Raw genomic sequence first — 55,925 nt, 5'->3', positions numbered from 1 at the left:
GCATGCGCCCGGTAACCGTTTGGACAGAGCGACCTCGGCCCTGCGGATTTCGCCCTCGCCGGGCAGGAACACGAGCATCCCGCCCTCGGTTTCGCTTTCAGCCTGGACGACCAGATCGATTAGAGCGTCTAGTCGTCGCGCATGTGCAGTCAATGGACGGTCCAGCCAACGGGTTTCAACCGGGTAACTGCGCCCTTCGGACGTCACTAGCGGTGATCCCATCAGTTGCCCAACGGGTTCGGCGTCGAGAGTGGCGGACATGGCCAGGAGGATCAGGTCATCGCGCAGCGCTCCAGTAACCTCAAGGCACAGGGCAAGTCCCAGATCAGCGTTCAAAGATCGTTCATGGAACTCGTCGAAGATCACCGCGCCGACGCCGGGCAGGTCCGGTTCAGATTGCAGCATTCGGGTCAGAATACCTTCGGTCACCACTTCGATGCGGGTCGTTTTTGAGATTTTCGCTTCGCCACGCACGCGGTAGCCAACGGTTTCGCCCGCGCATTGCCCCAGTGTTTCCGCCATCCGCTCCGCAGCGGCCCGCGCAGCAAGCCTGCGGGGTTCGAGCATGATGATCTTGCCATCACACAATCCCGCCTCAAGCATCGCCAGCGGCACCCGCGTTGTCTTACCTGCACCCGGTGGGGCCTGCAAAACAGCCCGACCCTTGGTCTTAAGGGCGTTAAGCAATTCGGGAATGGCGTCATCGATCGGCAGGCGTTTTGTCATTGGCGCTTTATCCGCCAAGCTCGGCGTAAGGTCCAGTTCTGCTCAACCCAAAAGGTGTCTGCCGTTAGCAGGTCACAGAGGATCAACAGCAACACATAGGTGCGAAATTCAGACCTCGAGCGCCTTTCCGTTCCGGTCCGGTCTGGACAAACCACCCGATGGGGCGGCAAGTAGTAATGCCGAAAAAGATCGGGGTCGGAATGGAAATGGACAGCCTAGGTGACAAGATTCTGAACGGAGACCGGCGTGCGCTGGCCCGTGCAATCACTCTGGTCGAAAGTGGCCGCGCCGATCATCGGGAGCAAGCGTCTGAATTGCTGGCGCATTTGGCCAAAGCCGGACGGCAATCGCTGCGCATCGGGTTGTCTGGGACTCCAGGGGTGGGCAAATCCACCTTCATCGAGAGTTTTGGCATGATGCTGATCGAACAGGGTCTGCGTGTGGCTGTTTTAGCCGTTGATCCCAGTTCGGCCCGTTCAGGTGGGTCTATTCTGGGCGACAAAACCCGGATGGAGCGGCTGAGTCGCGAGAAGAACGCCTTTATCCGTCCGTCCCCCAGCCAATCCCACCTGGGGGGGGTGGCGCGCCGAACACGCGAGGCCATTGCCCTGTGCGAGGCGGCGGGATTCGATGTGGTGCTGATTGAAACCGTCGGGGTGGGGCAATCCGAGACAGTCGTTTCGGAAATGTCCGATCTGTTCCTCCTGTTGCTCGCGCCGGCGGGCGGGGATGAGTTGCAAGGTGTTAAGCGCGGCATCATGGAAATGGCCGACATGATCCTTGTAAACAAGGCGGACGGGGATCTGAAAGCCACGGCCACCCGGACCTGCGCCGACTACGCGGGCGCATTGCGCCTGTTGCGAAAACGCCCGCAAGACCCCGGCGGATTTCCCAAGGCAATGACCGTTTCTGCCGTCGAGGAACACGGGCTTGATCAAGCTTGGGACGAGATGACGACCCTGTCAGGGTGGCGGCGAGAAAATGGTCACTGGGAAGGCAACCGCGCGGCGCAGGCGCGGTTCTGGTTCGATCAGGAGGTGCGCCACGCCCTGCTGGCCCGGTTGGACACACCTGCCGCGCGGGCGGAAATGGATCGCCTGGGTTCCGATGTTGGCGCTGGCAATCTCAGCCCGACGGCGGCTGCGGAACAGATGCTTAGTATCCTTGCAGCACACTAGACGCATATTGGCGTCAGAGGTGGAGAATACATCAAAGTCATGTATTATGGACCGGAATACAATTTCTGATTGTGCAATTTTGAGGGGAATGCGGGACTCTCGACGTTGCGCAAGTCAACAAATGAACGCGTCGGGGAGACCCGTAGATGCCCAATATTCGTGGGACAAATGGTGACGACGAAATCGAAGTCACAGGCGACGAAGGCACGCTGAACGGAACGCCGCAGGGCTCGCCCATTGATGATATTCGCGCCCGTGGCGGCGACGATGAGATCACGATTGTCAGCAGCACTATTTCCGGGAATGTGCGCGGCAATGCCGGAAATGATGAAATCACCGTGTTCAACGCCCAGATCGACGGGCAGATCAATGCAGGCCGCGATGCGGATACCGTCACGGTTTTTGACGTTGGCGTCGGCAATATCCGTTTGGGGCAGGGCAATGACACCCTGAACTTTATCCGTACCCAAGTCGCTGGCGATGTTCAGGGCGGCGGCGGTCAGGATGCACTTAACCTTCCGGTGGGTACCGTTGTAACCGATGCCAACTTCGGAACGTTCACAGTTGTTGTCGGGCAGTCCTATTCGCTGTCCAGCGGTAGCTTCGAATTGCCCTCGGGGATCGTTGTTAACTACAGCGGGTTCGAATCCGGCACAGGGTTTTTGTGCTTCACGCGCGATACTCTGATCCAGACGCAAAATGGGCCGGTTTTTGTTCAGGATCTTCGCCAGGGAGATATGATCACAACGCAAGGCAACGGGTTGCAGCCCATCCGCTGGATTGGGCGGCGCACGTTTGACTCAATCGCATTGGCAGCCGACCCGAAACGTTGCCCGGTCCGCATACTGGCAGGCGCGTTGGGCAACGAGTTGCCCAATCGGGACCTGCTGGTGTCCCGGCAGCACAGAATGCTGGTGCAGTCGAAAATCGCTGAACGGATGTTCGGCGTGTCCGAGGTTCTGATTCCCGCGATCAAACTGACCGCGCTGCCGGGGATTTTCGTCGATGATACAGTAGAAAGCGTCGAGTATTATCACCTGCTTTTTGACCGGCACGAAGTCATTTTCGCCGAAGACGCCCCAAGCGAAAGCTTGTTCACGGGGCCGGAGGCGCTCAAGACTCTCAGCGTGGAAGCTCGGTGTGAGATATTTGATATCTTCCCTGAATTGGCGGATATGAACCATAGCCCGAACCCGGCACGCTACATTCCGAAAGGTCCGCAGCAGGCACGACTCGTGGCGCGGCATCTGAAGAATGACAAACCGCTGCTATCCGTTGGGGCGGGGGCGTGTTCGTAGGAATGTAGCGTTGGTCAAAGAATTCACGCCACGTGTCTTGACCCTCCCGGCGATTCCCACTACACGCATCCAACCAGTTTTCGGGCGCGACTTCGGGTTGCGCCCCTTGTGATTTGGCCGAGGGTGAATAGCCTGGCCTCCAGAAACAAAGGAAGAAACCATGTCGCGCCGTTGCGAACTGACCGGAAAAGGCCCGATGACTGGCAACAATGTCAGCCACGCCAAAAACAGAACTCGTCGTCGTTTTCTGCCCAACCTGAACGACGTTACGCTGCAGTCGGAAACCCTGGGTCGTGGCGTCAAGCTGCGCATCTCGGCGGCTGCACTGCGTTCGGTTGACCACCGCGGTGGTCTGGATGCGTTCCTGGCGAAAGCTAAGGATGATGAGCTGTCCGACAACGCATTGAAAGTGAAAAAGGAAATCGCCAAGGCGCAAGCTTCGGCCTAAGCCCTTTTTCCTGCAAGAATTGAGGCCCCGTACCGTTTTGGTGCGGGGCTTTTTTGTTGTGCAGAACTCTGTTTACTAAATGGAATTAAAATTCCGCAATGGGTGAAATTGTTCACATACCGTTTGCTCTTCCCATATTATGTTCAAGCATATTCATCTGGCGGAGTTCAGCCTCATGTCGTTAAAATCATTACCTTCTTTCTCCCTTCTGGCCGACTTTTTCGGCAAAACGTTTGGGGCATGTCTGCGGATGCAGCGTCGGGTGAATCGGCTGCATACAAGCCTGACCAAAGGGTCCGTCAAGCGTCCGGAACTGGACCGCTGACATTGTCCTCCCGGCCCTGGGCTTCAGGCGTGACTGATTGCGCTTGAAGCCCGTTTCGTCTGGGGCGTATATCGGGACAGGATGAAACCCGTTCTGAACAGATTCCTGCCTTTTGCGCTGTCGCTGCTCGTCGTTCTGACCGGGCAGGGAGTTGCCGCATCGCGCGGTTTGGACCGGGCGGTGGGCCACATGGTGTTGTGCACCGGAACTGGTCCGGTTGTCGTCTATATGGATGCCGAGGGGCAACCGACTCGGGCCCCGCATTTCTGTCCTGACTATGCACTGACCCTTTTAGGTGCGGTGATTATTGCGGAACCGTCTTTGCCGGTTGCTCCGGAAAACGACCGTCCCTTGCCGTCGCGCGTGACCGAGAACCTGATCGCTCTGCCGATTCCGGCTCAGCCTGCCCGTTCGCCTCCTGCAAGTGTTTGATTCATTTTAATTCTTATCGAACACCAAACTACAGGAGAGGCGTTATGTCCCTTACATCCAAACTGCTGACCACCTTTGCTGCCGCGACGCTTGCTACGGCCGCTTTTGCGCAGGACATCATCACCGTTGATGACGCTTATGCACGATCCTCGGGAAAAACAGCTAAGGCTGGCGCGGCGTTCATGATGATCCAGAACGACGGCACGACCGATGACCGTTTGATCGGCGTGAAATCTGACGCTGCGGCCCGGGTCGAGTTGCATACCCATATCGTTGACGAAAATGGTGTCGCCAAAATGACCCATGTCGAAGAAGGCTTTGTCATCCCGGCTGGCGAAGCGCACATGCTAAAGCGTGGCGGCGATCACGTGATGTTCATGGGCCTGACGGCACCGTTTGAACAGGACGCAACTGTACCTGTTACGCTGATCTTCGAGAATGCGGGTGAGGTCGAGATCGAAATTCCGGTTGATCTGGAACGTAATGATGCAGGCGGCCACGGTTCGCACTCGAACTAGGGTTGCGCCTGTCTTCGGGCCGGGTTGCGGCCGTCATCCATGCGTCAGGCCGGGTTTTTCCCGGCCTGCTGTGGTTGCGGAAATGGCTTATCGGTTAACCACCCGCATTGCCACGCGGTCATGGGCGCGTTTGAACCGCATGGCCAGCCAAAGCATTACCGCTGCAAAGGCCAGCGCAGAAAAGGCAATCGCCCAGCCGAGTGCCACCATGCCGCTGCCTGGCCAGAACAAAAGAACGATGCCGATCAACAGCGCGACAATACCTGAATTGCGCATTGTGGATGCGTCCGAATGCGCATCGGGCAATTGCCGCCAAGCCATCAGTGAGCCTATTCCGACAATCAATGCCCAGGCCCCCAGCAGGAAGAACGCCAGGCGCGCGACGCCTTCTGGCCAGATCAGCAGGATCAGTCCGATCAGAAGCGCCCCCAGGCCGAAACCCCCAATTATGCCGCGCCGGCCGAACCCCAGCAGCGTCAGGCCTCCATCGAGGACTAACAGCACACCCACCAGGCGGATCAGCAACGAAATGCTGCCCGTCGGCCAGAACAGCGCCGCGATCCCAAGCACCCCGGCCAGAATACCGCGCAGCAGGAATGTCCACCACAGGTCCGTTAACTGATCACCTAGGGCATCACGCGGATCGAGGCTACCGTCATCAAGGATTTCACCTTGTTGGTTCTGGGGGTCTGTCATGGGGACCTCTCGGGTTGTTAGAGTACTAGTATAGCAGGGAAATCCGCCCTTTGTCTGTGGGTTTCACCCTATTGCGAAATCAGCATCTGATCGACCCAGCGGGGAACGGTTTCTGTAGCGGGACCCAGTACAACGTCGTCGAAACTGGACGCGCCGGTCGACGGGTCGAGGTTCAGTTCAACTGTTCTGGCACCGGACATCGCGGCCTCGTGTACGAACGCCGCAGCGGGATAGACCTGACCCGAAGTGCCGATGGCGGCGAAGAGCCTCGCGCCCGCCAGATGGTTATAGATGGCATCCATCTGATAGGGCATCTCACCAAACCAGACGACATCGGGGCGTGCAGTAGCGGCGGCGCAAGCGGGGCAGGGTTCGCCCACGGACATCTCGGGCGGCGCTGTCCAGCGGTGATCGCAGGCCGCGCAAAGTGCCCCGGCCAGTGTTCCATGCATGTGGATCACGTCTTGCGCGCCACCGGCTTCGTGCAGGCTATCGACGTTTTGCGTGACGATCACAACCTCTCCGGGCCAGTCCCGCTGCAATCTGGCAAGCGCTTCGTGCGCCGCGTTCGGTTGCGCCTTGGCAGCTTGAACGCGACGGGCGTTATAAAACCTGTGCACCAGCGCGGGATCACGTACGAACCCCTCGGGCGTGGCAACGTCTTCGATCCGATGCTGGGCCCACAGGCCGCCCTCATCGCGGAACGTGCCCAATCCGCTTTCGGCGGAAATTCCTGCCCCTGTCAGAATGACGATCTTTTCCATCTTGGCCCTTCGCGTTACACCGTGATTCATGACCCACCGTATCCTGTTCGTCTGTCTGGGCAATATCTGCCGTTCTCCCGCCGCCGAGGGAGCCTTTCGCGTCCGCGCGCCGCACCACCGCACCGACAGTGCCGGAACATCGGGCTGGCACGTCGGTGAACCGCCTTACGGCCCGATGCTAAAGGCGGCACGGTCGCGCGGCATAGAACTGGACGACCTGCGGGCGCGGCAATTCATGGCCGAGGACTTTGATAAATTCGATCTGATCATCGGCATGGACGCCGACAACATCGCGGATATCGTGGCTATGCGGCCTGCGGGCAACGAAACACCGGTGCGTTTGCTGACGGACTTCGCGCCGCATCTCGGTTCGGATCACATCCCGGACCCGTACTATACCCGAGATTTCGATGGAGCGCTGGATCTGATCGAGGCGGCGGTCGAAGGTCTGGATGCGCATCTGCGCGGTTAGCTCATCAGCTTTAGGCGGGTGTTCAGCCACGGCAATTGCGCCAGGGCCGGGGCGACGATCTGGCTACCCATAAGGCGGCGCATCATACCTGCGACTTCTTGTGGGACCTGATCCGACCAGTCCGTGCGTGTGAACAGGGAAATCGTCCGCGAAACGTCTCCGATCGGGGCAGGGTGGGCCTCGAGCCCATCGTGGAATCGCGCCGCCCGCATATAGCCCAGCGGCGTGGTGATGGCCCAGCCGAGGCCGCGCGCGACCATTGCCATCAGCGCCAGATGTGAACCGATTTCGAACCGTTCCTCGAACTCCAGCTGCTGTCGCGCCAGATGGGCTTCGATCTGACGGCTGATCAGCTGTTCACGGGCATAGCGCAGGAAGGGCAGTTCCTGCATGGCGTTTTCTACCCCTCTTGGCGCCACCAGAATAAAGGGATCACGGACCAGAGGGTACTCGACCACGCCCTCAAGCACCTCGCCGCTATGGGCGGACACCACCAGGTGAAGGCGCTGTGCTTCTAGTTCTTCGAAGAGGTCGAGACTGGGCAGGGTGATCAGTTTGAACTTTGACCGTGTCAGACTTTCAGCCAGTAAAGTGGCCAGCCGCGGGGTCAGGTCATTGTCGAAATCGTCAATCAGACCTATGGACAAGGTTGCAAGGTGACCCAGGTCCATCACGGTCAGCTCGCTTTGGGCCATTTGCAGCTCGGCCAGAACCGCCTGTGCGCGAGCCAGAAAACTGCGCCCGGCCTGCGTCAGGCGCATCGGGCGGCGTGTATGATCCACCAGATCGGTGCCCACGGCCTTTTCCAGATTGCGCAATTGCTGGGACACTGACGGTTGGCTGAGCCCCGTGATCTCGGCGGCCTGCGCCACCGATCCCGTCCGCGCCAGCGCCTCGAACACTTCGAGGCCGCGCAGGGTCAGCCCTTTCATCACCATTAGATATCCCTTTCGCTGCGCCTTTTCTGGGGTGCAGTTCGGGTCAGGTCAAGGATTGATGAGCTTAGCTGCAGATCGCCTGAGCCATCTGGCCGAAGTTCCGATACCGGTCCCAGAGCGCATCGTCGCGCGCGGTTTTCGACATCTTGAGTTCCTGCGCCTGGTGCGGGTCTTTGAACCACTTGGCGACGGTCTTCTGATCGCTGCGAGTCAGCGCCTGATTGGCCACCCGTTGAATGCAATTGCACCGATCCCGCGTCGCCGCCGACCGATCCGACGCCAGACACGCCCGTTTGATCTGCGCCGCCTCTGCGACCGGAGCCACCGCCGTCAACGACGTGGCACAGAATGCGATTAAGAGGAACTGTTTCATGCTCATGCCTCGTTTTTGCCTGCCCGGACGGGTCTGATGCCCCTCTCGGTCTGCAGCGGAGTATGAATCAAACTTGTTGTTCAATCAATTCACAAAAATTGCATCAGTGAGTTCTCGTTCAGATGACACCCAATAGTTGCAGCCCTAGTCGCACGATCCGATACAATAAATCACCAACCGCAGTACCAGCTAGACCTACACGGAGTGTTTTTCCTTCCTGGCTATCATGAAGTTGCGAACCATGGTCCAGTATTTTCTCTCTTAGCAACGCCATCTTCGACGTTCTGCTGAACACACGCGTCGCTGCGTCTGTGCCGGGCAGAGGAGGAGCGCCGGTTGGCAATGGGAGTAAGCTGTCGTTAACGAGCGAGGGGATATCTTCGGCGAAATCCTCGGCCATACTGCCTTCGCTTAGTTCCACCAAAATTGGTTGTGCTTCCTCCAATAGTTTTTGGGCACTGCCATCAAGCTCAGAGAAGGCTTGCCGCGCGAGTTGCTCCCGGTTTGCGGCCACTTCCGGGTGATTGGCGCGAATACCCCTTACCCCTTCTTCGACCGCTTCTAATAGGGCAAGGTTATCTTCGCTATCTGGTAGATATTTGGTTTCGTGTATTTGACGGCGAAGCCCCTTGGCGATCGCGGTAAGTGTCATTTCTGCTTGCTGAGGGTCATTCCCATAGCGTTTGGTTGCACGGGTAATCTTTCGAAACTCACTCGATTGCTCCGATAAACCATTGGTTCCCTGTATGGCATCCTCAAGTGAGTCAGAAATGTTTGTAAAAAGTGCTGACAGAAGTGGAATGTTCTGTAGTGGAATGGGTATCGCTCGGAAATCGCCAGTGTCAGGGTTAATTTCAACAACTTCTGCTTGCGGTAGTTTTCGAGCAAGAAGTGCTGCCTGAAGATGTTTGATTTCCGCAGCTACAGCTTCATGCCCGTTTGACCAAATACTTGGGGAAATGGAGGCCACATTCCGTAACAATTCCGGATCGAGTGGCTCACCTTTTACAAGGCTATCATAGTAAGTTACCCAGAAGTCAAAATGTCCATTCGTTTCTCTGTTCGCCTGGCGCAGCGCGCGCCTAGTTTTGTTAGCTAACTTGGAAACCTGAGGGTTCCGTGCCCAAATGGACGCAATTGATTCCCAAAGAGGTTCGTCACGTAAACGCCGTCCTCTTTCGGTGGTCACTCGCTTTGAAGACAAATTCGTGCCGCGAGAAATGATGTCAATTTCATAGCTAAGGAGATCAGATGGTTCGCCGGGGTCGATTTCGATCTCTTGGGTGCCCTGAAGCGTTTTGCCGTTGTCCAACAGGATTGTTATGGCAGGGGTTGGACCTGTGTCTAATTGAAAGTTGAATCTAGGTATTTGTCTGGCTTTTATCGCGTAACTCGTGGGGCGGTTCTTGGGATAGTAGGGCGCAGCGCTGCGAGAAGTAACACCGTTATCAAGGTCTAACGCGATCAGAGATGTTCCCATTGCTCTAAGCAATGTTGTGTGCCTAAGGTTCATATCTTCGATAGAATCGGAAATCTCACCCAAAGCTCGCAAGAGATATCTGGCGAGCAGGACTCTTCGACTAAGCGTGGAAATCCATCCCAATCTCTTCGTGGCGTCATAACTGCTCATTATTCTTACCTTGCCAAGCCGTAGTTGCTCTTGGACCATTGCCTTCGGCTATCACTTAATACATATCCCCAACCCATGACAGACCTCGCCCATATCCGCAATTTCTCCATCGTCGCCCATATCGACCATGGCAAATCCACCCTTGCCGACCGGCTCATCCAGGAGACCGGGACGGTCAAGGATCGCGACATGAAGGAACAGCTGCTCGACAGCATGGATATCGAGCGCGAGCGGGGCATCACCATCAAGGCCAACACCGTCCGCATCGACTACACCGCCGACAATGGTGAGGCCTATGTCCTGAACCTGATCGACACCCCTGGCCACGTGGACTTCGCTTATGAGGTCTCCCGCTCCATGCGCGCCGTCGAAGGCTCGCTGCTGGTCGTCGACAGCACCCAGGGCGTCGAGGCGCAGACGCTGGCCAATGTCTATCAGGCCATCGACGCTGACCACGAGATCGTGCCGGTGCTGAACAAAATCGACCTGCCCGCGTCCGATTGTGATCGCGTGGCCGAACAGATCGAGGATGTGATTGGCATCGACGCGACCGATGCGATTCAGGTCAGCGCCAAGACGGGGCAGGGCATCCACGAGACGCTGGAAGCCATCGTGCAGCAACTGCCCGCACCGCAGGGCAATCTCGACGCGCCGCTCAAGGCGATGCTGGTGGATTCCTGGTACGACGCTTATCTCGGCGTGATCGTTCTGGTCCGCATCATGGACGGCACACTGAAAAAGGGAATGCGGGTCAAGTTCATGTCGAACGGCACCCTGCACCATGTGGACCGGGTCGGCGTCTTCCGGCCCGAGATGGAGATGGTCGACAGCCTTGGCCCCGGTGAGATCGGCTTCCTGACCGCTTCGATCAAACAGGTTCGCGACACCCGCGTCGGCGACACCATCACCAATGACCGCAACGGCACCGAAGAGGCCCTGACGGGCTTCAAACCCGCGCAGCCAGTTGTGTTCTGTGGTCTCTTCCCCGTGGACAGCGCGGAATTCGAGGACCTGCGCGACGCGATCGACAAGTTGGCCCTGAACGACGCCAGCTTTAGCTTTGAAATGGAAACCTCGGCCGCACTTGGCTTTGGCTTCCGCTGCGGCTTCCTCGGGCTTCTGCACCTTGAGGTCATCCGCGACCGCATCGAACGCGAATATGATATCGAGCTCATCACCACCGCGCCGTCGGTGATCTATCACGTCTACATGAAAGACGGCGAGATGATCGAGCTGCACAACCCCGCCGACATGCCCGACCCGTCGAAGGTCGACCATATCGAGGAACCGCGCATCAAGGCGACCATTCTGGTGCCCGACGAATACCTCGGCGACGTGCTGAAACTGTGCCAGGACCGCCGCGGCATCCAGCTGGACCTGACCTATGCAGGCAGCCGCGCCATGGTCGTCTATGACCTGCCGCTGAACGAGGTCGTCTTTGACTTCTACGACCGCCTGAAATCGGTGACCAAGGGCTATGCCTCGTTCGACTACCAGATGACCGGCTATACCGAGGATAATCTGGTCAAGATGTCGGTGCTGGTGAATGACGAGCCGGTCGATGCGCTGTCGACCATGGTTCACCGCGATCGCGCCGAGATGCGGGGCCGGGCGATGTGCGAAAAGCTCAAGGACCTGATCCCGCGCCACATGTTCAAAATCCCGATCCAGGCCGCCATCGGAGGCAAGGTCATCGCCCGCGAGACCCTCTCGGCCCTGCGCAAGGACGTGACCGCGAAGTGCTACGGAGGCGACGCCACGCGGAAACGCAAACTGCTGGATAAGCAGAAGGCGGGAAAAAAGAAGATGCGTCAGTTCGGCAAAGTTGATATCCCACAGGAGGCATTCATCTCTGCGTTGAAAATGGACGGATAAACCTTGCTGAACGACGAATTTTTTCGAGTTATCCTTGTAAGAAAAGGCGAAGAAAGAACTTCTTTTCGGATAGATTTTGATGATCACCATTCCGAAGAAATCACCGAAATCGAAAGCGACCAGTCAGATTTGATAGACGAGGTCTCTTTGCAATTCGCGAGACTGTCTGACGAGTGGACTAATACAGCTATCGGTTTCTTCGAAGTGGTTCCGATGATCTCAGAGATTGGGACATTTGTTGCAGACCATCAGATGGACAACGACTTCTTGAAGTTCGTCCAAGAACTTGCCGTCGACAAAACGGTATCGGAGGAAGGTGAAGAGACCAAGGAAGTCTATTCGATACATCTAAGAGAGGCCGCTCGCGTAACCAAAAAAATGGCCGAGGGGACGAGCATCTTGGATACGGCTCTGGTCATTAAGCGGTCAGCTCTAACTGCTTTGCTCGCAGAATATGAAGCACTAATGTTAGAGTTAATTAGTCTTGTTGCAAAGGTCAGGCCCGAAGCATTCTTGGGTGGAGAGTTGACTATCAAATCAAGCGATTTCGGCGATTTTGATACTTTGGAAGAACTCAAAGAAGAATTCGTTTCTAAAAAGGTTGAGGACTTCCTGCATGGGGAAAGTCATCAAGAAATCCTAAAAAAGATCGGTGATAAGTTTAATGTGAACCTGCTCAGTAATGAGAAGCTAATCTCTGAGTTTGTTGAGGTTTGTCAACGACGTCATCTCATCAGTCATGCAGGAAGTCGTGCCAACAAAAGGTACGTTCGAATTTGTCGCGATGCGGGCTGTGATGAAGACAAGATGTTGGATCTAAATGAACCAGTTTCCATTACCCGAAAATATTTGAGAAGAGCAACTGCAAGAGTTTACCAGGTTGGTTTTTTCACTCTTCACCTTCTATGGCAAAAGCTGCTGCAAAAGCCGTCAGAATCTGACGCTGAGATCGTGTCTGCATCTCACGATTTTCTGGAACGAGATCTGACCAAGATGGCTCGAAGAGTGGCTGACTTCTCGTTGTCCAGAAAAAGTCGTCCTAACGATAGGTCTTATGGGTACTTACTTATTAACAAGGCGCAGTCCTATAAGTTTGATAAGTGTTTGGATGGTGCGGCTGCTCAGTCAAAAGTCGAAGGAGTTCTATCTAAACGCGACTGGTCAGACACCTCGGAAGTAAACCATCTGGCGTTGGCTTGTTTGCGAGATGAGTATGAAGGGATTGCTCCAAAAGTAGTGGCGGCGGCAAGGCAAACAAATCGGCCTCTATTGTACTCAGATGTTTTTACTTGGAACATATTTCGAGAAGCTCGGGACAACGATGAGTTTATTAAAGGGGTCGAGGAAGCGTTTTCCGTTCAACTGAAACTTGCTGATGACAAAAAGAAGCTTTTGGAATCGCCAGCTGGGGGTGAAGGGCGTTTGAACTGACTTGAGCCACGTTTACAAATCTACCCATCTACCCGGCGGCACCGCCGGGCCGCGCCGACCCGCCCCCATGGGGCGGCGCGTTTGCGCCTCCCCTCGGGTCGGCGCTGCCCTCAGTTCTGTTGATCGACCCACTGTGACCCACCTCACAGCCCCAATCGCACCCTCCTGCTACACTTGACCTAATGGAACCCTCGGCAGGAGGCGCAGGTGTCCACATCCATGATCCCCATCATCGCCCTCGGGTCGGCGGGTCTCTATTCCGTGGCCATGATCGCGATGAAGTTCTGGTGGAAACTCCCCGGCGTGGGCCTTGGCCTGTTGATCGTTGCGACTCTGCTGGCCGGGGCGACGCTGGAACTCGCCGCGCTGCGCGAGGAGCGGTTGGGCATCATCTATACCGGCATTCTGGGGGCCGAGGTTGTTCTGATCGCCATCGCCTCGTTCTGTTTGTTCGGCGAGAACTTCTCGTATCGCGAGGGCATCGGTATCGGTTTGGTCATCCTCGGCACCGCGCTGGCCTGGGCCTGAACGCGCGCCGCATCTAAGGCCGACCTAAACCTTTCATGAAGTTTCCCTTAGGTAAGTTGTAACCCACGCACCCCCTCCCAATCTGTATGCCACAGCAAGGACGTTCGTTTTTGAACTCCAAATAGTCGCATTCGGGAGGAGAGCCCATGACCAGATATATGACTGCCGGAGCAGCCGCTCTGGCCACAAGCCTTAGCCTTGCCACGGCCTCGATGGCCGATACCACGCCCGATCTGCGTGGAGCCTGGACGGGCACCTATACCAAGGTCTCGCCGTCCCGGGTGGCCACTGGAGATGCGCCGCGTTTTCATCAGGGAGAGTGGGTGCTGGATATTCAGCAGCAGCAGGACAACCTGTTTTGGGGGCCCAGCATGTGGCGGCCCGAGGCTGGCACAGATTGGCGTGTGTTTGATGCGACCGGCACCATCAGCCTGGATGGATCGGGAACCATCGGCATCGTCGAAAGCTCGGCCGATCCGCAGGTGGGGGTGAATGCGCTGGTGGATGCGCGCTATCAGGACGGCAAGATTTATGCGGATTTCCGTAGCCTGCGTCGCGGGACAACGTACAGCGTTGTACTCGAACGTCAGGTGAACTGAAGCGTCTCCGGCCCGATCGGCTGTAGGGGGTACGGGCCGCACGTCTGTTGCGGTGAGTAGTAGGTAATCTCGGTCGGGTCGGAACGCTTCTCATAAACGGACACAGCGTCTCCAACAGGAGGGAGACGGGTCGGGCGGCGTAATGGCCGCAAGGTACAGGATCCGGAACACAATGTGTCGGACTGCGGCGTTCCCCGGCAAAGAAAGTCTCGGGTCTCGCGATCCTTCAGCGCGGTTATGCTTGCGGACTGAGCGTCGTCTGACCCCAATTCCCCGCTTGTGCCAGGGCACGTTGACGCGAGGTTGAACGTGCTTGATTCGACTTTGTGAGGCAGCGGAAGTCCCTTAAATCACAGCAAACCGACCTTTGCAGGTGCAGAAAAACTGAAAAAACTGGCGATTTCACCGGATCCAACGTTTTCCGTCTTCAAAGTCGCGCAGCGTTTCGATTTCCGGAGTTATCCACAAAATTCTCCCGGCGGATATCAACACTTTATCCCCGTCTAAATCTCATGCTGCAGTGCTATTTTCTTGTCGGATCATGACCCGGATGTCACAGTTTGACTACCGCAACGGTTCTTAGGAACCAGGGTGGGGCGCAAAGGCCAAGGGGGTCGACGCAATAAAAGAAAGTCTTAGGGTTTTCTTTTGCTTGCAGAGGCTTACCGGTGGATGGTCGGCTGAATTGGGTGTCAGACCCGGATCAGATGACCGGACTCTCAGAAGGTCGATGCGCGCTGTAGGGCATCTTAGGATGCTATGCAGCAGCCGTGACCTGTAACAGGGTCGGGGCAACTGGATCGGAGCGTCCCTCGGACGCATCGACCCGGCAAGGCGTCAGGAGTATCCGCAAGGGTACATGCATGGACCGCGTCTGCGCACCTGACGCCTTTTCCTTTTTCACGTTATCCAAGAGCTGCCACTCTACCCCTACAAATGGGAACGGGGTTCTTGTGTGCACAAGAACCCCGAGATTGTGTCAGAAATGCAATGCCGCGTCTATGCACCTGTGCCAAAGAGTGTAGCTTGGTTGATTGCAATCTTCAACCATATCTTGTGCGCGATTGCCAAGAATTCACAACATCCTGAATCGCGTTAAATATTCTGCTGGACGTCTGTCGCTGCATCCTGAATCGCGTCACCCGCTTTTTCGATATCTTTGCCTGCACCTTTGGCTGTCTCGCATGCGGCGAGGGAAAACAGTGCCAGCCCTACCAGAATTGCTCGGATCATCAGTACCTCCATTTGATTTTCCAAACATGGCGTAGCAGTTTTTATTTGCTGGAACCAGTGTTTTGCGGTGTCCGCTAAAAGCGTGGAAACACAAACCCGAGGGTGCAATAGACGGCACTGGCCGTCGAGGTGGAGTATGGCGATACTGTGGACGAAATGGTCAGGTCGGACTGACTTGAACTACACGTCAGGTTCGGTGGAATGATGAACGAAATCAGTCTTTGTTGTCGTCGCAAAACAATTCGTACACGACTTCCAGCATGCGCCGCGGCCTGTCGTCGGCAAGTCGATAATAGATAGCCTTGCCTTCGCGGCGCGGAATCACCAGACCTTCCAAACGAAGACGAGATAACTGCTGCGAAACCGCTGCCTGTCGCGCAGACAGAAGATCCTCGAGTTCGGTCACGGATTTCTCTCCGGATACCAGATGGCATAGGATCATCAAGCGGCCTTCGTGACTGATCGCCTTGAGGAAATTCGATGCGCGGGTCGCATTCCCCGCCATACGATCAAAATCGTCAGATGTCATGTCGGGTGAAATCTGAGGCAATGCCATTGGTGTATTCCTTCTGGGCCCTGAGGTGGCCACATTTTTTTGAGTGGTGCGCTAGAGTGGTGCGCATTGCTACACGTTATGAGCATGAATTTCCATATGCATGGATCAAAATGGCGTGATGGGAAAAGGGGAACTTATGATCAAGAGCATCAATCCAGTTCCTGAACTCTGTTAGGGCTCTGCAATCGAGATCAGGCAAACGAACTAAAACAGGCGGTTGGAGAGCGATCTGTTGTGCCCCCCTTGCAGCCCCCCCGTGGCGACACTAAGACTCGGGTAACGTTTCTTCGGGTAATGTCCCGATCCATAGCAAAACAGGCAGGTTCTCATGTTCGATCCCGTTGATACCTATATGAATACGCTCGTTCCCATGGTCGTCGAACAGACCAGCCGGGGTGAACGGGCGTACGACATTTTCTCGCGCCTTCTGAAAGAGCGGATCATTTTCATCAATGGCCCGATCCATGACGGGATGAGCCACCTGGTCGTCGCACAATTGCTGCATCTTGAGGCTGAGAACCCGAACAAAGAAATCTCGATCTATATCAACTCGCCCGGCGGCGTCGTCACCAGCGGTTTGTCGATTTACGATACAATGCAGTATATCAAGCCGAAATGTTCGACATTGGTAATCGGTCAGGCGGCCTCGATGGGCTCAGTTTTGCTGGCCGGTGGTGAGAAGGGGATGCGCTTTTCGCTGCCCAACAGCCGGATCATGGTGCACCAGCCCAGCGGGGGCTATCAGGGTCAGGCCAGCGACATCATGATTCACGCGGCCGAGACGCAAAAGCTGAAGGATCGCCTTTATGACATTTACGTGCGTCATACCGGGCAGACCAAAAAGGCGGTTGAAAAAGCGTTGGATCGTGACAACTTCATGAGCCCGGAAGAAGCAAAGGACTGGGGTCACATCGACGAGATCGTCGAAAATCGAGCCAAAATGGATGGCGATGAGGCCTAAGAATTTGTCCCCACGTCCCGCGCGTGGGGACCATTTTTGAGATTGTAGCCGCCCCGGTGGTGGCCTAAGCTGCACCAACACGCGGCAACGCGGTCTGGAACGGGCCGCTAGGACGAAGCCCGAAAGGTAGAACATGGCGACGAATTCAGGCGGAGACGGCAAAAACACGCTCTATTGCAGCTTCTGCGGCAAGAGCCAGCATGAGGTGCGCAAGCTGATTGCCGGCCCAACCGTTTTCATCTGCGATGAATGCGTCGAGCTGTGTATGGACATCATCCGCGAAGAGACCAAGGCCAGCGGCCTGAAGTCCAGCGACGGAGTTCCGACACCCAAAGACATCTGCGAGGTTCTGGACGATTACGTAATTGGTCAGGCCACCGCCAAGCGGGTTCTGTCAGTTGCGGTGCACAACCACTACAAACGTCTGAACCATGCCCAAAAGGCGGGCAGCGATATTGAGCTGGCCAAGTCCAACATCCTGCTGATCGGCCCAACCGGTTGCGGCAAGACGCTGCTGGCGCAGACTCTGGCGCGCATTCTGGACGTTCCGTTTACGATGGCAGACGCAACCACACTGACCGAAGCCGGTTATGTGGGTGAGGATGTTGAAAACATCATTCTCAAGCTGCTGCAGGCCAGCGAATACAACGTGGAACGGGCGCAGCGCGGCATCGTCTATATTGACGAGGTCGACAAGATTACGCGCAAATCCGAAAACCCCTCGATCACGCGCGACGTGTCAGGCGAGGGTGTACAGCAAGCGCTGCTGAAACTGATGGAAGGCACCGTGGCCAGCGTTCCGCCGCAAGGTGGGCGCAAGCATCCGCAGCAGGAATTCCTGCAAGTGGATACAACGAACATCCTGTTCATCTGCGGTGGTGCGTTTGCGGGTCTGGATAAGATCATCGCACAACGCGGCAAAGGTTCGGCAATGGGCTTTGGTGCCGACGTGCGAGATAATGATGAACGCGGTGTGGGCGAGATTTTCAAGGATCTCGAGCCTGAAGACCTGCTGCGGTTCGGTCTGATTCCGGAATTCGTAGGTCGTCTGCCAGTTCTGGCGACGCTTGAAGATCTGGACGAAGATGCGCTAGTCACCATTCTGACCAAGCCCAAGAACGCTCTGGTCAAGCAATACCAGCGCTTGTTCGAACTGGAAGACGCTGAGCTGGCCTTTACGGACGATGCGCTCAAGTCGATCGCCAAGAAGGCCATTGAACGCAAGACCGGTGCACGCGGATTGCGCTCGATTCTGGAAGATATCCTGCTGGACACGATGTTCGAACTGCCAGGCATGAAAAACGTGACAGAGGTAGTTGTGAACGAAGAGGCTGTGTCGTCGGACAAGCAACCGCTTATCATCTATGCCGATGCGGCGGAATCTGCGTCCGCGGGTTAAGACAAGACGGAATTCAAAAACACGGCGCGGCTTCTACCGCGCCGTTTTCTTATGGGGGTACAATGGCAATCAAACGGATTTCATCTGGCGGAGAATTCGAAGAAAAGATCGGCTATTGCCGGGCTGTTGTCGCCGGGGGCTGGGTTCATGTCGCTGGTACAGTCGGGCAGGGCGATGACGTTACCGAACAATGCCGCTCGGCGTTGGGTACAATCGAAAAAGCTCTTGCCAACGCGGGTGCCAGCTTTGCTGACGTGGTGCGTGTTACCTATATGTTGCCGGACCGGTTCGAGTTTGAGCCCTGCTGGCCGATTTTGCGTGAGGCTTTCGGCGCTAATCCCCCAGCGACGACAATGATCGAATGCGGATTAATCGATCCGAAATACCGGATCGAAATCGAAGTGACCGCCTTTCTGCCGGAATAGCAGGTGCGGTCCTTGCGACACTGGACCTTGGCGAGCCTTTGGTCCATATCTGCAGGTACAGAAATGCCGGAGGCAGCCGATGGGAATCCTAAACAGTCTTTTGCGGGCCGTAACCTGGTGGAACGGGGCCACATTGAACACGCAGATTTACACATCGCGTAAGGGTATCAAGGTCGGTGAAGACAACGAAGGCAACGTGTTCTACCGCACTGCCGACGACAGCAAACGCTGGGTGATTTTCAATGGTGAGGCCGAGGCAAGCCGGGTCGATCCGGACTGGCATGGCTGGCTGCACCGCACCTGGGATGAGCCTCCGACGGATAAACCACTGCAGCACAAGCCCTGGGAAAAGCCGCACCAGGAAAATCTGACAGGCACCGCGCTGGCCTATGCGCCGGCCGGGTCTTTGCGTCGCCCAGACCCGGTCGAGCGTAAGGACTACGAAGCCTGGAGCCCGGAATAACACGAGGCGAGCAATGTCGAGCTACAATGCAACCGAAGTCTTGGTCGGTGGGGCCGTTCTGGCCTGTGCCATCGCCTTTGGCGTTTACGCCAGTCAGTCCACCGGCCTGTCGCAAAGCAGTGGCGGCTATGAACTGGGCGCATCTTTTCGTTCGTTGGAAGGGGTCGGCGTCGGCACTGACGTGCGCCTTGCAGGCGTTAAGATTGGCACCGTGACCGGTGTAGATTTGAATCCTGAAACCTATCGTGCGGACACCACCTTTACGATCTCCGACGGCATCCTCGTTCCTGATGACAGCGCAATCGTCATATCATCCGAAGGGCTGCTGGGCGGCAACTTCGTCGAGGTTATGCCAGGTGGCTCACCGTTCTATTTTGAAGCGGGTGATCAGGTCGAGGATACGCAAGGTGCCGTCAGCCTGATTTCTCTGCTGGTCAAATTCGTTGCCGGAGACGGCGGCGAATGAAGCGGTTTGCTTTGATCGTGGCACTATTGGCTGCCACCGGGGCAACGGCTCAGCAAAAAGCCCAGTCCGGGCCGGGGGCGATGTTGCGCGGGCTGGATAAGGTCAGCGGCCAGACTGTCGATGTTGAGATGCGCAATGGCCAGACACAGCCGATTTTTGGTCTGGACGTTGCGCTTGGTGATTGTCGTTATCCAGCGGACAATCCGACCGGTGACGCGTTCGCCTATTTGACGATTTGGGAAAAAGGCAGAACAGATCAACTGTTTGACGGCTGGATGATTGCGACGTCACCCGCGCTGAACGCGCTGGACCATGCACGCTATGACGTCTGGGTGATCCGCTGTATTACTCCGTCGGGTGATTGAGGCACGTCCGCTACGAAATCTGCGCTGGCGTTGATCGCCTCTTCAAGTTCGATCCGATATTGCGCGCGCGGAATCTCGATGGCTCCCAGCGTAGCCAGATGAGCGGTCAGAAACTGGGTGTCAAACAGGCGAAATCCGGTTTGGCGTAGACGGTCTACCAGATAGGCCAGCGCAATTTTCGAGGCATCCTTTCGGCGCGAAAACATGCTTTCACCAAAAAACGCTGCCCCCAGCGTTACGCCGTAAACGCCACCCACCAACGTTTCGCCCTCCCGGACTTCCAGCGAGTGGGCGCGTCCGGATTGATGCAATTGTTGGTACAAGCCGCGCAACTCGGCATTGATCCAGGTGTCCGTTCGGTCAGCGCAGCCGTCTACAACCCCGGCAAAGTCCCGATTTATCGTGACTGAGTAGTCGCAATTTCGAATGCGCCGCGCGAGGCTGCGCGAGATATGAAAGCCATCAAGAGGGAATACGCCGCGAAACTTTGGATCGACCCAAAACAGCTCTGGGTCGTCTCGGTGCTCGGCCATCGGAAATATCCCGATGGAATAGCCGTGCAGTAATAGTTCAGGCGTTAGGCTCATGCAGGGCACCATGGGACCAGAGCGACGAAAGCGTCCGGTCCCGTGATTTTATTGGGCCATGTTCGACGCCAGCCAGTGCTCTAGCCAGTGAATGTCGTAGTCCCCGCTGTGTATGTCGGGTTCCTGCAACAATGCATGGAACAAGGGCACGGTGGTATCGATGCCATCAACGATCAATTCACCCAAGGCCCGTTCAAGCCGCGCCAGCGCCTCGTCACGGTCGCGGCCTTGCACGATCAGCTTGGCAATCAGCGAGTCGTAGTAGGGTGGGATCGAATACCCGTCATACAGTGCCGAATCCATCCTAACACCCAAACCGCCGGGTGCGTGATATGCCGAAATCTTGCCGGGGCAGGGCGAAAAGTTCGGCAACTTTTCAGCATTGATCCGGACCTCGATCGCGTGGCCGTTAATCACAAGATCTTCCTGACCAAACGACATCGGCTCGCCGGCCGCGACGCGGATTTGTTCGCGTACCAGATCGACGCCAAAGATACCTTCGGTTACTGGGTGTTCCACCTGAAGGCGGGTGTTCATCTCGATGAAGTAGAACTCGCCATTCTCGTAAAGGAACTCGATCGTGCCTGCACCGATATAGTTGATCTTAGCGACAGCGTCGGCGCAAACCTTGCCGATCTTGGCGCGCTCTTCCGGGGTGATGCAGGGGCCGGGGGCCTCTTCAAACACCTTCTGGTGGCGGCGCTGCAAGGAACAGTCCCGTTCGCCCAGATGGACAGCCTTGCCTTTGCCGTCGCCAAAGACCTGGATCTCGATGTGGCGCGGCGTGGTCAGGTATTTCTCAATGTAGACTTCGTCATTGCCAAAGGCGGCTTTGCCCTCGGCCCGCGCGGTCATGAAGGCGCTTTCCATTTCATCGGCGCTCATCGCGACTTTCATGCCGCGACCGCCGCCACCTGCTGTGGCTTTGATGATGACGGGATAGCCGAATTCCTCGCCGATGCGCTTGGCGTCTTCCAGCGTGGGAACACCGCCGTCGGAACCGGGAACACATGGAACGCCCAGTTCTTTCATTGTGTCCTTGGCGGTGATCTTGTCGCCCATGATGCGGATGTGCTCGGCGGTGGGGCCGATGAAAGTAATGCCGTGATCTTCGACGATCTGCACAAACTCGGCATTCTCGGACAAAAAACCGTAGCCGGGATGGATCGCCTGTGCGCCGGTGATTTCGCAGGCCGAGATGATCGCAGGCACCGACAGATAGCTTTGCGGGCTGGGCGGGGGGCCGATGCAGACCGATTCGTCAGCCATGCGCACATGCATCGCGTCACTGTCGGCGGTGGAATGGACGGCAACCGTCTTAATCCCCATCTCGCGCGCGGCGCGGATGACGCGCAGGGCGATCTCGCCTCGGTTGGCAATCAGGATCTTGTCGAACATGGGACCGCCTTACTCAACGATGACCAGAGGGGTGCCGAATTCCACCGCATCGCCGTCACCGACCAAAATGCGTTTGATGGTGCCGGATTTGGGTGCGTGGATGTGGTTCATGGTTTTCATCGCTTCGACGATCAGCAGAGTGTCGCCTTCGGACACCGATGCGCCGACACTGATGAAAGACGGCGCGCCCGGTTCAGGCTGCATATAGACGGTGCCAACCATGGGCGAGGTAACTGCGCCCGGATGGCTGGCCGGATCTTCCTGTGCAGCGGGTGCTTCGACAGGTGCAGCGGCTGCTGCGGGCGCTGCCACGGGGGCTGGTGCTGCGGCCGGTACGGCCACCTGAACAGGGGCGGGTGCCGCTTGTGACATGCGGCTTACGCGAACATTCAGACTGTCGTCGTCGCCATATTCGCGCATAACTTCCAGCTCGGTCAGATCGTTTTCGCGCAGCAATTCGGCCAGTGCCTTGATGAATGCCACATCCGCTTCGTGTTTGGTATCTGTCATGAGTGTCCTCGACGGTTCCCCTTTGGCCCGTCTGTTCTCGCGGGCTTTGGTCTGATTACGCAGCGTTATAAGCTATGCGCACGGTCATGAAAAGCGCAGTCTCGGCCTGTCAGATGGGGGTTTTGCCCAATATTTCGAGGAGGAAACCGATTAAAGGGGCATACCCGAGAGTTTTGCCACAAGTTCAGGTAGTTTTCGTGCCCCAAACTTCTCTAACAAGCGGGCGCGGTAGGCTTCGATCGTGCGGTAACTCAGCCCCAATTCGACGCCGATTTCCTTGGCAGACAGGCCGCGGCACGACATGATCGCAACTTCGCGCTCGCGGGTCGTTAACTCGACCAGGGGGCGTTCTTCCGAAATGTCAGAAAAGCTCCAGATGCCATGGCGAAACGGATCATCTGGTGTCAGAGACCGCCCGCGAGCTCGGCACCAGAACAGGTCCCCGTCGCGCCGCCGCATGACACGCTCGTCAGTGTAGTACCCGGTGTCGCGCATCACTTGCAGACTGCGCGCACCGATGCGCTCCCAATCCGCGACGGAAGGGTAGAGATGCAGCAGAGGCATGTTGCGATAGTCTGCTTCCTCGCCTCCAAAGGTGCGAGCGAATTGCAGATTGCAGCGTCGGATGATGCGGTTTTCCAACTCGACCAATCCGATAGGGGCATATTCGAAAGCTGGATCGCTCATCCGGCTATCGTGCAAGTATTTCGGAAGAATTAGAAGAGGCAGGATGTAAATTCGGAGGATTGGGCGCCAATTGCTTGGGGCGGGTGGTGAACATTTGCAACCAGGATTTGTGAAGACTGTAAATGGCCTATGAAAACTAGCCATTAACTAATAGAAATATAACAGGAGTTTTGAAAACGTTCGGATGAAGGAACATGCGTAATACGCTGACGGGTAGTCGCATTCGCGAGCGCCGCCAGATCGCGGGTTTGCGGCAGGCAGAGCTTGCGCGCCAAGTCGGGATCTCGGCGTCATATCTGAACCTGATCGAGCACAATCGTCGCCGGATCGGCGGCAAGCTTTTGGTGGATATCGCCAATGCGCTGTCGGTTGAGCCTTCGCTCCTGAGCCAAGGGATTGAGGCGACGCTGATCTCGGCGCTGCGTGAGGCTGCCGCGGATGCGGTCGGGCAAAAAGCCGAAGTGGACGCGCTGGAAGAGTTTGCTGGCCGTTTTCCCGGATGGGCAGGTGTGCTGGCGCAGATGCACCGCCGGGTGGTCTCGCTGGAGCGCACGGTCGAAACCCTGTCGGACCGACTGACGCACGACCCGCATTTGGCCGCGTCAATGCATGAAGTGCTGTCCACAGCCGCTGCGATTCGTTCGACCGCTGCGATTTTGGCGGACACGCAGGAAATCGAACCCGAGTGGCGTGACCGGTTCCACCGCAACCTGCACCAGGACGCCGAACGGTTGGCTGACAGTTCCAAGTCTCTGGTGGCATATCTGGACGATTCTGAGACGGCCGACGATCGCCGCGGTGTGCCCTCGGAGGATGTTGAGGCTTTTTTTCAGGCCAACGATCACCATTTCCCGCAGATCGAAGCAGGCGGAACCGGCGCGGACGTTGACCTGAGCCCGCTGGAATCGGCAGCAGCGCGAACGGTAGCCAAGGCATATCTTGAGAATTACGCCGCAGATGCAAGGGCCATGCCGCTGGGCGAGGTGCAGAAGGTGTTGGCCGAGGCAGAGCCTGATCCTCTGGCCTTGGCTGCAAGGTTTTCAGTAGACATCGCGACAGTGCTGCGGCGGCTGGCGGCGCTTCCGGAAGGGTACCTGGGACGGCCCACTGGGCTGGTGATTTGTGACGCGTCGGGCAGTATCTTATTCACCAAATCCGTGCCCGGCTTCGCGATGCCCCGGTTTGGTGAAGCCTGCCCGTACTGGCCAATCTTTCAAGCGTTGAACAGGCCATTGGTCCCCATCCGCAAACGCGTTGTACAATTGGGACGAACGACAGCCGAGTTTGACTGCTATGCCTACTCATGGCCGCAGACGGTTTCGGGGTATGACGATGCGCCCGTCTACCATTCGGTCATGCTGGTCCGGGCAGTGGAAGAGGGCGGCCAAGACACGCAATCCGTGACACGGGTCGGCCCAAGCTGCAGGGTGTGCCCGAACGAGGCCTGCACATCGCGCCGCGAGCCGTCGATTTTGAGCGAAGGTTTTTGACAGTTTCCTGACAGAAGGCGTAAGCTGACGCCGACAGGTTCATGGACAGAACCCGTCACGGGGAGGGATGGAAAATATGAGCCGCAAGGTTCTGTTAATTGAGGATGAGCCCAACATTGCCGAGGCCATTCGGTTTTTGCTGACCCGCGAGGGATGGCACGTCGAAACGCATGCAGAAGGGTTGGATGCAATACAGGTCATCCAGGGCGCAAACCCCGATCTGGTCATTTTGGATGTAATGCTTCCGGGCAAAAGCGGGATGGAGATTCTGCGTGATCTGCGAGAGCTTGAGGGCATGCAGGACTTGCCCGTATTGATGTTGACCGCTCGTGGGCAGTCGCGCGACCGGGAAATGGCCGAAAATGCTGGCGTTAGCCGCTTTATGACCAAGCCGTTTTCCAATGCCGAGGTGCTGACGGCGGTCCGAGACCTGCATGCGCAGGCAACCCGGTCATGACCGCGGGCGAAGAACGTAAACCCCAAGGGGTCCGGCCTTCGCTATTTCTTGAGCGTCAGAGTTATCGCCGCCGCAGGCTGATGGACGCCGCGCGTCTTTTGCCCATATTGGGGGCGGCACTGGTTGCAATTCCGTTACTCTGGCCAAGCCCAAACACCTCGGATGAGGGCATGCCGCTATCCTCCGCGATTCTGTATATCTTCACATGCTGGGCCTTGCTGATCGTGATCAGCCTGATCTTTGGATTTGCCGCCCGACGAATGACTGCCAGTGACGATTCCGAGGCAGAGTCAGACCGATGGCCACACTAAACGTCCTGATTCTGGTTTGCCTCGGCTATGTTGTGCTGTTGTTCGGGGTGGCATTCGCCGCTGACCGGATGGCGGCCGCTGGCCGGGGTGCTTGGCTGCGCTCTCCTTTGATCTATACCTTGTCGCTGTCGATCTATTGTACGGCCTGGACCTTTTATGGCGCGGTCGGGAATGCTGCGCGGTCTGGGTTGGAATTCGTTACGATTTACCTCGGGCCGACGTTGGTCATGCTGAGCTGGTGGTGGGGGCTGCGCAAACTGGTGCGGGTCGGGCGCACGCAGCGGGTCACATCCATTGCGGACCTGATTTCGTCGCGATACGGAAAATCCAACACGCTGGCCATCTGCGTGACCATTCTGGCCGTATTGGGCGGGACGCCTTACATCGCGCTGCAGCTGCAATCCATTACTCTGTCCTTTTCCATCTTCGCCGAGGCCGATCCCTCGGGCCTCTACCGAGAAGGTTCCAGCGTGTTTTGGGTGGCTGCGGGCTTGGCGGTATTTGCGATCCTGTTTGGTACTCGAAACCTGGACGCGAATGAGCGCCATCACGGCGTGGTCACCGCCATTGCGTTGGAATCGGTCGTCAAGCTATTTGCCCTGCTTGCTGTGGGGGTCTTCGTCGTTTGGGGTGTTGCGGGTGGGATCGGTCCGATGATGGATCGCATCGATGCCTCAGAGATCGGGCAATGGAACGTGGATGCAGGGCGCTGGACGACATTCATCTTCCTCTCGGCCGCCGCTTTCATCTGTTTGCCGCGGATGTTCCAGGTGATGGTCGTGGAAAACGCAGATGAGGGACATCTGAGAACTGCTGCATGGGCATTCCCTCTGTACCTGCTGTTGATGAGCCTGTTTGTTGTGCCCATCGCGGTCGTGGGCCTGGATTTGATGCCCGAAGGGTCGAACCCGGACCTGTTCGTTTTGACCGTGCCGCTGTCGCAAGGGAACGACTGGCTGGCAATGTTGTCCTTTATCGGGGGATTTTCTTCGGCCACGTCCATGGTCATTGTGACCGCCATGGCGCTGTCGACCATGGTGTCGAACCATCTGGTCATGCCGATCTGGCTGAGCACGCAAGAGGGCGCAGGATCAGTCTCCGGTGACGTGCGCAGCGTCGTGCTGGTGGCGCGACGCGTGTCCATCGCAGTGATCATGGCTCTGGGGTACTATTACTACCGATTGTCGGGCGGCGGGGCAGCACTGGCGTCCATTGGGCTTGTTGCATTCGCGGGTATTTCCCAGATTCTACCGGCGCTTGTCGGTGGATTGTTCTGGCGTGGGGCAACGCGAACTGGTGCCTTGGTCGGGCTGACGGTCGGGTTTGTGCTGTGGATTTACACGTTGTTGTTGCCCGGGATGGGCGGGGCCATAATGCCCGACTCGGTTCTTCAGAACGGTCTCTTTGGTTGGGCCTGGCTGCGCCCGCAGGCCCTGTTCGGGATCGAGGGTATGGACCCGATGGTCCACTCGGTCATGTGGTCTTTGGCACTGAATACAGCTGCGTTCTGTGCCGCATCCTTGCTGAGTTTCCCCAGCCCTCTGGAACGTCTGCAGGGCGCGCAGTTCGTCAACGTTTTTGACCACTCTGTGTCGCCGGCGGGCTGGACCGGGTCGGTGGCGCAAAGCGAAGATCTTATGATCATGACGCAGCGCATTCTGGGCTCCGGCCCGGCACAGGAGTTCTTTCAGACCGAAGCCGAAGCACAGGGCGGGCGTAGCAGCCTGCCCGAACCGACACCGGGGTTTCTGGAACGGCTGGAACGGGAACTCAGCGGCTCGGTCGGCGCGGCCACGGCCCATGCGATGATCGGGCAGATTGTCGGCGGATCATCAGTTTCGGTTGAGGACCTGCTTGCGGTGGCCGACGAGTCGGCTGAATTGCTGGAATATTCCAGTCAGCTTGAGGTGAAATCCGCTGAGCTCAGCCGCACCGCGCGTCAGCTACGAGAGGCCAACACGAAGCTGACCCAGATTTCCGAACAAAAGGACAGCTTCCTCAGTCAGGTCAGCCATGAATTGCGGACTCCAATGACCTCGATCCGGGCCTTTTCGGAGATCATGCGAGATACGGATGGTCTGAGTGCAGATGAACAAACACGCTATGCCGCGATCATCCATGATGAGGCGCTACGCTTAACGCGTTTGCTGGATGATTTGCTGGACCTCAGCGTTTTGGAAAGCGGTCGTGTGAACCTGAACATGGGAGGGGATACCCTGAGTTCGATCCTGGATCGGGCAGTCTCCAGTGCTTTGGCGGGCTCACACCCTAAGCTCAAGGTGCGTCGCACGCGACAGTCCGAGCGCATTCCCTTGCACACGGATCTTGATCGGTTGGGGCAGGTCTTCATCAACCTGATTTCGAACGCGCAGAAATACTGTGACGCAGATGAACCGGTTCTGACGATCTCAGCTCATGATGTGGGGGGGCAGGTTGTCATTGATTTCGCCGACAACGGCAGTGGTATCCCGGCTGATGCGCAATCATTGGTTTTCGAAAAATTTGCCCGGGTCGGTGGGGACAAGGCGGGTGGTGCAGGCCTGGGTCTGGCGATCTGCCGCGAGATCATGCAGCGTCTGGGTGGCGAGATCAGCTATCTTCCTGGACAGGGCGGCGCGGCCTTTCGCGTCCGCCTTCCAATGGCGCACCGGCAAGCTGCGCAATGATGCGGATTTAAAGACATTGGTAACCCGCCCCGGGTTAGACCGGATACCAAGTTCAGAAACTCGAATCGGTATCCGGCATGACGCAGCCTGTCAGCACGGCGTTGGCGCGCAAACTTTCGGTGGGGCAGGAAGAGCAGGGTGAAAGGCCACGCTCTGTTCTGCGAGCCCTTCGGTTGGCCTTTGCGCGAACAGCGGGGGATCGTTTTCAGCTGGCGCTGTCAGTGATCGGGGCAAAGCAATCTCACAGGCATCAGGACGCGTTGGTCGACGGGATTGAAGCGGATTGGATGTTGCTGCACCTGGCGAACGCTGATGGGATGTCTGCGGCGATCTGCATGGATATGGGGGCTGTCTCAGCAATCGTACAGGTGCAGACAATTGGTGAGGTTATGTCCGATCCGCCAATAGCGCGGGAATACACGGATACGGATGCTGCCATGGTGGTGCCGCTGGTGGAAGGTGCATTGACCAGAGCCGTGGGGTTGGTCGATACGGCTGCTGATCACTCCAGTCTTGCGGGGTACGAGTTTCAGAGTCGGCTGACGGATCTTCGGTCTCTGTCGCTGGCCATGGTCGAAGACGCGTATCGTGTGTTTGACCTGACGATAGAACTTGGCGGTGGGTTAAGGCAGGGTCAGATCTCAGTCCTTTTGCCCGACCGGGCGGCAGAGCAGGAGGGCGATGAGGGGACCGAGGTCGCTGCTGGCCCAATTCTTGAACAAGCGTCGGGCGTTGTCCGGGCCGAGCTGAATACGGTGATCAACCGAATGTCGTTGCCGTTGGCGACCCTGTCCGGGTTATCGGTTGGAGATGTTCTGCCGTTGATCGGGTCGCGGCTGGATCGTGCGGAAATCCTGACAATTGATCGTACCCGGACTGCAATCGGGCGATTGGGACAATGCGGAGGGATGCGCGCAGTCCGGCTGAACGAATGCGGATCGGCTACGGCGCCAGAGCAATCTGATTTACCAGAATTTCTGGAAGCGCGAAGCAATGCAACAAGTCCGGACATTTTGGAAAGCCCGATGCCGACCAACCCCACACATGATGTCGTGCCGATAGGATCGTTGGCATTGAACGAAGTCGAGGGTGATCTGGGTTTAGGTAACCCGGATCAGATGGTGGCAGAGATTTCGCAACTGGCAGGTCTGACCGGGTTGGAGGACGAGGCCGACCAAACTTGATCGCTAAAAACTCTTAGCTGTCGGAACTGCGCATATGCTCCAGCGCGGGGCGTAGGTTGTCCAGCATGTACCCTGCTTTGGTTGTGGCCTCGAGGATCTCATCCGTACTCATGTGGTCGCACTGGCCCAAAGCCCAAACAACCGAACAGCGCGTGCCCGACGCGCAATAGGCCAAAACGGGTCCAGAACAGCTTTCGGCCAATTCCCGTTGAAGGGCAACGTTATTCGGCGTCATGGTCTGGTGAGTCAATTCCAGAACTTCATACTCCATTCCTGCCGCACGAACAGCCTGACCGATTGCGTCCGACTGCATTGTCTCTGGAACTTCGGCATTTGGACGATTGCAGATGACCTTAACGAAACCTGCTGCGGCGATGGCTGGGACGTCCTCGACCGTGATTTGGGGCGAGACGGCGTAGCGGGGGGTTATTGGTCGAATCTCCATGGCAATTGCTTAGGCCGCGTTTGCTGCTCTGTCCAGTTGCGCACCCAGCCCAGGAGCGGCAAACATTCCGGCAATCATCGCGATCAGAAACATGACGCCGCCCAGGCCCCCATAAGTTATGGACGCAATGGCGGGCCCAGGGCAAAGCCCGGCCAATCCCCATCCCATGCCGAACATCACTGAACCAATGATCAGGCGACGGTCCAGGTTGGGCGGGCTCATCTTTGGAAACCGGCCACCGGTCAGCGGCGTTCGGTGGGCGGACATCCTCCACGCGACGAGCATGGGCAGGATCGCACCGCCCATTACAAATGCCAGGGTGGGGTCCCAATTACCGAACACGTCCAGCCAACCCTGAACCTTTGTGGTATCCGTCATGCCCGAGATCAAAAGGCCGGCACCAAACAGCGACCCGGCCAGCAACGAAACAACAGCCCGCATCAAATCAGCTCCCATACATGGCGCATCAGGACAATTGTCACCCCGCCCGCGCCGATATAGATCAACGTTGCGACGATGCCCCTGACTGAGAACCTAGAGATGCCACATACCCCGTGGCCCGAGGTACATCCATTGGCAATGCGCGTTCCTGCACCAACCAGAACACCGGCGATGGCGATCACCGCGAAATTACCGGTCAGATGGGTCTCGGGCACCGATGAGAAAAGAGGCCTCAAAAGCAGCGGCATAGCGATGACGCCTGCAACAAAGCTTAGGCGTTCAAGGGTCCGGTCACTGCCATCCACCAGTCCGCCTAGTATCCCGCTGGCACCCATGATGCGACCGTTGCCCAACAGGTAGACCGCAGCGCCCAGCCCGATCAGCAGACCGCCGGCAAGTCCCCAAATCCATTCGGTATGCATAGAATACCTCTTTTCGCGTCACAGCTTGTTGATTGGCAGCTTCAGAAAGACATCGCCTTGCTCATCCGCAGGTGGCATTTGACCCGCCCGCATGTTGACCTGCAAAGAGGGCAGGATCAGTCGCGGCATCGGTAAGGTTGCATCCCGCGCATCGCGCATTTCGACAAACTCTTCGATCGATCGGCCTTGGCCGATATGGACGTTCAGGGCTTTTTGCTCTCCGACCGTCGTTTCCCAGGCAAACTCATCTCGCCCGGGCGCTTTGTAGTCGTGCCCGACAAAAATGCGCGTCTCGTCCGGCAGGGCCAGGATCTTCTGGATCGACTCGAACAGCGTTTCAGATGACCCGCCGGGAAAATCGCACCGCGCGGTGCCAAAGTCCGGCATGAACAACGTGTCGCCGACAAATGCTGCATCTCCGATCACATATGTCATGCATGCGGGTGTATGGCCGGGGGTATGGAAAACATCGCCGCGCATCTGGCCGACGTGGAAACTGTCGCCGTCGCGGAACAGGGCATCGAATTGGCTGCCGTCGCGTTGGAACTCGGTTCCTTCATTGAAGATTTTCCCAAAGGTTTTCTGGATCGTCACGATCTGTTCGCCGATGCCAATCTTTCCGCCCAATTCCTGTTGCAGATAGGGCGCGGCCGAAAGGTGGTCGGCATGCACATGACTTTCCAAAATCCACTCGACCCTAAGCTGATTGTCACGAACGTAAGCAACGATTTGATCCGCCGAGCTGGTTTTTGTTCGCCCCGAGGCGTGATCAAAATCAAGAACGCTGTCGATGATTGCGCAGGCTGTCCCCTCGGGTTCTTGCACGAGGTATGATACCGTATTGGTTTCGGGGTCGAAAAACGCTTTTACAATTGGTGTCATCTGGCCCTCCGTCAGTGCGCCACTCATCATATATGTTTTTCAGAATATGATGCAACCGGCAATCTTTACTTGATGCCTGTCAAGGCAAGTTAATCCAAATCCGAGTAGAATTTAATCATTCCGCTTTAGGTTGCCGATATCGGGCGGGCGACAGGCAGTTTTCCGCGTGTTTTTTCGCCAGGATAAGCAAGTCTTAAAACCGTTACCCATATGAGCGACACTAGTAGATATTGGGAGGATGAAAATGTCTGCAAACAATTTGTATTCCGAAGCCGAACACCTGGAGAAAAAGCTGCAGAATGCGGGTCTTGAGACCCGGCTTGCCCTTCAGCCCAGTGTAACCAAAGTGATTGATCGGATGCATCAGCAAGGGGTGCACGTGCCGTCGCGACTGCGTCGCCTGGACGCCGCCTTGTGCGAAGATGTCATGGAGGCACGGTTCGACAACATGCCGGTCTGAGGCAAAGTGCTAGCTGAACGAAATCCCCAAAATCACCAGCATCAGGCCTATCACCGAAAGAAATAGCGACGCCAGATTCCATGGCAGGACGCTTTGAACCGCAGCCCGCAATTCGTCGTCTGATAGTCCGGATTTGCGCGCTTTCATCACACGCAGGATACACCACACCAGGCCCAGGAGGCCGGCAAGTGACAGGGCGGCACCGCCCCAGGTGATGAATTCGAACATGGTTCCCCACAATTTCCCGCAAGTCCCGTTGCGATTATCGGATCGGCCGACTGCGCACAAGCCCGCCGAGGATTGGATGCTTGCAGCCCGCGCGGCTGCGATGTATCCGGCTACCTGCCGTTGCTAAGGCATCAGATCGCAGCCCTTTGGAGAGATGAATATGGAAGATGTGACCGAAGATCAGGCCGCCGCAAACTACCGCGTAACAGCGGGTGAGCTGCGTCAGTTCGTAGAACGGATCGAGCGCCTGGATGCCGAAAAAAAAGATCTGGCAGAGCAGCAGAAAGAAGTCATGGCTGAAGCCAAAGCCCGCGGCTACGACACAAAAGTGATGCGCAAGATCATCGCGCTGCGCAAGCGTGACAAGGACGATATCGCCGAAGAAGAAGCGGTGCTGGAAATGTACAAAGAAGCGCTGGGCATGTAAGCCGCGCGGGGGGTCAGGGTTTCAGGACCCTTACCTCGGCCATCGTTTCCAGCTCGCTCAGATCCTGCGCGTACAACTCGGAAAACGCCTCGATGATCTCGTCGCTCCAGCCGGGCAGCTCTAGCTCTTCTTCCATTTTGTCCCGCTGCGCATGGTCTTCCAGAACGGCTGTCAGGGCGTCTCTGGTCTCGCCCCGTGTCAGCGTTGTATTCTGATCCAGGATTGCCTTGGCATGGGTTTGGCCGTCTTCGGTCAGCAATGAGACCAGCAAGTCATACTCGTCCTCAATAGGAGCGTTTAAATCCAGCCCGCCGACGCTGCGCACAACGTCGCCCCAGATTAACGGGATGTCCTCATTGCACCATAAGGTGATCTGCACACCTGGCGCGAAATCTCGAATATCTTCGATCATTCCAACCCAGCTGAGGTGACTAAGATCATTGTTGCGGATCACGTCTTCGCGCGCCTGCTCTGATAGAGATATTAGGTGTTTCGGGATAAAACTGCCGGGATTTCTCAGCGCTAGGAACAGTTCCAGCTGACAATCGTTAAAGGCCTCCTCCAAAACAGAAAGGCGTTTGCCTGCGGCAGGGTAGAACTGCCCATCCGCCAGTGCCGCGTCTCTCTCTCCAATGAATCCTTCACTGGTGAAAATGGCCCGCTTCACCTTCGGGTGGATCGGCAGATTACTGCGGATAAGTTCAATTTCATCCGGCAATGGAGGTCGGGAGTTTAGCGCCTGGAATGCTGGTTTGAACACTTGCCGGTAACGGCGAGGGCCAAAGAAAGCCACACCGTTTTGGGCCAGTGCCTCACCGTTGACTTGCAACGACCTAAGCAGCCGCCCTTCGTCGGTAAAAGCCGCGCCTGCGTGGATGGCAACCTGCATAGTCGGTTCTTGTCCTTGCATTCCTGAACCCGCCTGTCGGGTTACAGGCTGTGTCCGGGACAGTCAAATCTACACCCCCCACATAAAGGTGATTGGTCGCATAACAAGGAAAATTCAGATTCCCTAAGTTTCGATGAAAATTGAGGCTTGCAGTCCGATAAAAGAGAAAGTAATCGACACCCAGCGCCCCTATAGCTCAGCTGGTAGAGCAACTGATTTGTAATCAGTAGGTCCGCGGTTCGAGTCCGTGTGGGGGCACCACCTAATCTCCAATATCTATATTGCAACTTGCTGGCCCGACCGTACGAACTGCTCCGTCTCGGTTGGATGGGGGCACAATCTGAGCGTCTGACTTCGCTTCTGTTTTGGGGGCTGAAACGACGATATCAAATCTCTGATTCGAGTGGCGCGCGACGGGCTTTTCCATGGTGGTTGGCGCTGATCCGTCGGCGTTAGGTACAAAGGTTCCCCAAACCCTCCCAATGCAGCGGTGGACGCAGCAATTAAAACCGATGTTTCGCGGCTTTGCGTTCCTACCGGAGTTGGTCGCCTGTAAAGACCGGTTCGGCGTCTGGTTGTCAGCTTAAGCCGATCGTCATGCCAAAGACGTAGAGGCTGGAAGGCTCTGTAATCTTCTGCATGAACTCGACCCAGTCCTCACTATACATCTGTTCAAACTGAATGGGGTAGGCCCAAACCAGATTGTGAAAGGTGAAGGTTGTCGCCAAGACTCCAACTGTGCTGGCGCTTGCAAACTCTTTTTGCTTGTCCCGAAGAAACATCGAAATGACCATTCCTGCCATACTGGCCATCGCTATGCCGATAAAATCCTGGGTGTTCACTTTGCCGGCTTCCGGGACGCCCACCATTTGGAACTGAATAAAGCGGGTCAGAAATACCACAACCGAGCCAAGAGCGAATGCGCCGACAAACGCCCCTGGATACGCGAGGCGCTTCCAGATGCTGTCGGTTGCACGCTTGGGTTTCTTGCTTGCTGTTTCTTCCGTGCGCTTATTGATTTGCGCGATACGATCCTCAAAGGATTTTTTCTCGGTGCTCACGATGTAACTCAAATGGATTTCTGCTCTGCGGCATAGTTTTAGCCCTAAGCGGCCGCTACGCAAGCGACATACAACTTAAAGCGAAGTAAATGTTGTGTCAGCACGATGGTGCGGCAGGGCAAAGGCGTGAGACATCCCAAAGTTTTGAAGCCGAAGTTTCCTGAGCCAAACGCATTGAATTCGTGAACTGATGGCCTTACTGAGTTTCTGAGGTCCGACGTGGACCCGGCACGCTGAGCGGGCGTGATGGAATGGTAGACATATCAGACTTAAAATCTGAAGGGCGTACGCCCGTGTGGGTTCGAGTCCCACCGCCCGCACCAGCGTTTTCTTAAGTTGGAAACCCAAGATCGTTGATCAGTTTCCACATATCCCGGTTCGCCACTGAAAGCTGGTCGACAACCTTTTCGATTTCTTTCATCGCGCCCTCATCAACTGTGTCCTGCCGGCCCAATTTGATGTCAGTTTTCCGGTCCGCAATGCGCATGAGGATGGTTTTAGGATTGCCGCTGTCGGGGTCAAAGGAGTAGATGCAGTGGTTGTATCTGTTCCGAATGCCCGAAAGCTTGCTGAGGCGTTGCGTATGCTTGAGGATTGGATCCCGAATGTCTGGCGGACGACCTTCCATCTTGGCCAGCCGCTCGACCAGATCGATTCTGGCACGAGTCGTGTTCAGCGTCAGAAAAATGATGACCGAGATATCCTTGTTGGTTCGGGTCAACCCGGCGATCAGGTGGATCAACAGACTTTCCGTGTTGGTCCACATATAGTTCAACTTGCCGACCAGCAGGATCAGGCGGTCAAAGCGGGCTTCGAAATCGTCAGTCAACGTGCAGTTCTCGCGCCTCATTGGACGCGACCTCGAAATAGAATTGCGCGGCCGCGGTTCGGTTGCTGACACCGATCTTGCCTGCCACATTGTGCATATGAAGTTTGACCGTGTGTTCGGTGATGCCCAGGTTTGATGCGATGATCTTGTTGCTTTGACCTTTCGACACCAATCTCAGCACCTGTTTTTCCCGACGCGTCAGCTTGGAGTACGTCGGGTGCAGTTCGCTGGGTTTTGATGCCGCCACTGGTGCGTCGCTCGATGGCGACGGCGCATGCGCCACGCAATCCGCTAGGAAACAGGGCAAGTACAGCTCTTCATGCAACAGCAGGCGCAAGATGGATCGCCACACATCCGGCGCGACGTTCATCGGCAGGTATCCGATGTCGCCAAACTTGCCGCGATCCCAGTTTTCAAATGCCAGTCGGGCAGCTTCTTCCTTGCGATAGGCAAAGGCCAAGCTCCCTGAACCAGCAATCTCTGTATAGGCTTGCGGCCTGTTCAGCAGGTCGTCCAGCATCATCTGGTCAACGACCACCACTTTTCCAGCCCCTACATCCGATCCGGTTGACGCTGGCAGTGCGTCAATTGTTTCTATCCGGCGCGTGAACACGCCAAATTCGGTTTCAACACCATGGATCGTTTGATCTGAATAGAAGAGTTCTTTTCCGACGAAATTGATCGAGAAGTCTTCGGGATTAGAATTGTTTGGAACAGCACTTTCCTGAAACGGAATGCCCATTATTCCCCCCTTATTTAACCCACACCGCAATAATGAAGGCGGCGAAATTGTAACCAGTACTCGTAGTGCAGAATTCGAAGTAATAAACAGTATAGAGGTGCGACTATAGCGGAAAGTACAAGTTTCATCAACGTTGATGGCGAACCAGAAAAAACAGTTCTAGTACTTTTGATTAGGTCGCCTATACCACTTCCCGCTTAAGTGGAAGAAATCGTTGGGTTTCCTAAACCGCTGGTTTCAATCCAGCCGCTTTGACCCGAAAAGTGGGCTTTTTTGCATACCGAAGTTTTACAGCAATGAAAACAAGGCCCTGAGCGTTCTAGTGCTTTAGGGTAGCTATGCATGTCGCCCTCGGCCTGTAACCATGAGTCTGCTTCTATTTTGAAGTCTTAATTCCTGATGTGTCGGCGAATCGCGCATTAACGCGAGCCATTTCCGCAGACACGAATTCGGCTAAGCCGAGAAAGGAGGGTGGGAGATACTTCACTGAACAAAGCCGCACCAAGCGCGTTTTGCGCCTGAGTGTTTTTCCTAGTTCAACCGCGCCAGTAGCCGTTTTGGAGATGAATGACGGCCCGTGCGCTTTATAAGTGGAAAATAATATGTCACGTGATCGTAATTCAAATCACACTAACGTCGTAGACGTAGAAGAAATTAACACCGGCGATGTCTATGTTCCGGTTTATGCCGATGTCGATGTAGAAGAAGCTGACATCGAACTTGAAAACACCGAACAGAAGACAAAAGTCGATAACGAACAGGGTCAGGGCCAAGATCAAGCGCAGGCTCAGGCAACTGTTGTTGACAACGAACAGGGTCAAGGTCAGGACCAGGATCAAGGCCAGGGCCAGAACCAAGGTCAGGGTCAGCACCAGGGTCAGGGTCAGACCAACGGTAACAATGACAACTCCAACTGGGTTCACATTGACTTCGGTGAAGAAGGTATGCCGAGCGATGATGATGTTGTCGACATCGATGCCGACTATTCAAGTTTTGGTGACGTGATCACCGCTGGTGGCGATATTGACTACGATCCCGGCGATGATCTGAATCTGAACATCGATATGAGCGGTACAACCACCGCAATGTCGGCGATCAACAGCCAGTATGCTGAACTGAGCGATGACGATACCCTGGATCATGCCGAGGTGAACAACGACGGTACCTTCAAGCAGATGGGCGATGCCAAAGGCGGCGACGCATCTTCTGGTGACGGTATCAGCGCGGGTGCTGATGGCGGAAACTCTGGCGATGGTGGCAAAACCACTGCTGGTGACGCTTATGGCGAAACCTACGGCGGACACACTGCAGCATTCGGTGGCCACACTGGCGATGCCAATGGTGACGGCGAAGGCGGCAATGGCGGAGATTCCGGCGACGCTCTGAACTTCGGTCTTGGTGTTGGACATTCTGCAGCAGATGCGGACGGTGACAGCACCGGAGGCGACGGCGGTGAAGCTGACAGCGAGTCGGAAGCTGAAAACGAAAGCGAAACCGAAGTCGACATCGAAAGCGATGGTGGCGACGGCGGCGACGCTGGTTCGATCGGACTTGGCGTTGGACTTGGTCTCTCAGGAGCCAGCAACGACGGTTCGTCGGAAGGCGGAGACAACGACTCTGAAGCCGACACCGAAGTCGATTCCGAAGCTGACAATGAATCGGAAGCCGATGACGCAAACGGCGGAAGCGGTCTGGCTGGAAACCTCGGCGGTGCTTTGAACGAAAGCGAAACCGAAGCCGAAAACGGTGATTCCACATCTGGTGGCAACATCGGTCTCGGGCTTGCTGGTGCAGCTTCGGGCGCAGACGCAGATGCTGATGGTGGTGACGCTGATGGCGGCGACGGTGACGGCGGCAACGGAAACGGTGACGGCGGCAACGGCGGCGACGCAGACAGCGGCAACGGCGACGGCGGCAACGGCGGCGACGGCGACGGCGGCAACGGCCCAGGTGGCGACGGCGACGCTGGTGAAGTAACTGCCGGTGACGGTGACGGCGGCGACGGTGACGGCGGCGACGGTGACGATGGCGGCGACGGTGAAGGCGGCGACGGTGACGGCGGCGACGGAACCGGCGGAACGTCCGGTCAAATCGACGGTGCGCTTGCAGGTCTGAACCAGCAGAATGGTCTGATTGGTCAGAACAATGGCGCAGCCGGAGCAAGCAACGGCGGTGGTGACACCAATGGTGGCAACCCTGGTGTTGGTGGTGCTGGTGACGGCGGCAACGGCCCCGGTGGTGACGGCGGTGACGGCGGCGACGGCGATGGTGCTGCCGGCACAGGCGGTGAAGCCAAAGGCGGCAACGGCCCAGGCGGTACTGGTACCGGTGGTACTGGTGTCGGCGGCGACGGTGCTGCAGGCGTTGGCGGCAAAGCTGACGGCGGTGACGGCGACGGTGGCGACGGCACAGGCGCAGCTGGTGTCGGTGGTGCCGGTGGCGGTGCTGGCGCAAACGGCGGTGATGCCGATTCGCAAGCCGATGCACAAGGCGTAGGTGATCAGGACGCCAAAGGTCCGATCGTTACGCAATCGCCTGGCGATGCCAACGGTGAAGCCGACAACAACCAGAACGCTCAAGTCGGTGCTGGTGACGGTGGAACCAACGATGTCGATGGTTGGGCTCAGTCCAACGGTACCGGTACTGCGACCGCTGACGGTGTTGGCGGCGGCGGTGGTGCTGTCCAGCAGGACGCAACGTCCACGGGCACAGGTGCCGGATCTGCAGATGCGGTGAACACTGCCGGTGACGGTGGAATGTCCGACGTCTTCTCGCAGGCTGACACCGATGGTTCGGCAGACAGCATGTCGCAGGCCATTGCCGGATATGGCGGTGACGCTATGTCCGACAACGACGCACACTCGACCGGAATGGGCAGCGCCACTGGTGCGGCACAATCGGGTGTTGGTGGCGGCGGTGGTGCCGGTGCCGGATATGGCGGAACCTCTGGCGGAGCTGCAGGTACTGCTAACGGTGGTGCTACCTACGGTGCAGACGTCGATGGTGGCGATGCTTCGGGTGCATACTCGGGTGCTGGCGGAGCTGGCGGTTCTGCCGGTTCGTGGGGCTCGGGCAACCAGGGCGACGGAATCGTCAACGGCGAGTCCTATGCTTCTGCAGCAGCCGTAGTCGACACATCGGCATTCAACCAGTCGATCGTCATGGGTGCCAACGTTCTTGGCAACTCGGTCGATACGACCATGGTTGGTGGTTCGATGACCGCGACCCACAACAGCGACGACAACGACGTATAAGTCGCAGTCAGGGCCCGAATTAACGGGCCCCGACCATCTAACGAAACTATCGAGGCCGCGTTCCGTGGCCTCGGTACAACAAACCCAAAGCGGAAATTTTAGGCCGGGGCGGGGAAAAGGAAACCGATATGTCGCTCGACAGTATTACAGAAACGATTGCACATTTTGTTGGAACCTTTGAGCTAACCATTGAACAGGCCCGCCTGCGGGATCAATACGAAGAATTTATCGCGCTTCGGCGCAAAAACGAGTTGGACGAACTCGAAGATCCAATATCCATCCGTGTTAAGGCGGACTTGAAACTGGATCCAGGTAGCTATGATCCGCTTCCTTACAAGCTTCTGCCACCTCCTCCTGATCTTCCTTTGCCGCCGATGCCCGATGGGCCGCTGCAAATGTCCGAGGTTTTCTCCGGACCGGCATTTGGACCGGATTCTTATGTCCCTCCGGTTCAATTGGGTGAGGCACAGAACGTAGTATTGGTTTTGGATCCACAGGTTCCGCCGCTCATCATCGGCTCAGCCGTAACATACAACTTCCAGACAATTATCATGAGCGACAACGACGTGGTCGGACATGGTGATTTCCGCAATGTCGAACTCCAGATCGCGCAAGGCCAGCAGATGTTGGATGCCGCTCTGTCGATGCACGCCATTGCTACGCCATCCCTGAACATCGAAGACTACAAGTCGCTGGAATATCTCGAAAGTTTGACCGAACAGATGCAGTCGCCGATGATTTCGCAAATCGAGGGCGTGACCATTCACCAGTTCCACGGCGAGGACGCGGTGGGCATGATCGTGAACGGCGAAGTGGTCGAGGAAATTCCAGATTGGAACGATCTTCTTCCAGCACATCATCAGACCGAAGAAGATGATGATGAAGAGAATGATATGCCGGACATGATGCCGGCTGAATGGGATCGTTCGGATGACGATGAGTTCGGCGATGGCCATACAGTTATCGCGGGCGGAAACCTCGCGGTGAACCAGGTCGCTATTACGGTGGCCTGGGTAGACGCGCCTGTCATCGCAGTGGGTGGAAAATCCGTTAACCTGACGGTGGTCAGCCAAGTGGCGGTCGTGTCTGACATCGATCAGGGCGAGCCCGGTGTGCAAAGCAACACCAATGTGGTTCAGGCGTCATATATCGGGACCGAAGCCAGCGAACAGTGGTGGCAAGACGACAATGCTGCAGAGTCAGGCGCAGATCCGATTGTCTCAGTTACGTGGATACAAGGCGACCTGTGGGTTGCGAACTTTATCAAGCAGGTGATTGACGCCACAGATATCGACAAGATCAGCACAGAAATCTCGGCATCGACCAGCTTGTTCACATTGGGTGACAACGTTCTGAGCAACGTCACCAATATCGTTCAACTGGGTAACTTCTATGACCTGATCATGATCGGCGGAAACATGATCTCGGTCGATATGCTGCACCAGACCATCGCGCTGTTGGATGATGATGTCTATAGTGGTGGCAAGCCAGCTGAGGGTGATGACAATCTGGTCATGAACCAGGCGTCGATTACGACCACCGGCGAGGACACAGTTGAAGATCTGGACATGGCGCATGCCGAGGCCATGCCGTTTCAACAAGTTGATCGCGAAGCATTTGAGGACGCACTGACTTCCAATCCGGATTATGCCGGGATGGAGTTGATCCGCGTATTGAAGATCGAAGGCGATCTGGTGCAGATCAATTCGGTGGAACAGATCACGTTGCTCCAGGATCAGGACGATCTTTCGGTTGAAGGTGCCGCAGCTGTTGATGCGGCGGTCAACGGTGCCGGAAACGCGTTGTTGAATGCAGCCAACATTACCAAAGTCGGTGTCGACTCAACCGTAATGGCGGCGGGCGGCGAGTATTCAGAACTGCTGTTACACCAGGCTGAATTGCTTGACATCCCCGATGCGCCAGACGCGTCAGAGTTGGCCAATGAAGCCATTGCCATACTTATGGAAGAGACGGCTGCGGCCGGTGAAAACGCTGCTGCACAGGCTCAATCGGACCTGACGCCCTCTGAGATTGCAAGCACCGATGATGCGATGCAATCCATGCTGGCGTGAATTTTCTACCTGTTTCGGTCAAACCGTGTTAGCGTAAAGACTGTATTTGTTGCGAGTGCTCCGAAAGTTTTAAAATGTCGATTGTTTTTTCGTCGCGTCGTTCTTCTGATGCCAGCCCGCTTGATATTGAGGGCGTTGGTACACCTGCGCAGCCAAATGGTAGCGATGGTTCCCAACCAAGAACAGCTGAGACGCCAAGTTTGCGTCTGAACCAAGAAATGCGTGTGCCAGATCCAAAGGACAGTCCCAAGATGACTGCGAAAAAGGATGATACGGTTGCCGCAAAAGCTGTTAAGCCCAATAAGCCGGCGACCAAACCCAGGTCGGAACCACCAATTCGTGCCGCAGCTTCCCCCCGGCACGAACAGTCGCAGCCCGCTAAAGATCAGAATGCCCAGGGCCGCGACGCTGGGGTGGCCGAAGAAGCCCAAAGCCCCGATCCTACCACCGCTACAGAAACGACAGCGCGGGTGACCCCCCAAACGCGCTCGAAGGGCGGTGAACGCATAGGTGCCACTATCGAGGCTAAGGCGAACGAGCCGATGCAACTCCGAAAAACGGGCGGAGGTGACGGCAACGGGCCACCCCAGACATTCCATAAGCGCACACCGCCGGAGGATTTCCAAAACACGCTGCGCGTCTCCCTTCGGGCGATCTGGCGCAATCTGGCATTTGTATTGGTTCTGACCTGCGCAACCAACATTTTGATACTGGCGATCCCAATTTACCTGTTTCAAATCAGCGACCGGGTACTGACCAGCCGGTCTTTGGATACGCTGATCATGCTGACCACCATCGTTGCCGGAGCCGTGATCTTTCAGGCGGCCTTTGATGCGGTGCGTCGCTTTATTCTTATGCGGACTGCGGTCGAGGTGGCCGCGCGATTGGGCGCGCCTGTTCTCAGTGCGGCGGCACATGCGTCGCTGCACGGCAATGGACGCGAATACCAGACGCTGGGTGATCTTCAGCAGGTGCGCGGCTTCCTCGTATCAGGAACGTTGATCTCGTTCCTTGATGTACCTTTTGCGCCGCTGTTCATTCTGATGATCTTCCTGGTCCATCCCCAGCTTGGATCAATCGTTATCGTAACTGCGCTGTTGCTGATGATTATCGCGCTGGTGAACCAGAAAATGACCGCCAAGCCCTTTGCCGAGGCGAACAAATCCCAGTCTATGGCAAACTTGCACCTCGACTCGATGGCGCGCAACAGCCAGATCATCAACGCCTTGGCAATGATCCCCGAGGCGGTGCGTATCTGGGGGCGCGACACGGCTCAATCTTTGACATGGCAAGTTCGGGCGCAGGACCGGAACGTGATCTTCGCGGCCATCTCTCGTGCTGTGCGTTTGTTGACACAAATTGCCATTCTGGGCTGGGGCGCCTATCTGGCGCTGCAGGGTGAGATCACCGGTGGTATGGTCATCGCAGCTTCGATTATCGCCGGGCGCGCTTTTGCGCCGATCGAAGGATCGATTGAAGGCTGGAACTCATTCCTGCTGACGCGCGCCGCTTTTGGGCGGATCAAAAACCTTCTGTCCAATTCGGCCCTGCAGTTTGAAAAGCTGCGCCTGCCGCGTCCCGAGGGGCGTATGGATGTCGAACGCTTGCTTTACGTCCCAGGCGGCACCAAACGTGTTGTCCTGAACGGGATTAGCTTTTCGCTCAATCCTGGTGAAACACTGGCCGTTATTGGAAATTCCGGGGCTGGAAAAACCACGTTGGGTAAAACTCTGGTTGGTTCGATCCTGCCGACATCCGGAAGCGTTCGTCTGGACCTGATGGACATCCGCAACTGGGATCCGCGTCAGTTCGGAGAAAGCATCGGTTATCTGCCGCAGGACGTTCAGTTGTTCCCGGGTACGATCAAAGACAATATCGGTCGTATGCGTGCCGATGCGACGGATGAGCAAATCCATGATGCCGCCGTTCTGGCCGATGTGCACAACATGATCGCCACTTTGCCGCAAGGGTATGAAACCGTGGTTGCGGCGGATGGCTCACCACTTTCGGGTGGGCAAAAACAGCGTATCGCACTGGCGCGCGCATTCTTTGGCAATCCGCGCATGGTTGTCCTGGACGAGCCGAACTCGAACTTGGACGTGGCCGGTGATCAGGCGCTGTCCCGGGCGATTGCACAGGCCAAAGAAAACAAGATCACGGTTGTGGTCATCACTCAGAAACCGACGCTGTTGAGCGTTGTCGACAAGATCATGCTGCTGACGGATGGTCGCGTGGCGCTGTTTGGTCACCGTGAACAGGTGTTGCAACAGTTGAACGCCTCGCGCGGGAACCGACCCGGCATTCAGTCGCAGCAAGGGGGCCCGGCATGAACGAACTTGTACCCGTAAACAATGATCCCAAGGACCCAGCTGTTTGGTATGCCGAGGTTCCGCGTACGATCCACCGCTTTGTTGTCGTTGGTATCATCTTGCTGGTCGTCTGCTTTGGCGGGTTTGGCGTCTGGTCCTTTCGCGCGCCGCTGGCTGCGGCGGTGATCGCGCAAGGCAGTTTCGTCGCGACAGGGCAGAACAAGATCGTACAGCACCTTGAGGGTGGGATTATCGACGATATCAAGGTTATCGAAGGTCAATCCGTCATCAAGGGACAGGTTCTTATGACCCTTGATCAGACCTCGGCCGAGTCAAATGAACGCGAACTGTTCATCCGCAAAATCCGCCTGCAAGCCATGTCAGAACGCTTGTCGGCTGAAAACAATGAGCGCGACCGGCTTGAGTTTTCTCCTGAGCTGATTGAAGCGTCAGATGATGTCGAAGTGATGGCGATCCTCGACGGACAAAAGATCAGCTTTGAAGTATCCCGCAAGACACTGCTGAACGATATCGCTTTGCTGCAACGTAACATGGAAGCCCTGAAAATTCGCTCAAGTGGGTTTGAGGCGCAGTTGGAAAGCATGGTCCGGCGCGCGGAAATCCTGCAGGAAGAGTACGATACCAAGCAGGCCCTGTTCGAAAAGGGGCTGGTGCGTAAGGGCGATATCAACACGATCCGCCGTGTGCAGGCCGAGGCCGAGGGCCAGCAGGCGCGGTTGACGGCTGAAACGGCTGAAATCAACCAGATGATTCTGAAATACGAAGAACAGATTTCCCGAACACGTTCCGCCTATCGCGAAGCTGCGCTGGACGAATTGGGTGTGATAGCAGCTGATCTGGAAAGCGTCCGCGAAAAATCCCGGCAGGCCCGCAGCGTTTTGGACCGTGCGGTTGTGCGCGCTCCGGTCACGGGCACTGTGGTGCGATTGCACTACCACACGGCGGGTGGTGTGATTGAAACCGGTGAACCTATCGCGGAAATCCTGCCAAAGGATGCGCCCTTGATTATTGAGGCGCAGATTCCCCGGACCGAAATCGACAGTGTCGTGACCGGTCAGCAGGCGACGGTTCGACTGGTCGCGTTGAACCAACGTACCACTCCTGTACTCAGTGGCGAGGTTTTCTATGTCTCGGCGGACGCGCTGGTCGAAGATTCGGCTGGTGTCATCCAAGAGGTTTATCTGGCGCGCATCTCGCTGGAACCCGATGAGATGGACCGCGTACGTGGGTTTGTTCCCACACCCGGCATGCCGGCTGAGATCATGATCCAGACCGAAGAACGCACCTTTGCGGCCTATATTGCAAAGCCTGTGACAGACAGTATGTCCCGCGCCTTCCGCGAGCACTGATCACTCTACAGGCCTGCTCTTTCCCGGTTTACCGTGTTAGCCTCTGGTGAGATTCACCAGAGGGGACGTTTCATGCCATTGACCGTAGGCCAGATGATGGAGGCGGCGAACGCTGCCGTCGAACGGGTAGACACGAATAAAGCAAAGGAATTGATGGGGCAGGGTGCTTTGTTGCTGGATGTGCGGGACGCGATTGAGCTGCAGCAAACAGGCCGCGCACAAGACGCGCATCATATCCCGCGCGGTATGCTTGAATTCCGCGCCGACGACGCGCTGAAATCCCATGACCCCGAGCTGCGCAAGGACCGCGCAATCGTGCTGTACTGTGCGGCTGGTGGTCGGGCGGCGCTGGCGGGCAAGCTGCTGAAAGATATGGGGTATGAAAAGGTTTACAACATCGGCGGTTTACCGGACTGGGTCAACGGTGGCGGGGAAGTAACCTGATTACTGACCTCTGCCCGATGAAATCTGACGCAGATCAAGGCGTATAGCATGTCAGTTGTCTAAAGCGATGGTCGGGCTTCTGACAAAAGGACAACTGACGATGCTACGCCTTGCCTCTATTCTGTATACTTTGATTGCAACTGCCTTGGCCGGTTCAGGCGTTATTGCCGTACTGTCCGCGGGATTGGTGTCTACGGTTGCAATCGTTTCAGCAGCTGCGGCTGGTTGTGTGGTGGCCTTGCCGGCGTCTTGGTTGATTGCGAAGAAATTGTACCAGAAGGCGGCCTGATCAGGCGTTCAGAAAGGTTCTGACTGCGGCTTCAAATTCACGAGGTTTCTCGGCGTGCAGCCAATGGCCCGCGCCGGGAATCTTCGCAAATCGCGCGGCCGGGAAGAGGGCGCGGATGGTGTTGCGATGTTCGGGCAGGACGTAATCGGAATTGCCGCCGGACAAAAACAGGGCCGGGCCAGCCCAGGACTCATGAGTTTCCGGAAAACCCATGATTTTGGGCATTTCGTCGGCCAAAGTGTCTAGGTTCAAAAGCCAACGTTTGCCCTTGATGTCCAGTGATTGCGTGAAAAAGCTCTGCAACGCTTTTTCGACGCCCTGCGCGGCCAACTGCCCCTCGGCGTCCGAGCGCCTTTCGATCGTTGAAAAATCTACGGCGCGCATGGCTTCGATGAACTGAATTTGGCTGTGAGCATAGGTAACGGGCGCGATGTCCGCCACAACCAGCTTGCGCACCAATTCGCCGTGGGTCAGCGCCAGCATCATGGCGGCTTTTCCACCCATCGAATGACCGACAACATCTGCCTTGCCGCCAAGTTGCCAGATCACCTCGGCCAGATCCTCAGCCAGATCGGGATAGCCATGCTGGTCTGTCCATTCGCTGTAGGCGTGATTGCGCATATCCACCGCAACTACTTGCCTTTCATCAGATAACCGACGCGCAATCACCCCCCAATTCCGAGCGGACCCGTACAGCCCATGGGCAATCAACAAAGGAGGGTTCGACGTCGGTTCGCCGTGAATGATCGTGTTCAGCATGGTGCTGTGATACCTGCGCGCGTTTCAAACGACCAGCCCCCATTGTCGCCCCCGCGGGCTGAGGTTAGATTGCGCAGGCAGGAGGCGGGTCATGTCGGAAACTTCGGATATCCAAACCCAGATCGCGCAGACGGTGCAATTGCTGCGTCAAAAGCTGGGTGTGAAGGACAAAACACTGACGGCCTCGGTCCGAAAGGCCAAACGTCGGTTGCCGCGTCGCATCTACAAGCAGGCGATGCTGCTGGCGGGGGCCGAGCAGATGGCCTCGCACCCCAAATTGCGGCTGATGCTGGACACTCCGAAACTGGCCAAGGCATCGGAAGAGGTTCAGACCCATCTGAGCGGCATCAACCTGGCAGATCGCCGTTGGGGCTGGTTCCTGAGCTTCCTGGGATCGCTGGCTCTGGGTTTTCTGGTGTTGGCAGCTTTGGCGGTGTTTGTCTTGCGCTGGCGCGGATACATCTGACTGGATTCAAAAAAACGGCGCCCCATGGACGCCGTTTTGATGATTGATCCCTATCTCGCTTACAGGTTCGGATAGATCGGGAATTTCGCGCAAAGGTCTGCGACCTCGGCTTTGACCTTGGCTTCAACCGCACCATTGCCGTCTTCGCCATTGGCGGCCAGACCGTCGACAACCTCGATGATCCAGTCGGCGATCTGGCGGAATTCGATCTCGCCAAAGCCGCGCGTAGTTCCGGCAGGGCTGCCCAGACGGATGCCCGATGTGATCGTCGGTTTCTCCGGGTCAAACGGAACGCCGTTCTTGTTGCAGGTGATATGCGCGCGGCCCAGTGCCTTTTCGGTCGCGTTGCCTTTGACGCCTTTGGGGCGCAGATCAACCAGCACCACATGGGTGTCGGTGCCGTGGGTCACCGTGTCCAGACCACCCTTGATCAGCTGATCCGACAGCGCCTGCGCGTTGGTCACAACCTGCTGGATGTAGCTTTTGAACTCGGGACGCAGCGCCTCGCCAAAGGCCACAGCTTTGCCTGCGATCACATGCATCAACGGGCCGCCCTGAATGCCGGGGAAGATGGCCGAGTTTACTTTCTTGGCGATGTCTTCATCATTGGTCAGGATCATGCCGCCACGCGGACCGCGCAGGGTCTTGTGCGTGGTGGTCGTTGCCACATGCGCATGCGGGAAGGGGCTGGGGTGCTCACCCGCTGCCACCAGACCAGCGAAATGCGCCATGTCCACGTGCAGGTAGGCACCGACCATATCGGCGATCTCGCGCATGCGGGCAAAGTCGATCTGGCGCGGGATGGCCGAGCCACCGGCGATGATCAGCTTGGGCTGGTGCTCTTTTGCCAGCGCCTCGACCTGATCATAGTCCAGCATGTTGTCTTCTTTACGGACGCCATACTGCACCGCGTTGAACCACTTGCCCGACTGGTTCGGACGGGCACCGTGGGTCAGGTGACCGCCGGCATCCAGGCTCATGCCCAGAATGGTGTCGCCCGGCTGGATCAGCGCCTGGAAAACACCCTGGTTGGCTTGGCTGCCCGAGTTAGGCTGTACGTTGGCGAACTCACAACCGAACAGCTGCTTGGCCCGGTCGATGGCCAGATTCTCGGCGATGTCCACGTATTGACAACCGCCATAGTAACGACGGCCGGGATAGCCTTCGGCGTATTTGTTGGTCATTACCGAACCCTGTGCCTCCATCACGGCGGCAGAGACGATGTTCTCGGACGCGATCAGTTCGATCTCGTCGCGCTGACGACCCAGCTCGGATGTGATCGAGCCAAAAAGCTCAGGATCGCGGTCAGACAAAGGCTGGGTGAAAAATCCGGTATCACGAAGATTAGCGTTCATGGGGGCTCCACATGGCTGGGTAAGAATCTTGCGGATTTCCTATCGGAAACGGCACATGCGCAAAAGCTTTAAAGCGACGATTTGGCCCGCTGTGGCGTCAAGTCTGGCCTATCGGGGAAAGGTATGGTTGTTTCGGAACCAAATGTGCAAGACCGGAAACCGCATCAAATGATCCAGAGAATCGCTTTTCTCGCCAGTGACGTCAAAGTGGCCCAGACAGCCCGAGACGCACTGGTAAAACGTTATGGCAATGCCGCCCCGCGGGATGCGGATGTGGTGGTGGCATTGGGCGGTGACGGGTTCATGCTTCATACGCTGCACAACATGCAGCACCTGGACACGCCGGTTTATGGAATGAATCGTGGAACGATCGGTTTTCTTATGAACGAGTTCCACGAAAGGGATTTGATGGCGCGTCTCGATGAAGCCGAGGAAGAAGTCATCAACCCATTGGCCATGCGCGCGATGGATCAGTCCGGCAAGATGCACGAGGCATTGGCGATCAACGAGGTGTCGCTGCTGCGGGCCGGACCGCAGGCTGCGCGTCTCAAGATAAGCGTCGATGGCAGGGTTCGGATGGATGAGCTGGTCTGTGATGGCGCGTTGCTGTCTACGCCTGCAGGATCGACCGCATATAACTACTCGGCCCATGGCCCGATCCTGCCGATCGGATCGGACGTACTGGCCCTGACGGCAATTGCCGCGTTCAGGCCTCGCCGGTGGCGTGGGGCGCTGTTACCCAAAATCGCAAAGGTGCGTTTTGATGTTCTGGATGCAGACAAGCGCCCGGTCATGGCGGACGCGGATTCGGTGTCATTTCCTGATATCGACTGGGTTGAGATTCGTTCCGAACCCTCAATCCAACACCGCATTCTGTTCGACCCCGGTCATGGGTTGGAAGAGCGTCTAATCTCTGAACAATTCACCTAAAATCCGGGGTTTACGAAATTTTTAGAACTTGTGTGAAGCAGTTCACATGAGCTTCATTAACTTTCCGCTAACCTGATCTTGCCCGGAGAACACGTCTCGGTGGGAGTGAGTGGCCACCAAACGACGTTTTCGAACGAGTGCGCAGTTTCAGCGCTGGCGAGGGTAGGTGGTGCTACGCTCGTTAATGATATCCGGGCATATTTTAGCAAGCGGACCCCGGGCACAATAACCCGGGGTCTATTTTCGTTCTCTGGTGCACTACGCGCTCATCTTATCCCAAAGCGGCAGGCACATTTGTCCGACCCGTGTTTCAATCTCGGCGGCAGCGTCTACGGCCATATCTTCGCGCCAGCGACGGGCGGCGATCTGGACGTTGATCGGTTGCGGTCCATCGGGCAGATCTGAAAGCCGAGCAGGAACGCAAGCGGCGGGCAGGCCAAGGAAGTTCATCGCATAGGAATAAACGGCACAGCCAAGTACTTCATGCACCCCTTCGGCGCCTTCGGTGTCCCGATCCGGTTTGAAAAACGGTTGCGGCAGAAAGGGTGACAGGACTAGTGCATAGTCTTCCATAAATAATGACCATTCCCGGGCGAAGTGGCTGCGCTTGGCTAACATTCGGATCAGGTCGGTTTCCACAATGGGCGGGAACTCCTGAAAATAAACGTCAAATATCTCGCGGATGGTTTCAGATCCTGCCGCCTTGATGTCGCTTTGCATCAGGGTCAGGACTTCGCCCATCAAGGCGCGATAGCCTGACCGGCCGCATTCAAAGACATCCGGCGGGTCGATCTCTTCCACGAGATAACCCGCGTCGGTCAGCGCATTGCGGGCCGTGTCCAGCGCCTTTTCGACCTCAGGGTGCAGCGCATAGCCAAAAGTGTTCTTGGTGAAGGCCACTTTGATCGGGCCGTCCATGGCTTCCCCACGCCACGGCATTGAAACGTGAAACGGATCGCGCGGGTCAGGTGCGATCATGCTGGGCATAGACAGATGCAAATCCGCAGCCGAGCGGGTGATCAGCCCCTGCACTGACATGGATTGGGCCAGAATTCCGCGCTCGGCTTGCTGGCTGGGGTTCCACGCGGGGACACGCCCCAATCCAGGTTTGACCGTGACCGCGCCATTGGCGGCCGCTGGAAACCGCAGGCTGCCGCCGATGTCGTTGCCATGCGCCAGCGCGCCGATCCCGGCCATTACTCCTGCACCGGCCCCGCCCGAAGACCCGCCGGGAGAGATATGTCGGCCCCAAGGGTTGTGTGTCCGGCCATGCAGCGGGTTGTCAGTATCGGCACGGAATGAGAATTCGGGCGTGTTGGTCCGCCCGATCACGATGGCCCCGGCATTCTGCAGATTGCGCACAACCGGCGCGTCGTCGGGTGCGATCACATCCTTCAGGGCAACAACACCGTTCGAGGTCGCATGCCCCTTTTGGTCGACGTTGATCTTGATAGTGACGGGAACGCCATGCAACGGCCTTGCAGGTGCACCGCCCGCCACGGCCGTATCCAGTTCCCGCGCACGTTCCAGCGCCTCGGTGCTCAGGTCTTCGACCACCGCGTTCAGGTCTGTGTTGGCCTGATGCATTCGGTCGACTGCATTCTGAGTGACCTCCAGCGCGCTCAACTCACCGCTGCGGGTCAAGGCGGTCAGGTCGGTGGCGTTCAAACGCCAGATATCGGTTTGTGTCATGGGCCCTCGCTGTCTTGGGACGACAGTAGGGGGCTTGTTTCAGGTTGCAAGAGAAAGACAGGCGGCGGGCGACGGATCGTCGCCCGCTGATCTGTTATTGCGCGTAGCCAATAGATTTTAACGCGTCAGTGATTTCGTCCAGAATGGCGGGATCATCAATGGTCGCTGGCATCTTGTATTCCTTGCTGTCTGCAATCGACACCATCGTTCCACGCAGGATCTTGCCTGACCGTGTCTTGGGAAGGCGGTCGACCACAACGGCCAGTTTGAACGCGGCAACTGGTCCGATCTTTTCACGTACCAGTTTGACCACGTCCTGAACGACTTCGCCATGGTCGCGGTCGCAGCCCGCGTTCAGACAGAGGAAGCCCACCGGCATTTGACCTTTTAACTGGTCTGTCACGCCGATCACGGCACATTCAGCGACGTCGGGGTGAGCAGCCAGAACCTCTTCCATCCCACCGGTCGACAGACGGTGACCCGCGACGTTGATCACGTCATCCGTCCGCGCCATGATGTAGAGATAGCCATCTTCATCAATCATGCCTGCGTCGCCGGTTTCGTAGAATCCGGGGAACTGATTCAGGTAGGAACTTTTGAACCGCTCCTCGGCATTCCAAAGCGTCGGCAGAGTACCGGGGGGCAGGGGAAGCTTGACCGCAATTGCACCCAGCTCACCGGGTTTCATCGGATGACCGCCTTCATCCAAAATCTGCACATCATAGCCCGGCATCGGTTTGGCGGGCGAGCCCAGCTTGATCGGCAGTTCCTCAATTCCCAGAGGGTTGCCTGCGATGGTCCAGCCGGTTTCGGTCTGCCACCAGTGGTCGATCACCGGAACCTTTAGTGCGTCCTGAGCCCATTCGATCGTGTCGGGGTCGGCGCGCTCACCTGCCAGATACAAGGCGCGCAGGCAGGATAGGTCGTACTTCGCCAACATCTCGCCCTTGGGATCTTCGCGTTTGACGGCACGGATGGCGGTTGGGGCGGTGAAGAAGCTTTTGACCTTATGTTCGGAAATCACCCGCCAGAAAGTACCTGCATCGGGGGTGCCGACGGGCTTGCCTTCAAACACAATCGTCGTGTTTCCGTGGATCAATGGCGCGTAGCAGATATAGGAATGCCCCACGACCCAGCCCACGTCCGAGGCCGCCCAGAAGACATCGCCCGGATCGACATCATAAATGTTCTTCATCGTCCAGTTCAGAGCGACCAAATGGCCTGCTGTTGGGCGCACAACGCCCTTGGGAGCACCGGTCGTGCCAGATGTGTACAGGATATACGCCGGGTGATTGCCGTCGACCGGCACGCATTCTGCCGGTTCGACGCCGTATTGAAAGCCGTGCCAGTTATAGTCGCGACCCTCGATCAGCTGGGCCACTTCCTGTTCACGCTGGAAGATCACGCAGAATTCGGGTTTATGGCTGGCCATGTCTATGGCCCCATCCAGCAGCGGCTTGTAGTGCACGACGCGCCCCGGCTCCATCCCGCAGGAGGCGGCGATGATCGCCTTAGGCCTGGCGTCGTCGATCCGTACGGCCAGTTCGTTGCTGGCAAAGCCGCCGAACACGACCGAATGTACGGCACCCAGTCGGGCGCAGGCGAGCATGGCTTCCAAGGCTTCGGGGATCATCGGCATATAGATGATGACACGGTCGCCCTTTTCGATACCCTTGGCCCGCAGTGCTCCGGCCAGCGTGGCCACGCGATTGCGCAGCTCGACATAAGAAATCTCGCGCTTGGTGTGTGTGATTGGGCTGTCATAGATGATGGCGGTCTGCTCACCCCGTCCTTTTTCGACATGCCGGTCGACCGCGTTCCAGCAGGTGTTCACTTTGGCGTCGCCGAACCATTCATACAGGGGGGCGTTTTCGTCAAACAGGGCTTTGGTCGGCGGTTGAACCCAGTCGATCGCCTTTGCGGCATCCATCCAAAATGCCTCTGGGTCTGATTTCCAACCTTCGTAAACGTCCTGATAAGCCACAGTGACCTCCTCCTAAAACTCTTGGAGAAATGTGTTATGTGGCCGAGAGACACCGCACAAGCGAGCGGTGTGACGGAGCGTCACTTTACCGCAAAAAATTTGCAAGATTCCGTAAGAAAGCCTGCAAATTTTTGCAAATTCATGTCTTTTTGCTGGTTTTTTGCGACTATTTTCGAGTTTTTGCAAAGTTGAATATTTTGTCGTGCAAATTTCGCGCCCGGCTTTGAATCAAAAAAGGGCGCCGATGTTGGCGCCCTGATTAAGGTGTTTTGGTTAACTAACCGTAATGCGCAACCGGGGTGCCCGCGATTGCTGCCATGTTCAGCAAGCCGCGCGCCGTGATCGAGGGTGTCACGATATGCGCCTTGTTGCCCATGCCCATCAGGATCGGGCCAACCTCCAGACCATCGGCTTTCATCTTGAGGATATTGCGCACTCCGCTGGCCGCATCTGCATGGGCGAAAATCAGAACGTTGGCCGCCCCCGTCAGGCGCGAATTCGGGAAGATCCGCGAACGCAGCTCAGGGTCCAGTGCAAGATCCAGGTTCATTTCACCCTCATATGTGAAATCACGCGGCTCAGAGTCGAGGATATCTATTGCCGCCCGTAAACGCTTGCCCGAACCTTCGGATTGATTGCCAAATTGCGATTGAGAACAGAAAGCGATTTTGGGTTCGATTCCGAACCGCCGAACATGGCGCGCGGCGCCAATGGTCGACTCGGCCAGCTCTTCGGGGGTTGGCAGCTGCCGAACATGGGTATCGGCGATGAACAGCGGTCCGTCCTCCAGGATCATCAGCGACAGCGCGCCATGCGGGTGCAGATCGCCATCGCCCAGAACCTGATCGACGTAGTTCAGGTGCCAACGATACTCGCCAAAAGTGCCGCAGATCATGCTGTCTGCCTCGCCCCTTTGCACCATGATGGCAGCAATGGCGGTGTTGTTCGTGCGCATGATTGCCTTGGCCAGATCCGGCGTAACACCGCGGCGCTGCATGATCTCGTGATACGAATTCCAGTAGTCGTAATACCGTGGGTCGTCATGTGGGTTCACGATCTGGAAATCCTTACCCGGCCGCACCGTCAGACCCAACTTTTCGCAGCGGGCATTGATCACTTCGGGGCGGCCAATCAGGATCGGAGTTTCGGTGGTTTCCTCAAGGATCGCCTGTGCGGCACGCAGAACACGCTCATCTTCACCCTCGGCAAACACGATCCGGCGCGAAGCCACTGCCGCCGCCTCAAAGACCGGGCGCATAAGCAGGGCCGACTTGAATACGGTTTGGTTCAACTTCTCTTTATAGGCCTCGATGTCGTCGATCGGGCGCTTGGCGACGCCGCTTTCCATCGCAGCTTTGGCCACGGCCGAGGACACCACGCCAACAAGGCGCGGGTCAAAGGGTTTGGGGATCAGGTAATCTGGGCCAAAAGTCAGTTGCTCACCCTTGTACGCCGCTGCAGCCTCGGCGCTGGTGGTAGCGCGGGCCATCTCGGCGATACCGTCCACGCAGGCGATCTGCATTTCGTCATTGATCTCGGTCGCCCCCACATCCAGAGCGCCCCGGAAGATAAAGGGAAAACACAGTACGTTGTTGACCTGATTGGGAAAATCGCTGCGACCGGTAGCAATGATTGCATCCGGTGCAACCTCGCGCGCGGCCTGCGGCAGGATTTCCGGCGTCGGGTTGGCCAGAGCGAAGATGATCGGGCGCTTTGCCATTTTCTCAACCATCTCGGGTTTCAGGACGTTCGGCCCGCTGAGGCCAAGGAACAGGTCTGCATCTCCGATCACGTCGTCCAACGTGCGCAGGTCCGTTTTTTGCGCGAATTGGTCCTTGTGCGGGTTCATATCCTCTTCGCGACCTTCGTAGACAAGCCCGTGAATGTCACATAGCCAGATGTTCTCGCGCTTGACGCCCAGTTTGACCAACATCATCAGACAGGCAATTCCCGCTGCCCCGCCGCCGGTTGAGACCACTTTAACGTCTTCGAATTTCTTGCCGGCAACGTGAAGCGCATTCTTGGCCGCGGCACCCACAACGATCGCGGTGCCGTGCTGGTCGTCGTGGAAAACCGGAATGTTCATCCGTTCCCGGCATAGCTTTTCCACAACGAAACAGTCTGGCGCTTTGATGTCTTCGAGATTGATCGCGCCAAAGGTCGGTTCAAGCGCGCAAACGATATCCGCCAGTTTCTCGGGGTCGGGTTGATCGACCTCGATGTCAAAGCAATCAATCCCGGCGAATTTCTTGAACAGAACGGCTTTGCCTTCCATCACAGGCTTCGAGGCAAGCGCGCCGATGTTTCCCAACCCCAAAACCGCTGTGCCGTTCGAGACGACTGCCACGAGGTTTCCGCGCGCGGTATAAAGCTCGGCATTGGCAGGATCGGCTTTGATTTCGAGGCTGGCCTCGGCCACTCCGGGAGAGTAGGCCCGCGCGAGATCGCGGCCGTTTGCCATTGGTTTTGTCGCTTTGATTTCTAGCTTACCGGGCTTTGGGTGGGCGTGATATTCAAGCGCTGCCTGCCGCAGGCTGGGTGTATCCGACATCGGCGACTCAACTCCTCAAAAAATTTGATTTAGTGTTAAACTATTTTCCCGGCTCTGGCTACGCTACGTCATTTTGCAACAGTTTCGCTAAACTTCCCCGGCCACCCGTTGAAAAGCGTCACATTGTTTTTACATTCGGGCAACTTTGGAACCAACCTAGACCTGTCGAGCACTGAAAGCCATACATGAGCTATAAAGATGAATTTCAGGCACGGGCCGCCTACCCGGCGGGCCA

At 56.8% G+C, this 55,925-nt stretch carries 58 protein-coding genes and 2 tRNA genes (2 of these 60 only partly in view); 33 read left to right on the top strand and 27 right to left on the bottom strand.

What is annotated here, in order from left to right:
• A protein-coding gene (hrpB, locus tag GOW16_RS18455; protein WP_170417939.1) for an ATP-dependent helicase HrpB crosses the window boundary here: on the bottom strand, positions 1-726 show its 5' end (the start). 1,710 nt of this gene lie to the left of the window's left edge; 726 of the gene's 2,436 nt are visible here — the first part of the coding sequence; it begins with the start codon at positions 724-726; its stop codon lies off the left edge, out of view.
• A 176-nt stretch (positions 727-902) separates the two neighbouring features.
• Between hrpB and meaB the strand changes: the two genes are divergently transcribed.
• The 5 genes from meaB to GOW16_RS18430 all read left to right on the top strand — a co-directional run bounded on the left by meaB (position 903) and on the right by GOW16_RS18430 (position 4,925).
• The gene (gene meaB / locus GOW16_RS18450) at positions 903-1,904 is read left to right on the top strand and encodes a methylmalonyl Co-A mutase-associated GTPase MeaB (protein WP_438826276.1); all 1,002 of its coding nucleotides are present in this window, start codon (positions 903-905) and stop codon (positions 1,902-1,904) included.
• A 146-nt stretch (positions 1,905-2,050) separates the two neighbouring features.
• Positions 2,051-3,202: a Hint domain-containing protein gene (locus tag GOW16_RS18445; protein ID WP_170417936.1), complete on the top strand. Its 1,152-nt coding sequence runs from the start codon at positions 2,051-2,053 to the stop codon at positions 3,200-3,202.
• A gap of 160 nt (positions 3,203-3,362) precedes the next feature.
• Positions 3,363-3,650, top strand: coding sequence for a 50S ribosomal protein L28 (gene rpmB, locus GOW16_RS18440; RefSeq protein ID WP_120633384.1), 288 nt, complete (start codon positions 3,363-3,365; stop codon positions 3,648-3,650).
• A gap of 406 nt (positions 3,651-4,056) precedes the next feature.
• Complete coding sequence (locus GOW16_RS18435) at positions 4,057-4,407, top strand: hypothetical protein (RefSeq protein ID WP_170417933.1); 351 nt, start codon at positions 4,057-4,059, stop codon at positions 4,405-4,407.
• Between the two features lie 44 nt (positions 4,408-4,451).
• A complete protein-coding gene (locus tag GOW16_RS18430) occupies positions 4,452-4,925 on the top strand; it encodes a copper chaperone PCu(A)C (RefSeq protein WP_170417930.1) in 474 nt (157 codons plus the stop codon).
• A gap of 87 nt (positions 4,926-5,012) precedes the next feature.
• Here the strand turns inward: GOW16_RS18430 and GOW16_RS18425 are convergent, their stop codons facing one another.
• Both GOW16_RS18425 and GOW16_RS18420 read right to left on the bottom strand, forming a co-directional pair.
• Positions 5,013-5,621, bottom strand: a complete 609-nt coding sequence (locus GOW16_RS18425) for an HdeD family acid-resistance protein (protein WP_170417927.1) — start codon at positions 5,619-5,621, stop codon at positions 5,013-5,015.
• Positions 5,622-5,689: 68 nt separating this feature from the next.
• Positions 5,690-6,385, bottom strand: a complete 696-nt coding sequence (locus tag GOW16_RS18420) for an NAD-dependent deacylase (protein ID WP_170418033.1) — start codon at positions 6,383-6,385, stop codon at positions 5,690-5,692.
• Between the two features lie 28 nt (positions 6,386-6,413).
• Between GOW16_RS18420 and GOW16_RS18415 the strand changes: the two genes are divergently transcribed.
• A complete protein-coding gene (locus tag GOW16_RS18415; RefSeq protein WP_170417924.1) occupies positions 6,414-6,857 on the top strand; it encodes a low molecular weight protein-tyrosine-phosphatase in 444 nt (147 codons plus the stop codon).
• Here GOW16_RS18415 and GOW16_RS18410 read toward each other — a convergent pair.
• The 3 genes from GOW16_RS18410 to GOW16_RS22850 form a co-directional block, all read right to left on the bottom strand.
• Complete coding sequence (locus tag GOW16_RS18410; RefSeq protein ID WP_170417921.1) at positions 6,854-7,795, bottom strand: LysR family transcriptional regulator; 942 nt, start codon at positions 7,793-7,795, stop codon at positions 6,854-6,856. The two genes, GOW16_RS18415 and GOW16_RS18410, sit on opposite strands and share 4 nt — an antisense overlap.
• Before the next feature lie 64 nt (positions 7,796-7,859).
• Positions 7,860-8,168, bottom strand: coding sequence for a hypothetical protein (locus GOW16_RS18405; RefSeq protein WP_170417918.1), 309 nt, complete (start codon positions 8,166-8,168; stop codon positions 7,860-7,862).
• Between the two features lie 118 nt (positions 8,169-8,286).
• Entirely contained in the window at positions 8,287-9,798 is a 1,512-nt protein-coding gene (locus tag GOW16_RS22850) for a hypothetical protein (protein ID WP_254429843.1), read from the bottom strand.
• Positions 9,799-9,873: 75 nt separating this feature from the next.
• Between GOW16_RS22850 and lepA the strand changes: the two genes are divergently transcribed.
• From lepA to GOW16_RS18380, 4 genes are all read left to right on the top strand, one after another.
• Positions 9,874-11,673, top strand: a complete 1,800-nt coding sequence (gene lepA / locus GOW16_RS18395; RefSeq protein ID WP_170417915.1) for a translation elongation factor 4 — start codon at positions 9,874-9,876, stop codon at positions 11,671-11,673.
• 3 nt (positions 11,674-11,676) lie between these two features.
• Positions 11,677-13,104, top strand: a complete 1,428-nt coding sequence (locus GOW16_RS18390) for a hypothetical protein (protein ID WP_170417913.1) — start codon at positions 11,677-11,679, stop codon at positions 13,102-13,104.
• A gap of 207 nt (positions 13,105-13,311) precedes the next feature.
• Entirely contained in the window at positions 13,312-13,632 is a 321-nt protein-coding gene (locus GOW16_RS18385) for a hypothetical protein (RefSeq protein WP_368039937.1), read from the top strand.
• Positions 13,633-13,778: 146 nt separating this feature from the next.
• Entirely contained in the window at positions 13,779-14,231 is a 453-nt protein-coding gene (locus tag GOW16_RS18380; RefSeq protein WP_254429842.1) for a hypothetical protein, read from the top strand.
• 1,095 nt (positions 14,232-15,326) lie between these two features.
• Here the strand turns inward: GOW16_RS18380 and GOW16_RS18375 are convergent.
• Complete coding sequence (locus tag GOW16_RS18375) at positions 15,327-15,464, bottom strand: entericidin A/B family lipoprotein (protein ID WP_170417910.1); 138 nt, start codon at positions 15,462-15,464, stop codon at positions 15,327-15,329.
• A gap of 214 nt (positions 15,465-15,678) precedes the next feature.
• Positions 15,679-16,020, bottom strand: a complete 342-nt coding sequence (locus GOW16_RS18370) for an ArsR/SmtB family transcription factor (RefSeq protein ID WP_170417909.1) — start codon at positions 16,018-16,020, stop codon at positions 15,679-15,681.
• 328 nt (positions 16,021-16,348) lie between these two features.
• Between GOW16_RS18370 and GOW16_RS18365 the strand changes: the two genes are divergently transcribed.
• From GOW16_RS18365 to GOW16_RS18340, 6 genes are all read left to right on the top strand, one after another.
• A complete protein-coding gene (locus GOW16_RS18365; RefSeq protein WP_039970058.1) occupies positions 16,349-16,981 on the top strand; it encodes an ATP-dependent Clp protease proteolytic subunit in 633 nt (210 codons plus the stop codon).
• A 133-nt stretch (positions 16,982-17,114) separates the two neighbouring features.
• Positions 17,115-18,380 carry an ATP-dependent Clp protease ATP-binding subunit ClpX gene (gene clpX, locus GOW16_RS18360; protein WP_170417906.1) on the top strand — a complete coding sequence of 422 codons (1,266 nt, stop codon included), beginning with the start codon at positions 17,115-17,117 and terminating at the stop codon, positions 18,378-18,380.
• Positions 18,381-18,442: 62 nt separating this feature from the next.
• Positions 18,443-18,805 (top strand): RidA family protein, encoded by a 363-nt coding sequence (locus GOW16_RS18355; protein ID WP_170417902.1) that lies wholly within the window; start codon positions 18,443-18,445, stop codon positions 18,803-18,805.
• A gap of 79 nt (positions 18,806-18,884) precedes the next feature.
• Positions 18,885-19,268: an NADH:ubiquinone oxidoreductase subunit NDUFA12 gene (locus GOW16_RS18350; protein ID WP_170417900.1), complete on the top strand. Its 384-nt coding sequence runs from the start codon at positions 18,885-18,887 to the stop codon at positions 19,266-19,268.
• A gap of 13 nt (positions 19,269-19,281) precedes the next feature.
• Positions 19,282-19,734 carry an outer membrane lipid asymmetry maintenance protein MlaD gene (mlaD, locus tag GOW16_RS18345; RefSeq protein WP_170417897.1) on the top strand — a complete coding sequence of 151 codons (453 nt, stop codon included), beginning with the start codon at positions 19,282-19,284 and terminating at the stop codon, positions 19,732-19,734.
• The gene (locus GOW16_RS18340; RefSeq protein WP_170417894.1) at positions 19,731-20,099 is read left to right on the top strand and encodes a DUF2155 domain-containing protein; all 369 of its coding nucleotides are present in this window, start codon (positions 19,731-19,733) and stop codon (positions 20,097-20,099) included. Before mlaD ends, GOW16_RS18340 begins: the two co-directional genes overlap by 4 nt.
• Here GOW16_RS18340 and aat read toward each other — a convergent pair.
• From aat to GOW16_RS18320, 4 genes are all read right to left on the bottom strand, one after another.
• The gene (gene aat / locus GOW16_RS18335) at positions 20,054-20,686 is read right to left on the bottom strand and encodes a leucyl/phenylalanyl-tRNA--protein transferase (RefSeq protein ID WP_217354669.1); all 633 of its coding nucleotides are present in this window, start codon (positions 20,684-20,686) and stop codon (positions 20,054-20,056) included. The genes GOW16_RS18340 and aat overlap by 46 nt on opposite strands.
• Before the next feature lie 48 nt (positions 20,687-20,734).
• Positions 20,735-22,084 carry an acetyl-CoA carboxylase biotin carboxylase subunit gene (gene accC / locus GOW16_RS18330; protein ID WP_170417889.1) on the bottom strand — a complete coding sequence of 450 codons (1,350 nt, stop codon included), beginning with the start codon at positions 22,082-22,084 and terminating at the stop codon, positions 20,735-20,737.
• Positions 22,085-22,093: 9 nt separating this feature from the next.
• Positions 22,094-22,594, bottom strand: coding sequence for an acetyl-CoA carboxylase biotin carboxyl carrier protein (gene accB / locus GOW16_RS18325; RefSeq protein WP_170417886.1), 501 nt, complete (start codon positions 22,592-22,594; stop codon positions 22,094-22,096).
• 150 nt (positions 22,595-22,744) lie between these two features.
• A complete protein-coding gene (locus tag GOW16_RS18320; RefSeq protein ID WP_170417883.1) occupies positions 22,745-23,281 on the bottom strand; it encodes a helix-turn-helix domain-containing protein in 537 nt (178 codons plus the stop codon).
• Positions 23,282-23,475: 194 nt separating this feature from the next.
• On the opposite strand from GOW16_RS18320, the gene GOW16_RS18315 reads away from it, so the two are divergent.
• The 5 genes from GOW16_RS18315 (at position 23,476) to GOW16_RS18295 (ending at position 29,389) form a co-directional block, all read left to right on the top strand.
• Positions 23,476-24,771 (top strand): helix-turn-helix transcriptional regulator, encoded by a 1,296-nt coding sequence (locus tag GOW16_RS18315; RefSeq protein ID WP_170417880.1) that lies wholly within the window; start codon positions 23,476-23,478, stop codon positions 24,769-24,771.
• A 76-nt stretch (positions 24,772-24,847) separates the two neighbouring features.
• Entirely contained in the window at positions 24,848-25,228 is a 381-nt protein-coding gene (locus tag GOW16_RS18310) for a response regulator transcription factor (RefSeq protein ID WP_170417875.1), read from the top strand.
• Complete coding sequence (locus GOW16_RS18305; protein WP_170417872.1) at positions 25,225-25,539, top strand: hypothetical protein; 315 nt, start codon at positions 25,225-25,227, stop codon at positions 25,537-25,539. The genes GOW16_RS18310 and GOW16_RS18305 overlap by 4 nt, the downstream gene beginning before the upstream one ends.
• Positions 25,527-28,205: a sensor histidine kinase gene (locus GOW16_RS18300; protein ID WP_170417869.1), complete on the top strand. Its 2,679-nt coding sequence runs from the start codon at positions 25,527-25,529 to the stop codon at positions 28,203-28,205. Before GOW16_RS18305 ends, GOW16_RS18300 begins: the two co-directional genes overlap by 13 nt.
• A 77-nt stretch (positions 28,206-28,282) precedes the next feature.
• A complete protein-coding gene (locus GOW16_RS18295) occupies positions 28,283-29,389 on the top strand; it encodes a FliM/FliN family flagellar motor C-terminal domain-containing protein (protein WP_170417867.1) in 1,107 nt (368 codons plus the stop codon).
• 13 nt (positions 29,390-29,402) lie between these two features.
• Here GOW16_RS18295 and GOW16_RS18290 read toward each other — a convergent pair whose 3' ends face one another.
• Genes GOW16_RS18290 through GOW16_RS18275 form a run of 4 tightly spaced genes read right to left on the bottom strand, consistent with a single transcriptional unit; the run spans position 29,403 to position 31,579 of the window.
• Positions 29,403-29,834 carry a TIGR01244 family sulfur transferase gene (locus GOW16_RS18290; protein WP_170417864.1) on the bottom strand — a complete coding sequence of 144 codons (432 nt, stop codon included), beginning with the start codon at positions 29,832-29,834 and terminating at the stop codon, positions 29,403-29,405.
• 9 nt (positions 29,835-29,843) lie between these two features.
• Positions 29,844-30,275: a DUF6691 family protein gene (locus GOW16_RS18285; protein ID WP_170417861.1), complete on the bottom strand. Its 432-nt coding sequence runs from the start codon at positions 30,273-30,275 to the stop codon at positions 29,844-29,846.
• Positions 30,275-30,697, bottom strand: coding sequence for a YeeE/YedE family protein (locus GOW16_RS18280; RefSeq protein ID WP_170417858.1), 423 nt, complete (start codon positions 30,695-30,697; stop codon positions 30,275-30,277). Before GOW16_RS18280 ends, GOW16_RS18285 begins: the two co-directional genes overlap by 1 nt.
• 18 nt (positions 30,698-30,715) lie before the next feature.
• Positions 30,716-31,579 carry an MBL fold metallo-hydrolase gene (locus GOW16_RS18275; RefSeq protein WP_170417855.1) on the bottom strand — a complete coding sequence of 288 codons (864 nt, stop codon included), beginning with the start codon at positions 31,577-31,579 and terminating at the stop codon, positions 30,716-30,718.
• Positions 31,580-31,823: 244 nt separating this feature from the next.
• Here GOW16_RS18275 and GOW16_RS18270 point away from each other — a divergent pair, with 244 nt between their 5' ends.
• A complete protein-coding gene (locus tag GOW16_RS18270) occupies positions 31,824-32,039 on the top strand; it encodes a hypothetical protein (RefSeq protein WP_170417852.1) in 216 nt (71 codons plus the stop codon).
• 9 nt (positions 32,040-32,048) lie between these two features.
• Here the strand turns inward: GOW16_RS18270 and GOW16_RS18265 are convergent, their stop codons facing one another.
• Positions 32,049-32,267, bottom strand: a complete 219-nt coding sequence (locus tag GOW16_RS18265; protein ID WP_170417849.1) for a hypothetical protein — start codon at positions 32,265-32,267, stop codon at positions 32,049-32,051.
• A 160-nt stretch (positions 32,268-32,427) separates the two neighbouring features.
• On the opposite strand from GOW16_RS18265, the gene GOW16_RS18260 reads away from it, so the two are divergent.
• Positions 32,428-32,694 carry a DUF2312 domain-containing protein gene (locus tag GOW16_RS18260; RefSeq protein WP_170417846.1) on the top strand — a complete coding sequence of 89 codons (267 nt, stop codon included), beginning with the start codon at positions 32,428-32,430 and terminating at the stop codon, positions 32,692-32,694.
• 13 nt (positions 32,695-32,707) lie between these two features.
• On the opposite strand, the gene GOW16_RS18255 is transcribed toward GOW16_RS18260, so the two are convergent.
• Positions 32,708-33,604 carry a hypothetical protein gene (locus GOW16_RS18255; RefSeq protein WP_254429841.1) on the bottom strand — a complete coding sequence of 299 codons (897 nt, stop codon included), beginning with the start codon at positions 33,602-33,604 and terminating at the stop codon, positions 32,708-32,710.
• Between the two features lie 164 nt (positions 33,605-33,768).
• Between GOW16_RS18255 and GOW16_RS18250 the strand changes: the two genes are divergently transcribed.
• Positions 33,769-33,844 (top strand) — tRNA-Thr (locus GOW16_RS18250).
• A 317-nt stretch (positions 33,845-34,161) separates the two neighbouring features.
• Here GOW16_RS18250 and GOW16_RS18245 read toward each other — a convergent pair.
• Positions 34,162-34,644: a hypothetical protein gene (locus GOW16_RS18245; RefSeq protein ID WP_170417843.1), complete on the bottom strand. Its 483-nt coding sequence runs from the start codon at positions 34,642-34,644 to the stop codon at positions 34,162-34,164.
• A 237-nt stretch (positions 34,645-34,881) separates the two neighbouring features.
• On the opposite strand from GOW16_RS18245, the gene GOW16_RS18240 reads away from it, so the two are divergent.
• Positions 34,882-34,967 (top strand) — tRNA-Leu (locus GOW16_RS18240).
• 8 nt (positions 34,968-34,975) lie between these two features.
• On the opposite strand, the gene GOW16_RS18235 is transcribed toward GOW16_RS18240, so the two are convergent.
• From GOW16_RS18235 to GOW16_RS18225, 3 genes are all read right to left on the bottom strand, one after another.
• Positions 34,976-35,494: a hypothetical protein gene (locus tag GOW16_RS18235; protein ID WP_170417840.1), complete on the bottom strand. Its 519-nt coding sequence runs from the start codon at positions 35,492-35,494 to the stop codon at positions 34,976-34,978.
• Entirely contained in the window at positions 35,466-36,215 is a 750-nt protein-coding gene (locus tag GOW16_RS18230) for a helix-turn-helix transcriptional regulator (protein ID WP_170417837.1), read from the bottom strand. The genes GOW16_RS18235 and GOW16_RS18230 overlap by 29 nt, the downstream gene beginning before the upstream one ends.
• Before the next feature lie 620 nt (positions 36,216-36,835).
• Positions 36,836-37,138, bottom strand: coding sequence for a hypothetical protein (locus GOW16_RS18225; protein WP_170417833.1), 303 nt, complete (start codon positions 37,136-37,138; stop codon positions 36,836-36,838).
• A 21-nt stretch (positions 37,139-37,159) separates the two neighbouring features.
• On the opposite strand from GOW16_RS18225, the gene GOW16_RS18220 reads away from it, so the two are divergent.
• The 5 genes from GOW16_RS18220 to GOW16_RS18200 all read left to right on the top strand — a co-directional run bounded on the left by GOW16_RS18220 (position 37,160) and on the right by GOW16_RS18200 (position 45,664).
• Positions 37,160-39,469, top strand: a complete 2,310-nt coding sequence (locus GOW16_RS18220) for a hypothetical protein (protein WP_170417830.1) — start codon at positions 37,160-37,162, stop codon at positions 39,467-39,469.
• A 128-nt stretch (positions 39,470-39,597) separates the two neighbouring features.
• Positions 39,598-41,541 carry a type I secretion protein gene (locus tag GOW16_RS18215; protein WP_170417826.1) on the top strand — a complete coding sequence of 648 codons (1,944 nt, stop codon included), beginning with the start codon at positions 39,598-39,600 and terminating at the stop codon, positions 41,539-41,541.
• Positions 41,542-41,792: 251 nt separating this feature from the next.
• Positions 41,793-43,871, top strand: a complete 2,079-nt coding sequence (locus tag GOW16_RS18210; protein WP_438826275.1) for a type I secretion system permease/ATPase — start codon at positions 41,793-41,795, stop codon at positions 43,869-43,871.
• Positions 43,868-45,220, top strand: coding sequence for an HlyD family type I secretion periplasmic adaptor subunit (locus tag GOW16_RS18205; RefSeq protein WP_170417820.1), 1,353 nt, complete (start codon positions 43,868-43,870; stop codon positions 45,218-45,220). Before GOW16_RS18210 ends, GOW16_RS18205 begins: the two co-directional genes overlap by 4 nt.
• Before the next feature lie 72 nt (positions 45,221-45,292).
• On the top strand, positions 45,293-45,664 hold the full coding sequence (locus GOW16_RS18200) for a rhodanese-like domain-containing protein (protein ID WP_170417817.1): 372 nt from the start codon (positions 45,293-45,295) through the stop codon (positions 45,662-45,664).
• Between the two features lie 289 nt (positions 45,665-45,953).
• Here GOW16_RS18200 and GOW16_RS18195 read toward each other — a convergent pair whose 3' ends face one another.
• On the bottom strand, positions 45,954-46,712 hold the full coding sequence (locus GOW16_RS18195) for an alpha/beta fold hydrolase (protein WP_170417814.1): 759 nt from the start codon (positions 46,710-46,712) through the stop codon (positions 45,954-45,956).
• A gap of 91 nt (positions 46,713-46,803) precedes the next feature.
• Between GOW16_RS18195 and GOW16_RS18190 the strand changes: the two genes are divergently transcribed.
• The gene (locus tag GOW16_RS18190) at positions 46,804-47,178 is read left to right on the top strand and encodes a hypothetical protein (RefSeq protein ID WP_170417811.1); all 375 of its coding nucleotides are present in this window, start codon (positions 46,804-46,806) and stop codon (positions 47,176-47,178) included.
• 59 nt (positions 47,179-47,237) lie between these two features.
• Here GOW16_RS18190 and glyA read toward each other — a convergent pair whose 3' ends face one another.
• Positions 47,238-48,533, bottom strand: coding sequence for a serine hydroxymethyltransferase (gene glyA / locus GOW16_RS18185; protein ID WP_170417808.1), 1,296 nt, complete (start codon positions 48,531-48,533; stop codon positions 47,238-47,240).
• Positions 48,534-48,701: 168 nt separating this feature from the next.
• On the opposite strand from glyA, the gene GOW16_RS18180 reads away from it, so the two are divergent.
• A complete protein-coding gene (locus tag GOW16_RS18180; protein ID WP_170417805.1) occupies positions 48,702-49,463 on the top strand; it encodes an NAD kinase in 762 nt (253 codons plus the stop codon).
• A gap of 258 nt (positions 49,464-49,721) precedes the next feature.
• On the opposite strand, the gene GOW16_RS18175 is transcribed toward GOW16_RS18180, so the two are convergent.
• From GOW16_RS18175 to GOW16_RS18165, 3 genes are all read right to left on the bottom strand, one after another.
• On the bottom strand, positions 49,722-51,155 hold the full coding sequence (locus GOW16_RS18175) for an amidase family protein (RefSeq protein ID WP_170417802.1): 1,434 nt from the start codon (positions 51,153-51,155) through the stop codon (positions 49,722-49,724).
• A 94-nt stretch (positions 51,156-51,249) separates the two neighbouring features.
• Positions 51,250-53,139 carry a propionate-CoA ligase PrpE gene (prpE, locus tag GOW16_RS18170; protein ID WP_170417799.1) on the bottom strand — a complete coding sequence of 630 codons (1,890 nt, stop codon included), beginning with the start codon at positions 53,137-53,139 and terminating at the stop codon, positions 51,250-51,252.
• Positions 53,140-53,416: 277 nt separating this feature from the next.
• On the bottom strand, positions 53,417-55,690 hold the full coding sequence (locus GOW16_RS18165) for an NADP-dependent malic enzyme (RefSeq protein WP_170417796.1): 2,274 nt from the start codon (positions 55,688-55,690) through the stop codon (positions 53,417-53,419).
• A 185-nt stretch (positions 55,691-55,875) separates the two neighbouring features.
• On the opposite strand from GOW16_RS18165, the gene mprA reads away from it, so the two are divergent.
• On the top strand, positions 55,876-55,925 hold the 5' portion of the coding sequence (gene mprA, locus GOW16_RS18160) for an MprA protease, GlyGly-CTERM protein-sorting domain-containing form (protein ID WP_170417793.1). It continues 655 nt past the right edge of the window; only the first 50 of its 705 coding nucleotides appear in the window; it begins with the start codon at positions 55,876-55,878; the stop codon falls past the right edge of the window.

The sequence above is a fragment of the Ruegeria atlantica genome (genome assembly GCF_013033965.1).
Taxonomy (GTDB): domain Bacteria; phylum Pseudomonadota; class Alphaproteobacteria; order Rhodobacterales; family Rhodobacteraceae; genus Ruegeria; species Ruegeria atlantica_D.
This window is presented reverse-complemented; position numbering and strand designations above follow the sequence as displayed.

Coding starts and splice junctions, on each gene's coding strand:
- meaB (WP_438826276.1), top strand. CDS start 903: ATGCCGAAAAAGATCGGGGTCGGAATGGAAATGGACAGCCTAGGTGAC.
- GOW16_RS18445 (WP_170417936.1), top strand. CDS start 2,051: ATGCCCAATATTCGTGGGACAAATGGTGACGACGAAATCGAAGTCACA.
- rpmB (WP_120633384.1), top strand. CDS start 3,363: ATGTCGCGCCGTTGCGAACTGACCGGAAAAGGCCCGATGACTGGCAAC.
- GOW16_RS18435 (WP_170417933.1), top strand. CDS start 4,057: ATGAAACCCGTTCTGAACAGATTCCTGCCTTTTGCGCTGTCGCTGCTC.
- GOW16_RS18430 (WP_170417930.1), top strand. CDS start 4,452: ATGTCCCTTACATCCAAACTGCTGACCACCTTTGCTGCCGCGACGCTT.
- GOW16_RS18425 (WP_170417927.1), bottom strand. CDS start 5,621: ATGACAGACCCCCAGAACCAACAAGGTGAAATCCTTGATGACGGTAGC.
- GOW16_RS18420 (WP_170418033.1), bottom strand. CDS start 6,385: ATGGAAAAGATCGTCATTCTGACAGGGGCAGGAATTTCCGCCGAAAGC.
- GOW16_RS18415 (WP_170417924.1), top strand. CDS start 6,414: ATGACCCACCGTATCCTGTTCGTCTGTCTGGGCAATATCTGCCGTTCT.
- GOW16_RS18410 (WP_170417921.1), bottom strand. CDS start 7,795: ATGGTGATGAAAGGGCTGACCCTGCGCGGCCTCGAAGTGTTCGAGGCG.
- GOW16_RS18405 (WP_170417918.1), bottom strand. CDS start 8,168: ATGAAACAGTTCCTCTTAATCGCATTCTGTGCCACGTCGTTGACGGCG.
- GOW16_RS22850 (WP_254429843.1), bottom strand. CDS start 9,798: ATGAGCAGTTATGACGCCACGAAGAGATTGGGATGGATTTCCACGCTT.
- lepA (WP_170417915.1), top strand. CDS start 9,874: ATGACAGACCTCGCCCATATCCGCAATTTCTCCATCGTCGCCCATATC.
- GOW16_RS18380 (WP_254429842.1), top strand. CDS start 13,779: ATGACCAGATATATGACTGCCGGAGCAGCCGCTCTGGCCACAAGCCTT.
- GOW16_RS18375 (WP_170417910.1), bottom strand. CDS start 15,464: ATGATCCGAGCAATTCTGGTAGGGCTGGCACTGTTTTCCCTCGCCGCA.
- GOW16_RS18370 (WP_170417909.1), bottom strand. CDS start 16,020: ATGGCATTGCCTCAGATTTCACCCGACATGACATCTGACGATTTTGAT.
- GOW16_RS18365 (WP_039970058.1), top strand. CDS start 16,349: ATGTTCGATCCCGTTGATACCTATATGAATACGCTCGTTCCCATGGTC.
- clpX (WP_170417906.1), top strand. CDS start 17,115: ATGGCGACGAATTCAGGCGGAGACGGCAAAAACACGCTCTATTGCAGC.
- GOW16_RS18355 (WP_170417902.1), top strand. CDS start 18,443: ATGGCAATCAAACGGATTTCATCTGGCGGAGAATTCGAAGAAAAGATC.
- GOW16_RS18350 (WP_170417900.1), top strand. CDS start 18,885: ATGGGAATCCTAAACAGTCTTTTGCGGGCCGTAACCTGGTGGAACGGG.
- mlaD (WP_170417897.1), top strand. CDS start 19,282: ATGTCGAGCTACAATGCAACCGAAGTCTTGGTCGGTGGGGCCGTTCTG.
- GOW16_RS18340 (WP_170417894.1), top strand. CDS start 19,731: ATGAAGCGGTTTGCTTTGATCGTGGCACTATTGGCTGCCACCGGGGCA.
- aat (WP_217354669.1), bottom strand. CDS start 20,686: ATGAGCCTAACGCCTGAACTATTACTGCACGGCTATTCCATCGGGATA.
- accC (WP_170417889.1), bottom strand. CDS start 22,084: ATGTTCGACAAGATCCTGATTGCCAACCGAGGCGAGATCGCCCTGCGC.
- accB (WP_170417886.1), bottom strand. CDS start 22,594: ATGACAGATACCAAACACGAAGCGGATGTGGCATTCATCAAGGCACTG.
- GOW16_RS18320 (WP_170417883.1), bottom strand. CDS start 23,281: ATGAGCGATCCAGCTTTCGAATATGCCCCTATCGGATTGGTCGAGTTG.
- GOW16_RS18315 (WP_170417880.1), top strand. CDS start 23,476: ATGCGTAATACGCTGACGGGTAGTCGCATTCGCGAGCGCCGCCAGATC.
- GOW16_RS18310 (WP_170417875.1), top strand. CDS start 24,848: ATGAGCCGCAAGGTTCTGTTAATTGAGGATGAGCCCAACATTGCCGAG.
- GOW16_RS18305 (WP_170417872.1), top strand. CDS start 25,225: ATGACCGCGGGCGAAGAACGTAAACCCCAAGGGGTCCGGCCTTCGCTA.
- GOW16_RS18300 (WP_170417869.1), top strand. CDS start 25,527: ATGGCCACACTAAACGTCCTGATTCTGGTTTGCCTCGGCTATGTTGTG.
- GOW16_RS18295 (WP_170417867.1), top strand. CDS start 28,283: ATGACGCAGCCTGTCAGCACGGCGTTGGCGCGCAAACTTTCGGTGGGG.
- GOW16_RS18290 (WP_170417864.1), bottom strand. CDS start 29,834: ATGGAGATTCGACCAATAACCCCCCGCTACGCCGTCTCGCCCCAAATC.
- GOW16_RS18285 (WP_170417861.1), bottom strand. CDS start 30,275: ATGCGGGCTGTTGTTTCGTTGCTGGCCGGGTCGCTGTTTGGTGCCGGC.
- GOW16_RS18280 (WP_170417858.1), bottom strand. CDS start 30,697: ATGCATACCGAATGGATTTGGGGACTTGCCGGCGGTCTGCTGATCGGG.
- GOW16_RS18275 (WP_170417855.1), bottom strand. CDS start 31,579: ATGACACCAATTGTAAAAGCGTTTTTCGACCCCGAAACCAATACGGTA.
- GOW16_RS18270 (WP_170417852.1), top strand. CDS start 31,824: ATGTCTGCAAACAATTTGTATTCCGAAGCCGAACACCTGGAGAAAAAG.
- GOW16_RS18265 (WP_170417849.1), bottom strand. CDS start 32,267: ATGTTCGAATTCATCACCTGGGGCGGTGCCGCCCTGTCACTTGCCGGC.
- GOW16_RS18260 (WP_170417846.1), top strand. CDS start 32,428: ATGGAAGATGTGACCGAAGATCAGGCCGCCGCAAACTACCGCGTAACA.
- GOW16_RS18255 (WP_254429841.1), bottom strand. CDS start 33,604: ATGCAAGGACAAGAACCGACTATGCAGGTTGCCATCCACGCAGGCGCG.
- GOW16_RS18235 (WP_170417840.1), bottom strand. CDS start 35,494: ATGAGGCGCGAGAACTGCACGTTGACTGACGATTTCGAAGCCCGCTTT.
- GOW16_RS18230 (WP_170417837.1), bottom strand. CDS start 36,215: ATGGGCATTCCGTTTCAGGAAAGTGCTGTTCCAAACAATTCTAATCCC.
- GOW16_RS18220 (WP_170417830.1), top strand. CDS start 37,160: ATGCCGAGCGATGATGATGTTGTCGACATCGATGCCGACTATTCAAGT.
- GOW16_RS18215 (WP_170417826.1), top strand. CDS start 39,598: ATGTCGCTCGACAGTATTACAGAAACGATTGCACATTTTGTTGGAACC.
- GOW16_RS18210 (WP_438826275.1), top strand. CDS start 41,793: ATGACTGCGAAAAAGGATGATACGGTTGCCGCAAAAGCTGTTAAGCCC.
- GOW16_RS18205 (WP_170417820.1), top strand. CDS start 43,868: ATGAACGAACTTGTACCCGTAAACAATGATCCCAAGGACCCAGCTGTT.
- GOW16_RS18200 (WP_170417817.1), top strand. CDS start 45,293: ATGCCATTGACCGTAGGCCAGATGATGGAGGCGGCGAACGCTGCCGTC.
- GOW16_RS18195 (WP_170417814.1), bottom strand. CDS start 46,712: ATGCTGAACACGATCATTCACGGCGAACCGACGTCGAACCCTCCTTTG.
- GOW16_RS18190 (WP_170417811.1), top strand. CDS start 46,804: ATGTCGGAAACTTCGGATATCCAAACCCAGATCGCGCAGACGGTGCAA.
- glyA (WP_170417808.1), bottom strand. CDS start 48,533: ATGAACGCTAATCTTCGTGATACCGGATTTTTCACCCAGCCTTTGTCT.
- GOW16_RS18180 (WP_170417805.1), top strand. CDS start 48,702: ATGATCCAGAGAATCGCTTTTCTCGCCAGTGACGTCAAAGTGGCCCAG.
- GOW16_RS18175 (WP_170417802.1), bottom strand. CDS start 51,155: ATGACACAAACCGATATCTGGCGTTTGAACGCCACCGACCTGACCGCC.
- GOW16_RS18165 (WP_170417796.1), bottom strand. CDS start 55,690: ATGTCGGATACACCCAGCCTGCGGCAGGCAGCGCTTGAATATCACGCC.